The 46,456-nt window shown below is 34.9% G+C and carries 38 protein-coding genes; 34 read left to right on the top strand and 4 right to left on the bottom strand.

The window, feature by feature from the left end; translation table 11 throughout:
* Positions 1-297: 297 nt before the first annotated feature.
* From GQ593_RS09875 to sstT, 20 genes are all read left to right on the top strand, one after another.
* Positions 298-522, top strand: coding sequence for a Flp family type IVb pilin (locus tag GQ593_RS09875; protein WP_160431868.1), 225 nt, complete (start codon positions 298-300; stop codon positions 520-522).
* 261 nt (positions 523-783) lie between these two features.
* Positions 784-2,091, top strand: coding sequence for a CpaF family protein (locus GQ593_RS09870; protein ID WP_160431867.1), 1,308 nt, complete (start codon positions 784-786; stop codon positions 2,089-2,091).
* On the top strand, positions 2,088-3,014 hold the full coding sequence (locus GQ593_RS09865) for a type II secretion system F family protein (RefSeq protein WP_160431866.1): 927 nt from the start codon (positions 2,088-2,090) through the stop codon (positions 3,012-3,014). Before GQ593_RS09870 ends, GQ593_RS09865 begins: the two co-directional genes overlap by 4 nt.
* Positions 3,015-3,017: 3 nt before the next feature.
* The gene (locus GQ593_RS09860) at positions 3,018-3,890 is read left to right on the top strand and encodes a type II secretion system F family protein (RefSeq protein WP_160431865.1); all 873 of its coding nucleotides are present in this window, start codon (positions 3,018-3,020) and stop codon (positions 3,888-3,890) included.
* 13 nt (positions 3,891-3,903) lie between these two features.
* Positions 3,904-5,307 (top strand): tetratricopeptide repeat protein, encoded by a 1,404-nt coding sequence (locus GQ593_RS09855; protein ID WP_160431864.1) that lies wholly within the window; start codon positions 3,904-3,906, stop codon positions 5,305-5,307.
* Positions 5,308-5,347: 40 nt separating this feature from the next.
* Positions 5,348-6,229 carry a hypothetical protein gene (locus GQ593_RS09850; RefSeq protein WP_160431863.1) on the top strand — a complete coding sequence of 294 codons (882 nt, stop codon included), beginning with the start codon at positions 5,348-5,350 and terminating at the stop codon, positions 6,227-6,229.
* A 2-nt stretch (positions 6,230-6,231) separates the two neighbouring features.
* Positions 6,232-7,659 carry a type II and III secretion system protein family protein gene (locus GQ593_RS09845; protein ID WP_160431862.1) on the top strand — a complete coding sequence of 476 codons (1,428 nt, stop codon included), beginning with the start codon at positions 6,232-6,234 and terminating at the stop codon, positions 7,657-7,659.
* Positions 7,660-7,677: 18 nt separating this feature from the next.
* A complete protein-coding gene (locus tag GQ593_RS09840) occupies positions 7,678-8,841 on the top strand; it encodes a hypothetical protein (RefSeq protein ID WP_160431861.1) in 1,164 nt (387 codons plus the stop codon).
* A gap of 24 nt (positions 8,842-8,865) precedes the next feature.
* Positions 8,866-9,336 (top strand): TadE/TadG family type IV pilus assembly protein, encoded by a 471-nt coding sequence (locus GQ593_RS09835; RefSeq protein ID WP_160431860.1) that lies wholly within the window; start codon positions 8,866-8,868, stop codon positions 9,334-9,336.
* A gap of 15 nt (positions 9,337-9,351) precedes the next feature.
* Positions 9,352-10,131 (top strand): tight adherence pilus pseudopilin TadF, encoded by a 780-nt coding sequence (gene tadF, locus GQ593_RS09830; protein WP_160431859.1) that lies wholly within the window; start codon positions 9,352-9,354, stop codon positions 10,129-10,131.
* A gap of 48 nt (positions 10,132-10,179) precedes the next feature.
* Positions 10,180-12,162: a VWA domain-containing protein gene (locus tag GQ593_RS09825; RefSeq protein WP_160431858.1), complete on the top strand. Its 1,983-nt coding sequence runs from the start codon at positions 10,180-10,182 to the stop codon at positions 12,160-12,162.
* 347 nt (positions 12,163-12,509) lie between these two features.
* Positions 12,510-12,857 carry a hypothetical protein gene (locus GQ593_RS09820; RefSeq protein WP_160431857.1) on the top strand — a complete coding sequence of 116 codons (348 nt, stop codon included), beginning with the start codon at positions 12,510-12,512 and terminating at the stop codon, positions 12,855-12,857.
* A complete protein-coding gene (locus GQ593_RS09815) occupies positions 12,857-13,312 on the top strand; it encodes an A24 family peptidase (RefSeq protein WP_160431856.1) in 456 nt (151 codons plus the stop codon). The genes GQ593_RS09820 and GQ593_RS09815 overlap by 1 nt, the downstream gene beginning before the upstream one ends.
* A gap of 1,017 nt (positions 13,313-14,329) precedes the next feature.
* Positions 14,330-15,565: an NRAMP family divalent metal transporter gene (locus GQ593_RS09810; protein WP_160431855.1), complete on the top strand. Its 1,236-nt coding sequence runs from the start codon at positions 14,330-14,332 to the stop codon at positions 15,563-15,565.
* Positions 15,566-15,578: 13 nt separating this feature from the next.
* Positions 15,579-16,355: a 5-oxoprolinase subunit PxpA gene (locus GQ593_RS09805; RefSeq protein ID WP_160431871.1), complete on the top strand. Its 777-nt coding sequence runs from the start codon at positions 15,579-15,581 to the stop codon at positions 16,353-16,355.
* 160 nt (positions 16,356-16,515) lie between these two features.
* On the top strand, positions 16,516-18,114 hold the full coding sequence (locus GQ593_RS09800; RefSeq protein ID WP_160431854.1) for an urea amidolyase family protein: 1,599 nt from the start codon (positions 16,516-16,518) through the stop codon (positions 18,112-18,114).
* Positions 18,107-19,855: an acetyl/propionyl/methylcrotonyl-CoA carboxylase subunit alpha gene (locus GQ593_RS09795; protein ID WP_160431853.1), complete on the top strand. Its 1,749-nt coding sequence runs from the start codon at positions 18,107-18,109 to the stop codon at positions 19,853-19,855. Before GQ593_RS09800 ends, GQ593_RS09795 begins: the two co-directional genes overlap by 8 nt.
* A gap of 133 nt (positions 19,856-19,988) precedes the next feature.
* Positions 19,989-21,338: an SWIM zinc finger family protein gene (locus GQ593_RS09790; protein ID WP_202115449.1), complete on the top strand. Its 1,350-nt coding sequence runs from the start codon at positions 19,989-19,991 to the stop codon at positions 21,336-21,338.
* A complete protein-coding gene (locus GQ593_RS09785; RefSeq protein WP_160431852.1) occupies positions 21,328-24,618 on the top strand; it encodes a hypothetical protein in 3,291 nt (1,096 codons plus the stop codon). Before GQ593_RS09790 ends, GQ593_RS09785 begins: the two co-directional genes overlap by 11 nt.
* A 183-nt stretch (positions 24,619-24,801) precedes the next feature.
* Positions 24,802-26,061, top strand: coding sequence for a serine/threonine transporter SstT (gene sstT, locus GQ593_RS09780; protein WP_442903606.1), 1,260 nt, complete (start codon positions 24,802-24,804; stop codon positions 26,059-26,061).
* 180 nt (positions 26,062-26,241) lie between these two features.
* Here sstT and GQ593_RS09775 read toward each other — a convergent pair whose 3' ends face one another.
* Complete coding sequence (locus GQ593_RS09775) at positions 26,242-27,312, bottom strand: DUF3829 domain-containing protein (protein ID WP_160431850.1); 1,071 nt, start codon at positions 27,310-27,312, stop codon at positions 26,242-26,244.
* Between the two features lie 529 nt (positions 27,313-27,841).
* Here GQ593_RS09775 and acuI point away from each other — a divergent pair.
* The 3 genes from acuI to GQ593_RS09760 all read left to right on the top strand — a co-directional run bounded on the left by acuI (position 27,842) and on the right by GQ593_RS09760 (position 30,174).
* On the top strand, positions 27,842-28,846 hold the full coding sequence (acuI, locus tag GQ593_RS09770; RefSeq protein WP_160431849.1) for an acrylyl-CoA reductase (NADPH): 1,005 nt from the start codon (positions 27,842-27,844) through the stop codon (positions 28,844-28,846).
* Between the two features lie 495 nt (positions 28,847-29,341).
* Positions 29,342-29,542 (top strand): hypothetical protein, encoded by a 201-nt coding sequence (locus GQ593_RS09765; protein ID WP_160431848.1) that lies wholly within the window; start codon positions 29,342-29,344, stop codon positions 29,540-29,542.
* A gap of 11 nt (positions 29,543-29,553) precedes the next feature.
* Complete coding sequence (locus tag GQ593_RS09760) at positions 29,554-30,174, top strand: hypothetical protein (protein WP_160431847.1); 621 nt, start codon at positions 29,554-29,556, stop codon at positions 30,172-30,174.
* 131 nt (positions 30,175-30,305) lie between these two features.
* Here the strand turns inward: GQ593_RS09760 and GQ593_RS09755 are convergent, their stop codons facing one another.
* From GQ593_RS09755 to GQ593_RS09745, 3 genes are all read right to left on the bottom strand, one after another.
* Positions 30,306-31,148: an aldo/keto reductase gene (locus GQ593_RS09755; RefSeq protein ID WP_160431846.1), complete on the bottom strand. Its 843-nt coding sequence runs from the start codon at positions 31,146-31,148 to the stop codon at positions 30,306-30,308.
* A gap of 70 nt (positions 31,149-31,218) precedes the next feature.
* Complete coding sequence (locus tag GQ593_RS09750; protein WP_160403926.1) at positions 31,219-32,364, bottom strand: iron-containing alcohol dehydrogenase; 1,146 nt, start codon at positions 32,362-32,364, stop codon at positions 31,219-31,221.
* Positions 32,365-32,400: 36 nt separating this feature from the next.
* Positions 32,401-33,219 (bottom strand): SDR family oxidoreductase, encoded by an 819-nt coding sequence (locus tag GQ593_RS09745; protein ID WP_160431845.1) that lies wholly within the window; start codon positions 33,217-33,219, stop codon positions 32,401-32,403.
* Positions 33,220-33,351: 132 nt separating this feature from the next.
* On the opposite strand from GQ593_RS09745, the gene GQ593_RS09740 reads away from it, so the two are divergent.
* From GQ593_RS09740 to celB, 11 genes are all read left to right on the top strand, one after another.
* The gene (locus GQ593_RS09740) at positions 33,352-34,233 is read left to right on the top strand and encodes a LysR substrate-binding domain-containing protein (protein ID WP_160431844.1); all 882 of its coding nucleotides are present in this window, start codon (positions 33,352-33,354) and stop codon (positions 34,231-34,233) included.
* Positions 34,234-34,385: 152 nt separating this feature from the next.
* Positions 34,386-34,835, top strand: a complete 450-nt coding sequence (locus GQ593_RS09735; RefSeq protein WP_160431843.1) for a hypothetical protein — start codon at positions 34,386-34,388, stop codon at positions 34,833-34,835.
* Positions 34,836-34,912: 77 nt separating this feature from the next.
* A complete protein-coding gene (locus GQ593_RS09730) occupies positions 34,913-37,210 on the top strand; it encodes a hypothetical protein (protein WP_160431842.1) in 2,298 nt (765 codons plus the stop codon).
* A gap of 13 nt (positions 37,211-37,223) precedes the next feature.
* Positions 37,224-38,774 carry a hypothetical protein gene (locus GQ593_RS09725; protein WP_160431841.1) on the top strand — a complete coding sequence of 517 codons (1,551 nt, stop codon included), beginning with the start codon at positions 37,224-37,226 and terminating at the stop codon, positions 38,772-38,774.
* Positions 38,775-39,244: 470 nt separating this feature from the next.
* Positions 39,245-39,472 carry a ChaB family protein gene (locus GQ593_RS09720; protein ID WP_160431840.1) on the top strand — a complete coding sequence of 76 codons (228 nt, stop codon included), beginning with the start codon at positions 39,245-39,247 and terminating at the stop codon, positions 39,470-39,472.
* Between the two features lie 692 nt (positions 39,473-40,164).
* Positions 40,165-41,601: a 6-phospho-beta-glucosidase gene (locus GQ593_RS09715; RefSeq protein ID WP_160431839.1), complete on the top strand. Its 1,437-nt coding sequence runs from the start codon at positions 40,165-40,167 to the stop codon at positions 41,599-41,601.
* Between the two features lie 28 nt (positions 41,602-41,629).
* Positions 41,630-41,947, top strand: a complete 318-nt coding sequence (locus tag GQ593_RS09710; RefSeq protein WP_160431838.1) for a PTS cellobiose transporter subunit IIB — start codon at positions 41,630-41,632, stop codon at positions 41,945-41,947.
* Between the two features lie 154 nt (positions 41,948-42,101).
* Entirely contained in the window at positions 42,102-44,102 is a 2,001-nt protein-coding gene (locus tag GQ593_RS09705; protein ID WP_160431837.1) for a PRD domain-containing protein, read from the top strand.
* Between the two features lie 14 nt (positions 44,103-44,116).
* A complete protein-coding gene (locus tag GQ593_RS09700) occupies positions 44,117-44,455 on the top strand; it encodes a PTS cellobiose transporter subunit IIA (RefSeq protein ID WP_160431869.1) in 339 nt (112 codons plus the stop codon).
* 15 nt (positions 44,456-44,470) lie between these two features.
* A complete protein-coding gene (locus GQ593_RS09695; RefSeq protein ID WP_160431836.1) occupies positions 44,471-44,956 on the top strand; it encodes a hypothetical protein in 486 nt (161 codons plus the stop codon).
* Positions 44,957-44,970: 14 nt separating this feature from the next.
* Entirely contained in the window at positions 44,971-46,320 is a 1,350-nt protein-coding gene (gene celB, locus GQ593_RS09690) for a PTS cellobiose transporter subunit IIC (protein WP_160431835.1), read from the top strand.
* Positions 46,321-46,456: the final 136 nt, after the last annotated feature.

The following is a 46,456-nucleotide window of genomic DNA, read 5'->3' as shown; positions in this document are numbered from 1 at the left end:
TGTTCGTCTTTTGCGTTTAATCTTATTCATATTTGTTCCTTTTTTAGTGGTGATAAGTTTACCTTACCCCTTAAAAAAGTTGTATAAATTAGTGTAGCCGATCCATTAACTAATTGCATGGTTAGTAATGCTTTTTATATATATTATTGATTGTAGTCAATTTGTTTGGTGTGTTTGATTGAAATTTTTTGATTAATAATTAGCAATTTTAAATTTATATGTGTATAATGTTCAAACTTTCGATAAGAAAGTAAATTAATTAAATAAAAATTGTAAGAAATATTTAAGGAGAAAATTATGATGTACTTATCGGCAATTCGTGCTCAAGTAAGAAATTTTGCAGGTAAATTTGTTAAAAGCGAACAAGGTGTAACTGCGATCGAATACGCAATCGTGGCAGCAGGTGTTTCGGCTGTAGTGTTAGTGATTTTTGGTACTGGTGCCAATGCTCCTGTAAATAAAATGTTAACTCAAGTATTTGATTCCTTGCAAACGAAATTAACAGGTATAATAGGTGCTTAATAGAGTTTTGAATGGTTATATTACCTATTATGGTTGTTGTATCCTCCTATAATAGATAATTATAACATTTGAGGGAGCTTTGTACTTTTTGTGGAGTTATTGTCTGTAGATAATAGAATATAATTTCACTTTAGTTGTTATTGGCTCCCTTCCTTATAAGGCTATTTAAAGATGGTTTATTATTGCTATCTTTATAAGATTGAAGTTATTAGGTTTAGCCAGTAACTTTTGTTTTGAATAGAGCATAATTAAAGAAACGCCATGGCTAATGAACAATTTAAATTTTCTGATGAGTGGGGAAAGATTCGTGATTTGGTTTTTCAAGTCCTTGATCTTGATTTGATTGAACAGTTAAAAAATGATCCGAATAAAATACTGCGTGAAGTTCAAACAGTAATTAGAGATGTTGTAAGTTCAAGTAATGCCTATATTACAGCCGACGAAATAAATGCATTAGCAGGTATGATTTGTGATGAGATTGTGGGTTACGGGCCAATTGATTCTTTAATGAAAGATGAGACAGTTAGTGATATTTTAGTCAATGGTCCTTATAGCATTTATGTTGAACGAGGGGGCATTCTTAGTAAAACAAATAAGTTTTTTATTAGTGATCGCCAGTTGCTTGATATTGCAAGGCGTTTAGTTAATAAAGTCGGCAAAAATATTGATGAGTCGCACCCGTTAGTTGACTCTCGGATGCCCGATGGTAGCCGTCTTAATGTTGTTATCCCTCCTATTGCTATTGACGGTACCTCGATGTCAATTCGTAAGTTTGGTACCGGTCGTCGTACCTTTCATGATTTAATCAACTATAAGTCATTAAACGAAGACATGGCCAATTTTTTAGTCATTGCGGCGCGTTGTCGGATGAATATTATTGTTTCAGGTGGGACAGGTTCTGGTAAAACTACAATGCTAAATGCATTATCTGGATTTATTGGTGAGCACGAACGTACTGTCACACTCGAAGATGCTGCCGAATTAAAACTTCAGCAAGACCATGTGGTTAGATTGGAAACCAAAGCTGGCGGTGAAGACGGGCGCGGAAAAGTAACGATGCAAAATCTGTTAGTTAATGCATTGCGGATGCGACCAGACCGAATTATTTTAGGGGAGTGCCGTGGTGAAGAAGCGTATGAGATGCTTCAAGCCATGAATACTGGTCACAGTGGTTCAATGTCGACGCTACATGCCAACACTGCTAAAGATGCCTTATCTCGCCTAGAAAGTATGGTCATTATGGCTCAACCAGAATTACCAATTATTGCAATTAGACACTATATTGCTTCTTCCGTTAATTTTATTATTCAAGTTTCTCGCCTCCCAGATGGACAACGTAAAGTAATGAGTATTACGGAGGTTATTGGCTTAGAATCAGAAAATATAGTCACTCATGATGTGTTCAAATTTAAAATTCATGACGAAAGAAACGAACAAGGTAAGATTCAAGGTGAATTTGTCTGTAATGGGCTGGTTAAACGATCCGCACTTTATGAAAGTGCCCAATATTATGAAATGTCAGACGTATTAGAAAAATTAATGTTAAACGCAGTGGGGATCAAAGTATGATTTTCATTCTTTCAATTGCACTTATTCTTATTGCAATTAAAAATATGTGGACATTGCGTCGCCGTACTGAGCGATTACAGGTTTTTTATAATGTTGAAGTTAAAAAGGCTTCGTTAACGAGTTTGATTGAAAGTCAACTATCTCAACGACAACAATCTTTTTGGGAGAGGATTAGCTACGATTTTAAAGTAATGATTGGATATTATTACAATCTACTTATAATGGGGCAATCGAAAACACGGTTGTTTATTTATATTCTATCAGGAACGGTTGCAGGCATTATATTGAATCAAAAATATATCCATTATGACAACTATATCGTAATTCCCGTAAGTACTATTGCCACAGCTGTTGTAACCATTTTTATTAAAAAAAAGAAATTGACGAAAGAATTTTACGAAGTATTTCCCGAAGCATTAAGTGTTATTTCAGGTGTTGTATCATCGGGAGGTGCAATAACAACAAGCTTTAAAACATGTGGAAACTCAATTGATGGCATTATTGGTAACATAATGAAAGATATTGATAACCGAATAGAAATTGGTGATAGCATTGAGGGGGTTTTATTAAACTCTTATCAAAGACTTCCTTTTCCAGAATATTATTTTTTTATTTTAACGGTAATGGTTAATCTTGACAGTGGCGGTGAATTAAAAGAAGTCCTGAGTCGATTATCAAAAATGTTAACCAGCAATCGAATTTTAACTAAAACCAGAGATGGTAAAACCGCCGAATTGCGAATGACGATGACAATATTAGGTTGTATGCCATTTTGTTTTATTTTTGTACTTAAATTAGTTTCAGAAAAAAATTATGAGTATTTGGTTGATACAACAGTTGGTCACTATATTTTGTATTATATTATCGGTAGTGTGGCTATTGGTCTTATCATTATCAAAGGGATGATTAATAAGGTCATTTAAATTATGGTTATTTTACTAAATATATTATTCCCAATTATTTTAATTTGTATTAGCAGTAGAGAGTTGGTAGGTTCATATTTATTTCATCAAAGAAAAGAAAAAATCAGTTTACTCTTAAACATTGAAAACAAAGAAAGGAAAGCACCTAAAAAACATGTTAATAAAAAGAATGTTGCTTTTGAAAAAATTGCGGCTAAAAATAGCTTCGGTTTAAGTTTATTGCGTCGCTTTCAAGAACAAAATAGTTGGAAGGTTTATGCTGTTATTATCGGATTTTCATTCTTTTATCTTATAAACCAAATCCTTTCATTATTTGTGCTTGATTCCAATGCGCTATTAATTGTTTTGCTTGTCATTATTATTGCAGTGATTATTGTGCCCGATAAGGTAGTAAAAAGACAAACAGCCAAAAAAATCAGAAAAATTTCACAAGACTTACCATTGATCATTGATATGATGGCTATTATGGTTAAATCAGGCATGACAGTTGAAAATGGTTTTAGGTATTTAAGCACAAGAGTGAAACCAATCAACAAAGATGTGGCTGCTATCTTAGAAAGAGCTTGTTTAATGATGGATGTTAACGGTATTGAACTCTCTATTGATTTAATTCAACGAGAGGTCCCCTGTAAAGAAGTCAGGATGTTTTGTATAACGTTAAGACGAAGTATTAGTTATGGTAACTCAATTTATGATACTTTATTGGAGTTATCAGCTGAAATCAGAGAGATGCAAAAATTAACTATAGAAGAAAAAATCGCTGCTATTGCAGCCAAGATGACATTACCGATGATGGCATTTTTTTTAGCACCAGTTCTTGTTGTTATTGCAGGACCTGTTGTCATGAATATTATATCAACATTAAGTAATAGATAGGGATGTAGAGATAATGAAAGATTTTTCAATAGGCTGTAAACCAAGAAGGTTAATAAAAGCAAAATTTATTGTGGTATGTTCAATGTTGTTTCTTGTTGTTGGATGTCAAAACAGTACATTAAGGTATGATTTAAATGAGCAACAAAAAATTTATATTCATGAAACAACAAAAAATTATGGCGGCTTAATTGAGCTTTATAAACAACGCTTACAACGTTCCGATACCGAAGATACAAGATATAAACTTGCTCAAATTTATTACCTTTCTAATGATTTTGAAGCAGCAAAAAGAACATTAAGCCCTGTTTTAAATAAAAGTAAGAATGATAATCTTTTTGCTTTGTATGCTCATGTTGAATCTAAAATGGGGCATAATGACACAGCTTTGGAATATTTAGATAAAGCAATTGCCATCAATCGTAAAAATGGTGAAGCATATAATATAAAAGGCATCGTTTTGCTGAAAAAGAAACAATATGATGCTGCACGTTATGCATTTAACCTAGCTAGAGAAAACTTTTATGATGAAAACAAAGTCACAAATAATCTTGCGATGTTATCAATTTTGAATAAAGACTATAATGAAGCTTATAAGCACCTAAATATTTTATATACAAAAGGATATCGTGATCAAACAATTCTTCATAACTTACTATATACATTGGTGAAATTGAATAAAATGCAATTAGCTAAGTCATTTTGTTTAAGTCACAGATTATCAAATGATCCAGAAATCTTAATTCAAGAATTAAAACAGATCGAACCTGTTGATGCGATTAAATTTAATGAAATTACGCCAACACAAAGTGATAATCAAAAGCAGTACACGACTGAAAAAATAGCATCACAGCAAGTATCCAAAACAGATACCGTTGTAAAACCTAAAAAAGAAACTAATTCACAAACTACCACTAAGTCAGAAATTAGTGCTAAATTATCAAATGTGACTAAATTAGAAACAGAAACTGAACCGAAACAAACCGCTGTAACTAATTCTAAAACCGATACTAATCTAGCTATTTCTAAACAAAATAAACAAGCTAATCAGGTAACGACTCAGTCGACTATTTTAGCTGTTCGATCAGGCGAACATGGAAAATTCAGTCGAATTACCTTCGAAACAGTTAATCAATTAACCAAAAGTCAATACAAGATTGAAAAAATCTCGCCAAGAGAATTCAAATTATCGTTTTATGATGTAACGCTCCCTACCGCGGGAATAAATTATATCATTAATCGCATTTCTCGTAGTGATCGTGATTTTGCTAATATAACGGGATCTTTAACTACCGAAAAAACATTAATTCTCCAAATAAAAACAAAACAAGACTCTATAGTGAAGGATTTTGACGCAGGTCCTAATTCTAATGGTAAAGCCCATTGCTTTGTGTTTGATTTTTATTTGGAAAATAAATAAGTAAAAAATAACAATAATTATAAACTCACAAGGAGTTTGCATGAAGGAAAAAAAAATAATTATTCTATATATATTAATGTTAGTCGTGGGACTGGCAATACTGTTTACAAAATCATCTCCTGAACCTGTTGTTGAACCAGCGGTTCCGACGCAGGTCGAAATTAACCAAGAACCTAAAATAGAAGAACCAAAAACAGAAATCATAACAGTGGCAGTTGCAAAATATGATATTAGTAAAGGGAAAATTTTAACTAAAGATGATTACTATTTTAAATCGATAGAAATTAGAATTGATAGTGAACAGAAGTCTGAATATATAATTAATGCAACAGAGCTAGACGCTTATGCTGTGAAGAACAATATTGCGAAAGATTCTTTTATAGAGCATCGCTTAGTTGCTTCCCCTAATTCACCTGAATATGCAATGTTAGTCCTAAAAGAAGGAAACTATATGTTTCCTTTCAAATTAGAACAAATTGATTCTTATTTGGTAAAAAATCTAAAAGGTGGAGATCTTGTTGATCTTTATATATTTTATAGTGACGCTGAATTATCGAAGACTAATAATAAAAGCTTTAACGAGGATAGACTTGTTTCGCCTAGCGATGATTTTGTTAAAAATCGTATAAAACCGATCATTGTAGGTAAAAAAATTCTCTATATCGACATAGATGATGATGGAATTGATTCAAGATTTCAAAAAAAGGATACAGGACAAATTCAATTAGAGCTTTCAAATCAAGAAATTAAATTATTAAGAACGCTCATGACAAATTCTACAATTATGATGTACCCAAGTACTTATAAAAAAAATGTTGATGATGGACTACGTCTGTTAAATGATAAAGAAAAAAGCTGGCCATTGACTGATAAAGCTATTTTTTCAAAGCAAAAACAGATTAATTTGCTAAAAGGTAACTAAGAATGCTAATAAAAGTTAAATCAATTACGAATACAATTAAACAAATAGTTTGCTTATTATCTATTGGCTTTTCTTCGTTGACTTTTGCTAATATCCATAATTTGCAGATAGGGCAAACCAAAACTATTGTTTTACCTGAGAATGTGGGTACTGTTTTCATTAGTCAAGACAGTGTGGCTAATTATGAAGTTATTGATGGTAAGTCATTAATTATATATGGTAAGTCAAATGGTAGAACTAGTTTACTCGTTTATGATGATGCAAATAATATTATCATTAACGATACCATTAACGTTGATCCGCTTTTATCTCAAATTACGCATAGACTGGCGCAGAGTTTTCCAAATAGTAGCGTAACAATAGATCGTTATGATAATGGTGATCCAAACGGTAGATTTGTGTATGTATTAAATGGTACCACGCCAGACACTACAACAAAAGGTAGGATTATGACAGTTGTGGGTTCTCTTGTCGGGCAAAGTGCAGAGCGAGTACGTACTACTGCAAAGAGTGAATCAGGGGATGTTGATCTTGTATTCCAGGATTATTATGTTTATAACAATATTATTGATAATATCAGAGTGATTGAAGAGTATCAGGTCAATGTAAAATTAACTTTTGTTGAAGTGAGTAAAACATTTACTGATTCATTAGGTATTGAATGGCAAAGTTTAACTTTGGACAGTATGCTAAAAAAAGGGAGTGAAATGAATAATATTGGTGAGTTTACTCTACTAGGTCTAAAAAAAGGCTTCAATATTCATAATATCACTACAATGATTCGTGCAATAAAAAATGACCGTTTAGCCAAGATTTTAGCGCAACCTAACCTATCTGTACTGTCTGGCGAAAGTGCATCATTTTTAGTTGGTGGCGAAATTCCCATAGTAACTAAGAATAAAGAAGGTGATTCTAATATTACTTATAAAGAGTATGGGATTAAATTAAATATCAGTACCAAAGTAAATAATGATAAACGTATTAGATTATTTATTAATAATGAAGTGAGTTCTGTTTCAGGTGCGTATGCTTTTAATAACTATAATATTCCCACTTTATCAACTCGAAAAACAAGTTCAACCATAGACCTATCTGATGGAGACAGTTTTGTTATTGCAGGATTAATTAATGAACAGGACTCAGAAACATTATCTCGTATTCCTTTTGTTAGTGAAATCCCAATTTTGGGAGCATTGGCACGTAGTTCAACGACAGGCCGGGAAAAGACTGAAATGGTCGTATTTGCAACTGTTAATTTAGTGACATCTAATAATAGTTTTGATAGTGTAGAGTTACCAATTTTAGAACGAACTGATGTAATTAATAGTTTCTTTAATATTAAGAACAATATGGATAAACAACGACGCAAAACAATACCAATATCTAACGAAAGTGAAAAATTTATTAATGACATGGGTTTTATTGAATAAAAGGTTGGTGGAATTTTTATGCAATTATTTGGTAATAAAAAAGATAAAGATATATCAAAAGACCCTTCACAAGAATTCGTGGCTGGGCGTATTTCTGGTTTTCATGTTGCGATTTTAAGTAAAAGAAGCGAATTGATTGAAAATATTCGTTCAGTGCTTTTTCTTTATAACGTATTAGGAATGGAAATCATTTCGTTAGATTTATCTGAATTAAAAGAGGAGTCTCGTTGGAACAAGTATGATGCAATTATTCTAGATATCAATGATGAAGATGATGCTGAACTGTTATCAGAAAATGTTAATCGATGTATTCCAATTAAAGCGTCAACAATACTTGTTGGTAGTCATGATTCAATCCAGTTTTCTGAGTTTTTGTTAAAAAAAGGTATTCATTTTTTATTAGAAAATACTCAATTAGAGAAGATTCCAGCTATCTTACATTCAAGGAGTATGACGCCACTAGGTTCAAGCCAAAGAGTAGGTAGCGTTATTACGTTTTTAGGATGTAAAGGTGGAGTTGGTACATCATCATTAGCGATTCATACACTAAAAAATATTAGTTCATTAACAAATTATCCGCTGCTTTATATTCAAGGTGCAACAACAAGCCCTAATGCCGATTTTTTATTTGAAATGCCAATTCCTCAAGATGATTCGATCGTTGATGTTGATCTCTCTTTGCAAGTAAAAATTGAATCCAGTGATAGAGCTTGGAAATATGATGATTTGAATTCTGGACAATTCAACATTACTGTTATTGATCAAAATATGGGGTTAGCATCTTCATTTAAATATTTCGAAGAGATCGTCAAACTCTCAAATATTGTATTTATTGTAACAAATAGAGATCCTTTCTCAGTTAAAATTGCTAAAAAAATGCTAGATGAAATTTCCCGCGCTACTACACAGAATTCGGATTTACTGAATAAACGCTTTTTGGTTTGTTTAAATGATAATCTTCCTTATGATAAAAAAAATGCTTTACGAGATGACGATATTGAGGAGTTTTTAGGTAGAAGTATTGATTTTACGCGTAAATTTATCCCAAGGATGGATAAATTTAAAAAAGCCCATGAAAGTAGTGAAATAAAAGAAATTGCTTCAGCTATTATTGGCAATAAGAAAATCAAAAAAAGTAAGTCAAAAACGTCTTTTTCAATATTAAAGAAAAAGAAAGATTAATCCTTAATAGAGTAGAGCGAAATTATGTTGAAATATCTGAAATTATTTCTTCATCAAAAAAAAGCAATTATTTCAATAGAAATGGCAATTGTTTTTCCTTCTTTAATTACATTATTTATGTTTGTGCTTGAATTTAGTCGAATTATGATTATTGGTTCGACCTTAGATTTAATGACTACAGAAATAACAAGAAGAACCGCAATTTTAGAAAATGGCAATTATGCCCAGCAAATGGAGCAATTTGCTAAAGATGAGGTACCATTATGGCCCTATTTGACTAACTCAAATGACCTGCATATTACAATAGCCTATTGCAAAAAAATACAGGATGTACTTGGTGATAGTTGCCAAAATACGCCAAGTAGCGATACTCGCTTGATATTATTCAATTTGAGCTATGACTACTACGCTATATTTTCTGAGCTGTTCGGTCGTATTATTGATTCTTCTTTGACGAAGAAAACTATCGTTTACCGTGAGTTTTATGATAATTAAAGGAATGGAATAACAATGAAATATTCTGGTAATTTTTTCTGCAATAAAGATGGTGTTATTTCAATTGAGTTTGCAGCATGTTTCTGTTTATTCTCAGCATTATTGTTTATTATCTATGATGTATATGCTACCATTATGCTACAAAATAGGCTGGAAAGAACAACTTATACTGTGGCATCAGTTTTTCGCGAAAGATCGTCTCTCTATCCAGCTAAAAATGCTATAATTAAGAACAACAAACTGGAATTATGTAATTCAAGTGCTGATTGTTTCAAAACTTATGAGTTATTTGATGATACTCAAGTGGAAGAATTGCGTCAATTGGCTACTAAATTGTTAGGTGGTCGTGATGTTTCTATACAAATAGAGGCTTTTTTCATGTTGCAACGACCAAATGATATTTATCGAACTTCTGACGTTATTTTTAGCTCGAAATCTTGTCCATCTGGTGTCTGCAATAATAAATTCAACGACTTTTTTAATTCACTTCCTCTCCTATTTGGTCGTCAAGGTGGTCCTACCGCTTTTGCTTATTTTACTCGTTATGCGAAAAGAAGAGTACCTGAAAAGTACAAAAACGGTTATTCTTATAGTATCTCTGGACGTTATGTCCCTTTTTATCGAATCAGTATGTGTATTGTGAATGAAGAAAGTCTTTATTTAAAATGGATTAATTCTAGTAGAGATGCAAGTGATACCTTGCCAAATTTATGCAGTGATACTGTTGTGTTGTCTCGTTGCAATGATGTTCTAGACCCCGATGAAACATCATGCCCACTATATGTTCTTGAGTAACATAATGCTTTTTAATCGTTACAACCGATACTCCTTTGAGAGGATTATATGAATAATAATAAATCAAAACAGAGTAATTACAAAAAATCTTTTTTTAAATGTACCGATGGAAGTGCTATTATAGCTTTTGCGATTATGATTCCAGCTATATTGGTTTGTATGTTAATGTCAATTAATTATACCCAAACACTGCGTAATCGAGCAAGGATTTCTGAGGCAACTAATGAAGCTTCATTATTCCTAGATATCTCTGATTATGGTCCTCATTATAGCGCACACGGCTCTGGTTATACCTATCATCTAGATGATAAAAGAGGTGCATTGCGGTATATTAATTATTTTCTCTATCGAAAAATTAGTAATGATTTAGTTAACAGTGCTAGCATTGACGTAAAATATGATAAAGATAAACAAGAATATTATGTTATTTATAAACAAAAATTTGACTCTCTAATTGGTAGTAATCTTAATATATGGAATAGTGAATTAGATCAACCAGCAATTGTAGGAAATAATACTAAAAGTTATGGTAACACTAGGAAATATGACATTTTTGATACATTTGATATTGCTTTTATTGTTGATTTTTCAGGTTCAACTACATGTCAATACAGCGATGTATCTTGTAATGCATACACTGAAGCAAACAACAATAGTCAACGACGCCTTGATTATACTAAAAAGGCAATGATAGACATTATTGAGAAATATAAAGACCGTCCTGAATATCATTTTGCTTTTGTTCCTTATGATATTGGTGTCCCTGTTGTTTCGACTCAGACTAGCAATAGAGATCTTAAAGTTGGTTATAATTGTTCGATCATGTACGAACTGAAACCACAATACAAATCTCTTAATTATAAATTTTGGGCAAATAAAAATATTGCGTATCAGATATGGCGTTCTTTGAAAGAAAGAGGTGAATTTAGAAACTATGACTATTTAAACTATAATTATTTCAGTAGAAAAAGAAATACAGTCTATTCTTATTTAGATTATTCTAATTACCTTTACTATTCAAAAATACTTGGACCAGCACTAGGGGCTGACGATGATAGGAAATTAGTTGATAGAGGATTATGTTATATTCGAAATGGTGGTGGACAATCTGGGGCTGCACGATTGGCTTGTGGTACAGCTAACGAATATTATCCATTAGATCCACGGAATAAAAATACGATAGAAACTCAATATGCTAGTATGGTCAGCCTATATGATAATATGTTTTCAGGAAATAATCCTAGTGTGCATTATTCGTTTGCTAATATTGAAACAATTGATGTATCGGCTACTTTGAGGAAACTGGATTCATTTAGTGATTTAGAATCTATGATAATAGATTTTGAACGTCCTCTTGCACCTCCTACAGCTGATTTTTCGCCATTTCAGGGAATGTGTCAGTCGCCTTTATATAGTAGTGGTTTTATGAGCGAAGAAATGCTTAGCCTTTCAGACGAGGACAAACTTAAAAAAGCGTCGGAAAAGCTAAGAACAGTTATATCGTCAAATCATGTTAAGCTACCTTATTTAATACCTTTTAGTGATGATATTAACCACACTAATAATCTTTTAAATGTGCTTAAAAATTCAGATTGGAAACCAGGAGGCGGGACTGATACTATGACTGCTCTGTTACGAACTATTCCTGAGATGGCTAAAGGTAGAAGTAAGCATAAAGCTATGATTATTATCTCTGATGGTAAAGATGATGCGGGAGCTGATATTCTTAGAGATAGATTTATAGACAGGGGTGTGTGTTATCTTGCGCTTAGAGGGCTTGAATCTAGGGAGTTCGAGGCGAGAGGTTATATTGCTAAAGCAGCTGAAGACGCACGTATTTTCTATATAAAGTTAGATCCTAATGCTAGAGGAGGTAGTAACTACAACGACACTGACTTCGGCAAATGGACACGTTGTGTGGATCACGGTTTCGGGATGCACTTATTTGTGGCTCATGATTACCAGTCCTTATCTAAAGAATTAGCTAAAATTTTTAAATTCGAGACAGGCAATTTTATTAATAAAAATTAGCTTAACAATGCGAAATAGACGTTATCAAAATTTAGCAATTATACTATCAATGAAAAAATGTAAGTGTTTAATTAATTTTGTGTTTTGTGGAGTACCCTCTGTCTTTAGTTTAATATCGAAATAGATTACAAACCTAAGATAGCATTAGTGGTAAAATATTATGCAAAATATAGAGGGACGATATTTCACTACTTTCTAACCTCAACGGCTAGAGTGGAATAATATTAGACACATTATAGTAAAGAGCTAATACCAGAAGAAAACGAAAACGAGAAAAGAAAAGGTGAGCGGAAAGGCAGAACAATTACAATCCCCGCTCTGATCACACAAAATATTAGCTCGCTTTATTGCCGGTTCGTGGTTGTGTTGCCATTACTAGAGAAACAAAAGATGTAGGCAAAAAATTGCTAACATGGGGTATTATTGGTGGTGCTTATAAAAATATCTTGTACGGTAAGGTAGCAACTCTTAGGAACCACGAAGGTAATTTTGTTAAACTTGATGGTGGTAGACAGCACCTATTTTCTTGGAGTGATAAAGGAAAAATCTTTGGTGTTGGTTACGGTGGTGGACATAAATTTTCTCCAAGTAGCAGTAGAAGAAGAGATTGGACACTAGCGTTTGAAATGCCTTTTGTTGTAGATGCAATGAAAAGAGTTTATGGTAAGGATTATATTCAGGGGCAAGGGAAGTAATGATTAGTCAAGAATTAATTAATGATATTATTATGTTAGTAATTTGGGGATGCTTATTAGTTTCTTGTTATACTGATTTAACACGCCGAACGATCTCAAATTATATTGTTGGCGTAATATTCATCCTCAATATTTTGAATTTTATTTTTGGTGATGGTCAACTAAACTATAGTGCAGCGGGTATATTTTTAATCTGTGGCCTTTTTATGTTTTATTGTCGATTAGTTGGTGCAGGGGATATAAAATTAATTACTGCTCTTTTAATCTCTATCCCATCAGGTAGCGTTATGTTTTTTTTGGTGACAATTACACTCTTTGGGCTACCTATGGCAATCATCGCAATTATATATAAACACATAAAAAAACCAGAAAATGGTGTTACCTTACCCTATGGGCTAGCAATTAGTGCGAGCTATTTTTTAACTTCAATCACACTATTTAAAGTTATATTGTAATCGCTAATTGGTTATTGCCATTTTTAATATGAGTAGACTTCGCATAAACATTAATGTTTCCCAGCTAACAGCAGGAAGTTGGGAAACGCTCTTACCTTATATAATAATTAATAATATTTACTACTTAAGCAGTAATTGCATCACATATAAATGTAAATTTATAAAAGATAAGTAGCAGACCGACTAAAATGTTAATTTTATATGCCAATATGATTGTTTAATTTTAATAAAGGTGATTATTTTAGATTTAAATACTTCATACTGAGTGCAAAACTAACTTAGAAAATGACAAGGGTCTTTGTCGTTTTTAAAATCAACTAATCTCATATTATTGAGTGTGTAATAAATTGTTGGCACATTTCAATTTCTAGTTCCATTATATTAAGACATTAGATAGTAATTGTGTGATGCATTATTTTTACCCCGCCTTTTTTAAATACCAGTCAGACAATTGAAATAGGCAGTGGAAACCATTGACCGATTTTCTTTGTCTGATAGGGGCAGTATTATCATGTCTGGATTGTTAAGTTAAGTAAACATATTATACAAATATCATTAAAAATGATTGAAAATATCTTTACGGATAACGCTATTTTTGTTTTATGTAAAACATAAAACAAATTTATGAAAAAAAACTTACCTTATATTTAAATTGGTATAAGATGAATTTCTTTAGTTTTTTATATTGAAATGTAGGGTTATCTGAAACTTCTTTACAAAAATTATTATTTTTAGTAATGTTAATTAAAGATATTTACCCTATGTAGTGGCATTTTTGCACATTAATTGAGTGCAAGTTAAAAATTGAGTTATCTCCTTTATCATTAATAAGCTCGTTAGTCTTTGTTGATGAATCATTATAATTATTTTTTATTAGTTTTTTACTTTAAAAACAGTAATTATATTTATCCCCATTTATCAAAATTTGTTAGAGCTATGGCATAGTTATTGCTTGTAAATACTATTTAGTATAACTATCGTCATAATTCTAGAAATAAGTTTAGAGGAAACATGCATATGGAAAATAATAGCGGTAGTACTGTTGCTTTTGTTAAAAATCGGCGTGCCTCATTAATCAGTGCCATTTTTTTAATGGCGACTTCGGCAATTGGTCCGGGCTTTATTACCCAAACAGCCACTTTTACCGTCACTCTTGGTACTGCTTTTGGCTTTGGTATTTTAGCCTCTATTATTATTGATTATGTTGTTCAGCAAAATATTTGGCGAATTGTTGCGTTAACCAAAATGAATTCTTCAGATATTGCTAATGCGACGATTCCATTTAGTGGCTATATACTTGCGGTGCTGATCATATTTGGTGGGTTGGTATTTAATATTGGTAATATAGCCGGTGCTGGTTTAGGTTTAAACGCACTTGTTGGGCTTGATCCTAAATGGGGTGGGGCAATTAGCGCACTGTTAGCGGTTTATATATTTTCATCCCGTAAAGCCAGTCATTTTATTGATCGTTTAATGATTGGTTTTGGTTTGCTCATGATTATTTTGACCTTGTTTGTGGTATTTGCTTCTCAACCACCTGTTGGACAAGCTTTAAAGGAAACGGTTTTTCCAAGCAGTATTGATTTTGCCTCTATTACGACTATTGTTGGGGGAACGGTTGGGGGGTATATTTCTTACGCTGGTGCTCACCGATTACTTGATAAAGGTATGGTTGGTGCTCAGCATATCGATTATGTTTCGGGCGCGGCAACCAAAGGAATAATGGTTGTGGGTTTGATGCGTTACATCTTATTTTTAGCCATTTTAGGTGTGGTTGCAAGTGGTGTGTCAATTGACATTTCAAGCTATGCTGCCAATCCCGCATCACAAGCCTTTCAGGCCGCTTTAGGTGAATTGGGGTTACGTATTTTTGGTTTGATTTTATGGGCTGCTGCGATAACCAGTATTATTGGCGCTGCCTATACTTCAATGACTTTTATTACCCCTTTTAAACGGGCAATTACAGAAAAGCAACGCCAGTTTGCCACTATTGTTTTTATTGTTGTTTCGCTAGCTATTTATTTAATTATGGGAACCGCACCTGTATCATTATTAGTTTTTGCGGGTGGTTTTAATGGTTTAGTTTTACCGCTTGGTTTAACTATTTTTGTCTATATTGGTTGGCGACGTGCTGATCTTATGTCTGGGTATCATTACCCAAGATGGCTATTGTTATTAGGTATGATTGTGTGCGCTATTACTTGGTATATGGGCATAATGTCGGTTGCGACTATTTTTAACTATTTAAAATAGAGGACATATGACAATCACTAAATGTATTGATTTAAACAGTGACCTTGGCGAGAGCTTTGGTCAATGGCCGATGGGAAATGATGAGGCACTGCTAAAAGTTGTTAGCAGTGCCAATATAGCTTGCGGATTCCATGCAGGATCGCCAGCGGGTATTTTAAAGACATTAAAAGCGGCCAAAGCTAATCATGTTGAAGTCGGTGCTCATGTCGGTTATCCTGATTTAGTTGGTTTTGGCCGTCGTAATATGGATATAGCCGCCGATGAATTAACCGCAGATGTGATTTATCAAATTGGTGCACTCAAAGGGTTAGCCGCTTCAATTGGCGCTAAGGTGAGTTATGTTAAACCTCATGGTGCATTATATAACACAATTGCGCATGATAAGCGTCAGGCAATGGCAGTGATTGATGCACTTTGTTCGGTTGATTCAACACTGATTTTAGTTGCGCTTGCGGGCTCAAAGCTCATTGAGTGGGCTAAAGAAAATGGCTTGCGTGTGGTTGCCGAGGCTTTTGCTGATAGGGCATATCATGCCGATGGTACGTTAGTGTCTCGTAAAGAAGCCGGCGCTGTGTTGCACGATCCCGATCTAGTTGCAGACCGTATGCTACAGTTGGTGAGTGATGGTGGTGTGACTTCTATAGACGGGCAGTTTATCGGTATTGAGGCAGGATCAATTTGTGTTCACGGCGATAGCGCTGGTGCTTTAGCAATGGCGCAAAAAGTTCGTGAAAAATTACAACAAAATGGCATTAATATTGTCTCGTTTGCTAAGGTAAATAATCATTAGATTAGTTAAGTTTTGGAAACTTAATTAAGTTAACGAAAAAATAGCACTATGATTAGATACGAATTTGTTAAGCCGGCAATAAAGTTAGTCTCTGATATGACACAATGCTATAAATAGTTATAGTTAGGAATTGGATATTTACCATATATAGAGGTGCTTAATGCGATTTTTACCCGTTAATGTTGATGCGTTTATTGTTGAATTAACAACACTTGAGCAAACAATGGCGCTTACCAATGCACTGCAAAGTGTATTTATGCATTGGCATATAGAAGAGATAATCCCCGCAGCGCGCACTATATTGATTCGTTATAATCCCATTGCGACTAATGCTAATACGCTTGTTAAGCATATCGCTAAATTAGATATTTCAGCAAGTGTTATGCAATCTGGTGAATGGGTGACAATACCTGTTCATTATAATGGCGAGGATTTAGCCCAAGTGGCTGAATATCTAGGTATAACTGTTGCTCAAGTCATTGCAAGACACACCAATAATGAATATCAAGTGGCTTTTTGTGGCTTTGCACCTGGCTTTGCTTATATGGTGTCTAAAAATGCTCAGCTTAATGTACCGCGTCGCAAGTCACCACGAGTTCGTATTCCAGCGGGTTCAGTTGCTTTAGCAGGTGAGTTTAGTAGTGTTTATCCTCAAGCAAGTCCTGGCGGTTGGCAACTTATTGGTATAACCGATACCGCTGTATGGGATTTAAATCGCGATCAACCTGCATTATTGAAACCTGGTAGCCGAGTTAATTTTGTTGATGCTAGCAAATCCACTAAAAAGTATCATTTGCCTACCGTTAAAAAAGACGATAACAACAGCAATCAACAACAGGATATCAAAATATTAGCAACAGGATTACAAACACTTTTACAAGACGCAGGGCGCATTGGTCAGGCGGCATTAGGTATCTCTGAATCTGGATCGATGGATAAGGGGGCATTACATAGCGGTAACCGCATTGTGGGCAATCCAATAAATGAAGCCGTATTAGAAATTACGCAAGGTGGTTTTAAAGCGCAGGTAAACCGTGGTATGTTGGTTGCTGTCACAGGGGCTGAGTGTGATATACACATTACCACATCAGATGGCGAAAAGTATAATGTGGCCATGTATCAACCGATTCAATTGGAAAAAGGCGATATTATTAGTTTGGGAAGCGTAAAATGTGGTGTACGCAGTTATTTGACTGTGCGTGGTGGTTTTCAAGTATCACCTGTTTTAACCAGTTGCTCTTATGATACACTTGCCCAAGTCGGACCCTCACCACTTAAAATTGGTCAAACGCTAGCTATTAAGAAAATTCAAACCTTAAATGCGGTGTCGTTAACTGAAACACCAATGATACGCTATCCTACTTGTAATGATGTTATTGTACTCGATATTGTGCTTGGACCGCGTACTGATTGGTTTACAAAGCAAGCAGTAGAATTACTTTCTTCTCAACTATGGCTGGTGACACCTGCATCTAATCGCATAGGTTTACGTTTGTCTGGTGACATGCCTTTAAGCCGTGCCAAAGAGCAAGAATTACCCAGTGAAGGCACCTGCATTGGAGCAATACAAATTCCAGCGAATGGGCAGCCGGTACTATTTTTGAATGATCATCCTTTAACAGGGGGCTATCCTGTTATCGGGGCTGTGTGTACATACCATTTAGATTTGGCCGGTCAAATTCCTGTCAATGCCAAAATAAAATTTAATCCTATAGGGATGTTTAAAGAAATTGAAGGGAGTGATATTGATCATGTCTGAAAATAATCAAAAAATAACGCACAAAGTATTGATCGCTAACCGAGGCGAGATTGCAGTACGTATTATACGTGCTTGTTGTGATATGGGTTTTTTGTCTATTGCAATTTATGCCGATGTGGATATTGATGCACTTCATGTACAAATGGCAGATGAAGCTTATGGATTATCAGGCAACTTACCGAGTGAAACATATCTCGATATTGATAAAATCATTGCTATAGCCAAAAGGTCAGGCGCTACAATGGTGCACCCAGGTTATGGGTTTTTATCAGAACGTGTTGAATTCGCTAAAGCAGTGCAAAATGCTGGTTTGATATGGATTGGACCAAATCCAGAAACGATCGAAATATTAGGCGATAAAGTCAGAGCCAGACAACTTGCATTGCAAGTTGGCGCGCCTTTAGTGGCTGGAACTAAACAACCAGTGCAAGATGTTAAAGAGGTCGTTGAATTTGCGCACGCTCATGGTTTACCGATAGCGATTAAAGCGGCATTCGGTGGCGGCGGTCGGGGATTAAAGGTGGCTTGGCAAATGGAAGAAGTTGAAGAACTTTATCATTCCGCTGTACGCGAAGCGACTACTGCCTTTGGTCGTGGTGAATGTTTTTTAGAACAATTTTTACACAATCCTCGACATATTGAAGTACAAATCATTGCAGATACATTAGGTCATGTTGTTGTGGTTGGAACTCGTGACTGTTCACTGCAACGTCGTAACCAAAAATTAATTGAAGAATCACCCGCACCATTTTTAACCGAACCATTAGAGCAACAAATTATTCAAGCTTCGATTGATATTTGTGCTAAAGCAAATTATGTCGGCGTGGGTACAGTTGAATTTTTGCTTAGTCAGGATGGCAAATTATCCTTCCTTGAAGTAAACACAAGATTGCAAGTTGAACACCCAGTTACAGAAGAAACAACGGGTATCGATCTTGTTATCGAGCAACTACGCATTGCCCAAGGCTTACCGCTTAGTATTAACCAAATGCCTAAACCACGAGGGCACGCCATTGAGTTTCGTATTAATGCCGAGGATGTAGCTAATGGCTTTTTGCCTGTAGCTGGTACCATTAAACGGTTTGATGCGCCATCAGGGCCAGGAGTACGTTTAGATAGTGGGGTACTCGCTGGTTCGGCTATTCCGTCCATGTTTGATTCGCTCATAGCAAAACTGATTATTGTTGGCAATAATCGTCAGCACGCTATAGCAAGGGCCCGTCGTGCTTTAGCTGAGTTTTCGATTGAGGGGGTGGCAAGTGTATTACCATTCGCACGTGCGGTTATTGAACATCCAGATTTTTGTGATGATTTTAAAGTGCATACGCGTTGGATCGAAACTGAATTGACTGCAACAATAACGCCTGCCAAGAGGCAAATACCACAAAAAGAAGCAACACTGACTCACACATTTATCGAGATTGACGGTAAACGTTGTAAACTGGGTTTTCCTGCACAACTTTTTGCTGGGTTATCCTTGCAAACGGAAGCTAATTTAGATACATCTTCCAGCTTGAAAGAAGAAATTTCTGAATTGATTGTCCAGTCACCTGTTTCGGGTAGTGTTTTTAAATGGGTGATCAATGATAATCAAAGCGTAAACGCGGGCGATGTTATTGCTATTATGGAAGCCATGAAAATGGAAGTTCAAGTTATTGCACATCGAAACGGTGTTTTAAAGCAAACAATCAAAGAAGGCAATTATGTCAGCGCGGGATCACCTGTTGCAGAAATCATTTAGATAGTGTTGATAAAACAAGAATATTTTTCATCAAAATAGCAAAAAAACATCAAATATAGACAATATATTTTGCTTATTTTATACTCATGAGCATGATATTTTGTCTATTTTTAATGTGTTAGGATGATTTATATTGAAGTTTTCTCAGCAATCAAAACTCACTAACGACGTATTAGCCTTAGCGTTATCGCCAGCCTTAACACCAGATGGAATTATTGACAACCCTCAATTTTTTGCTGGTTATGCTCTTTACCCACAGGTTCTTGCTAGATCTTTACTGGTTCTGGCTGATATTACTGCGACCCGATATTTTAAACCGGTGCCGGTGACTTTGCGTGATCCTGTTTTATCTGCGCAAGGGAATCAATTAAGAGCAGAAGTTTTTTCTGCCTGCAACAGTGTTTATGCCCGTTTAGATTTGCTACAACAAGGATTTGATGGACAAATATCACGAGGCACAACCAATGTAGATATTGGTATTAGCTTAAGGCAAGCGCTAACTCAGGTTAATAATAAAGATAAACTTCATCTCAATATTGGCAATCAAGGTTTGGCAACGCGGCATATCCAAAAACAAGATAGAGATGTGATTGGTATAAAAGCCATTATTGAGCGCCCTGTTGCAATGCCAGATAGGTGGATTCGAGCACTTGGTAATGTAGCTGAAATTCATACCAAAATGGTTGCTGTTTTTACGGTAACGGGAATACAAGCACAAACGTTTATTGCGGGATTGCCAACCGTGACTAGTAAACAACAATCGAGCTGGCTAGTGCCATCCAATACCGGTATTAAATTGATGGCTCAAGGCGATAGCAATAGTGTGTATATTTCAGGGCTACACCGGTTAAGCGCACTTAAGCGATTAATGACCAATATTAAACGTTTAACTTTTTACCGGTTAGCAAGTGGCGAACAAGGACCCTGCATGGTTGAAGTTGAACTCGACGGAGCAAGGCTTACTTTGAGCTTAACTGCACAGCCATGGCAAGGTTATTCTGGCGAAGGTACCTTACTTGAGTTGCTTGCACCAAAACAACAATTACAAAATGCTCAACTTATTCAATCTATTTTACAATTTGATTCACTCATTGATCTGACTCAGCTAGCGATAAAAACAGGGTTAGATACTCAGCGTATTAATAGTTCGCTGGCGTATCTGGCTGTTTCAGGAAAGCTGGGTTTTGATGTACACCAAAATGGCTATTTTCATCGTCAATTGCCTGAAGATCCTAATCGACTTATTAAAGATAATCCGCGTTTAAAATCGGCCTATAAATTGCTTGAATGTATTGATCGGGTTGATGAAAACACATGGATGGTTCACTCGAATAACGAAGACTATCGTGTCCGTTTTGTTAGGCAGAATAGTAAAATGACATCACAATGTACTTGCTCATGGTATCTGAATCATCAACTCAAAAAAGGACCGTGTAAACATATTTTAGCAGTGCAAATTAAGGAAAATATTTATGAATGCTAACTTAGTGAAAGCCGAAGCGATTTTTACTTCTTTAAATTGGAACAATGTCACAGCTGACAATATTTTACAACAACCGCTAGGTAGCAAAGAGCAGCAAAAAATTGCACTTTTAGGATTAAAAAGTGGCAAATGGGGTGACTATGTCAAAGTTGGTAACGCTTTTCAATGGCAAGATTATGTTAAGTGTAATAAAGCATATTTAGCTTTGTACGCCATTCGGATTGGGGTATCAGTGAGCCGAGCGTTAAAACTTGCTCATTATACTTATTCATCTTTGTTATTGCCGGTTATTATTGAACGTGGTGAGAATTATGCACAAAATTTTGTGCAACAAGCGTCTGCGCCTACAGATCTTGCTGTTCAGTTGGTAGATCGTTTAAATTTGATTATTCCTGAAAATCAAAATTATATTGCCGATTGGACGTTGTATGCGGCGGTTGCTATGCGTGGTTGTGATGTTGTAAAGCATTTTTCAGTTGCTATTCATGATGCTGATATTGTCGACCCTTTTTACGATAAAATCCCTCCAAATATAGCTCAATGTCAGCGTCGATTTATCGAACATATTCATATTGCTATTGCGTTAAATACACCTGCTACAAGATCTTTAAGAGAAGTGTTTCGCTTGGGGGTAACATTAGGTTGGCTTGACCGAGAGCAAGCAAAAGAGTTAATTTTTTTAGCCTTAGATATCGCTATTCGTCCTATAGATCGTAGAGTATGGTTAGATACACTTTATGATTTAGGTGTTACCGATGCTGAATTGTGTCAGCGAGTACCTGTTTTAATTCCATTACTAGCCATGGGTGAATCAGCAATCATTAATCGATTAGCACCCGTTTTAATCCCCTTTGTTGATGATGAGTTATTAGTCGAAGTGATGACGGCATGCTTATCATCTAAAATAAAATCGGTCAAAAAATTAGTGTTAAAGATAGCTCTAAATCGCAAAAAGCCCAAAAATGCTGATTTGTTTATGCCTTTGTTAAACCTATTACTTGACCAAACTGATGAGTCAATTGTGGCTTTAACTAGCAAGCTAATTACACAGTGGCATCTTGATAATCATACCGTACAATCTAATTCCTCCGAATTACAACAACTTTGGCAACCAACACCGCCACTTTGGCAATTACCGCCTTTTGAATTAGAACCTGTGTCCGCTGATGTATTAACTGAGTTAGCCTCTGAATTAGTAAAAAGAAACATATCGGGTCATGATAGTGTGACGGAAAGATTTTTAGCTGTAGCCAATATTATTGCTTATCACGATCCTCAAGCAGCAAAAGCGAGTTTAGCGGGTATAAAATTGCGGGTTGACCAGCTTCTTGGTTTTATATTTTATTGGCGTAAAGGCGAAGAGATTCCGTATCATAAATACTTGTCTGATTTATTGACAGCACGCGATTATATTGTTTGTAAAAACTTAGGCAAAATACCTTGTTTACTGTCGACACCAAGCATGAGTGATCTTTCAATAACAGTGGATGATCTTAGTCAACGATTAGCGATTTATCAACAGTTGAAAATTGATGCATTAGAGGCAGATCTGTTTTTAGCCTTGACTCGTCTTGATGTTTCGACACAAACATCATCAACGATAGACAAACTCAAAAAGTTAAATGTTGCAGTCGTTTTGCAATCAGGACAAAAAATGCCAATTGATGCTGGCTCTTTAGTGTTACAGTATCTGGACGATCCAGTGATCGAACCTAAATTAGCGTTAAATACTTATATTGAAGACGTACTGTCCCTGCCACAATCATTAAATTATTTCCCTAAACGTATTGGAAATAACGGGTTTACAGAAATTCTTGCTATTTTTCCGTTATGGAACGATAGTGCAATACCGTCAGATATTGATTGGGCAACAGATTACCATCAAGGTTTTGAGTTCCAGCAAATTGTTAACAGACGTTCTCCTTTTGATGTACGTTCTGCAATGACATTGTTAGCTATGCAACGCGCTAATTCGCCTTATGTGGCTGGCAATATGGCTCAAGCAGTAAATGATGCATGGCAAAGAGGTTTGCTTATTCCTGGTGTGGCGGATGTTTTGTTACTGGAGCGATTTAGTCAGGTTCCTTGTCGTATAGCTAGTTTGGTGTCAGTATTAACCGATATTGCAAAACAAGGCATCCTTTCGGTGGTTTGGCCTATTTTGGATCAATTAATCATCGTATCATGTAAAGCACCAAGACTGTTATCTGGCACGCTTGAAACTGTTGATGCGATAGCTGAGTTTTTACCAGAAGTTCAATATGCTGTCGATCAAGGCATAGCCGATGCCAATCAATTGCAATTACTTGGCATCAGAATGTTAGCCAGTAAAGAAGGTAGTGCTAATGCGATTAAGAAAGCAAAAGCCATAGTTGAAAAACTACCTAAAATTGCCCCTTTAAAACAAGACGTATCGATGCGAGCTCCTGATGATTTTGACCAAGTATGGTCAAAACCGCAAAAGGCTAAAGTTGTGCCTGAAGATAATGTTTCAATTACTATTAGTAAGCCTGTAATAGATCAATCATCACGCTTTTCTAAAGCATTGGCTAAATCGTTAATGTTTACTTTAAAACTCCCCAATGTGTCTAATCAAGTTTTCCACATAGTAAAAAATGATTGGTATTATGATTTAGAATACGAATTCCAATGCGGAGCTTACCCAGCATTATCAAAAGATCAACAAGTTATACCTAATTTTCAATCAAGAGTTTGGTTACATTGGTGTATTAACAAACAGTTACTTGTTGTTGAAAAAACACGTAATTGGCAAGAAAATAACGATGGGCCATTATCAAATATAGATAATTTGATTTTTTCAAAATCGTTAGTGACAGTGATTATCGGATTGTTGGCTCAAGACGGTGATACTTATAAAGCAAATTTTATTTTTGAAAAAAATGTTAAAAAAGGAATTATTGATGCAGATACCATGCGTAAAGCTATTATGTTGTTTCTCGATTATCCTGATTTAAGCCCCACTAAATTAATTCGATTACTAGAAAAAAGGCCAAGTTTATTGCCAATATTTTGTCCAGTATTAATTGAATGCATTAAGTTTGTTGGAAATCGAGTAAAACAAGGTGAAAAAATACCTGCTTGGATCAATCGGATTTTAGATATGTCATTAACCTATGCCCCTTATTTGAAAGAGGCAACTAGGCGCGGTTATCTAACTGAACTTGATTCTCAATGGCAAGGATTAGCGGATATTGCTCAAGCAAAAGCAAAATCAGTGGCAGTAAACAAAGCACAACAACTACTTGAATTACTTAAGTAAGATGATTATTTTTTGAAAATTGATTAGAACACCAAAAATATGTCTAATATAAAAGCAATAAATAATTAAATTTAATCATTATGTAAAGTGATATATAAAAAAACATTATGATGATGATTATTTTCTATAAACATAATGTTGAATTATGTTATTGTTTTGCCTTTATTTTAATAAACAAGGAATATTATGACTCATTCTTCTCATCCGTTGGTTCGTTTTTACTTAAAAGTAGGGTTGATACCGCAGATTTTATTGGGCTTAATATTTGGTATTATTCTCGCCGCAGTATCGAAAGATACCGCATTAGGAATGTCACTTATAGGTGGACTATTTATTAATGCCTTAAAATCGGTAGCTCCTATACTTGTGCTCATTTTAGTGATTGCATCAATATCCAACCATCAGCATGGTAAACAGGCGAATATGAGATCGTTAATTACCCTTTATCTTGTTGGAATGATGTTAGCTGCACTATTAGCAACTATTGCTAGTTTTTTATTCCCATCGCAAATTTCATTTGGTGACACACTAAATAACCTTGAGCTTTCTCCGCCTAATGGCATTACCGAGGTGTTAAAAACGTTATTAGGCAAAATGGTCGACAATCCAGTCAATGCGCTGATAAATGCAAATTATATTGGTCTTATTGTATGGGGAGTTGGTATTGGTTTAGCACTAAGGCACGCTAGTGAAAGCACTAAAACAATGATGAATGATCTGTCTTATGCTATCTCATTTATTGTCAGAATTATTATCCGATTTGCGCCTTTAGGGGTCTTTGGACTTATCGCTTCAACATTAGCCGAAACAGGTTTTGATGAGCTGAAAAAATATGCTCATTTATTAATTGTATTAGTTTCTTGCATGGTAATTGTTGCATTGGTTATCAATCCATTACTTGCTTATCTAGTTATGCGAAAGAATCCATATCCGCTTGTATTCACTGCTTTAAAAGAAAGTGCGATTCCTGCTTTTTTTACACGTAGCTCAGCCGCAAATATTCCTGTGAATATTGAAATCTGTAAAAAATATAACATGGATGAAGATACCTATACCGTTGCTGTGCCATTAGGCGCTGCAATTAATATGTCGGGGGCGGCTGTTACTATAACGGTGTTAACTTTAGCCACAGTTAATTCAATGCCGGCTAGTGCCGGTATACATGTTGATATCTATTCTGCGGTATTACTTTGTATTGTAACTTCAGTATGTGCTTGTGGGGCATCGGGAATTGCGGGGGGATCTTTACTACTTATTCCTGTCGCGTGTAGTATGTTTGGCATTCCTAACGAAATTTCAGCTAAAGTGATTGGTATTGGGATTGCAATTGGCGTGATTCAAGATTCGGTTGAAACTGCATTAAATTCGTCAAGTGATGTGGTGTTTATTGGCGCAGTTTCATCGGCAGCGCAAAATAAAAAAGTGAATATCAACGCAGATTAAATATTGAGTTCTATTTGCATTCATCTACATAACCAACTATATAATGATATGTAGATGGTTATTTAACCAAAATTCATGCATTGCAAACGGTGTAATATTTACACCGTTTTTATTTATACCACTATTTATTGTCATTGATAATGACTAAAATGTTAGCAATGAAACGATCTTTATCTATTTTTAATTGATTACTTGATTATAGCCGTCAATTACACTTTTAAGCTCCCTATTCAAAGAATCAACTTCTCTTTCTACAGTATTGGTCTGTAAATTTTTTAAAACTATTTTCATTTGATTAATCAATCCAGGTAAACGATCAACAAAACGGTCATAATACATATCGTTTAAACCTTGTTGTTTAATCAATTTATTTTTGCCTTTATTTGTAATTAATTCATCGGCTATGGATTCTATTTGTTGAATTTTTTGTTCAAGGGCTGATTTATCGAGATTTTTAAATTGGTTGTCTTCGGTAAAGCTTTCATTGATTAACGCGATAACATCTTCAGATAAATCCATGATTTCCATGCAATTGTAGTTAAGCGTTAACCCTTTGTTTTTTATTTCTGATTTTTGAAATGCATGGATTTCTTGGTATAATTTACCATAAGCTGCTAAAGCCACACTTTTTGCTTCAATATATTGGTTATAAAGTTTGTTAAGATTATTTAATAGTTCAGGTAATTTGGCAAAGTCATCCAATTTATACTCATTATCTAAATAATATTTAGCTATCTGGTCATAAGCTAATCCTATTTCAACGTATTTATCACTTAATGCTTTGCCTGCGGCATCAAGTTCGGGTAACTCTGGTTTAAATGCTAATAACTCAGTAATCAATTGTTTATATTCATCAAGCTCCTTTGGTTCTGGGTGATAACCGATAAATAGTTTCGTTGGATTTTTTTTCACACGATTGACATCAATTCTACCGTTTTTATCACTGATACCTCTTAAAAAATCCTTAACTCTGTTATCAAGATGATAAAGAGAAGAAGTCATCTTGCCATGCCCATTCCCTCTTAATTCATCTGCAGCTTGGGAGACATTAGCATTAAAAACCTCTAGCCATATATTACCTTTACGTGCTTTTAGTGCAAATTGCCGTGAAACATCTTCAGTCTTTTTAGAATCAGAAGGTTTAGCTTCTGAAGTTGCTGTGGGTTGTTGCGTTTTGTTTTCGGTTGGTTTGTCATCACAGCCAATCATCAAAAATCCAGCAATCAATACGGTTAAAAATTTTTTTTTCATTGTTTATTTCCTTAATTAGTTATTATAAATTCATTGCGTTAATACTTTATTATCTTTTAATGATTATTTCTAATAAAATATAAAGTTCAAACGATGAATTGCTATGTTTATGCTCAATTTTTATAATAATTCTGGCATTGATTGATACGATGGTTATTACATGTTTTAACAAATAGATACGAGATACGGTGAAGTATTAATTAACCACGAAACGGTATAGAATCCTGAATATTTTTTACAAAAATTTAGCTTGCTGTCGTAATTTATCTTCAATCGGGCTTTCTTTGCTATAGACCATAGGCTATCGAAGTCTTTGTTGTAGTGTTTTCACCTTTAAAGATTGCCTCTTTCACCTCTAAAGCTTGCTAGCATTAGGGTTAGTCCTACTTTTCGAAAGCACTACCAGTTTGATCGTTGTCATATGTAATATATCACGTTGCTTTTTCTTGAATGACTACTTATTATTGGAAACTTGTATTTAAGGCAATTGCTCACTTTACTTGAGTACCTTAAGCGATAAGGAAACATTATGTCATTCAATGCCATTATTCTAGAAAAAGAAGAAGCGACGGGGGTTACCTGTTCACTAAAAAATGTTAATAAACAACAATTATTGACACAGCAAGGTGATACATTGATCCAAGTTGCGTATTCAAGTATTAACTATAAAGATGCATTAGCTATCACCAACAAAAGTCCAGTTGTAAGGCAATGGCCAATGGTGCCAGGGATTGATGGTGTTGGTACGGTCATTGAATGTGCTAGTGGCCGTTATCAAAAAGGCGATAGGGTGATTTTAAATGGGTGGGGGTGTGGCGAAACTCATTGGGGCTGTTTGGCTCAATATGCTTATTTACAATCTGACTGGCTGATTCCGCTACCTGACAATCTGACCGCTTATCAATCAATGATCATTGGTACAGCCGGTTATACTGCAGCTTTATGCATCCTGCGTATTGTTGATTTTGGTGTAAAACCACAAGATGGCATGGTATTGGTAACGGGAGCAAGTGGTGGAGTGGGCTCGATTGCCATCACTTTACTAACTAAATTAGGTTATCAAGTTACGGCATCGACCAGTAAAATGGATGAAGCTCATTATTTACAAAAACTCGGGGCGGTTAATGTTATTGATAGCCAAACCTTAAAAGAAACGGGTAAACCATTACAAAAAGAAATGTGGTCAGCTGTTGTTGATGCAGTTGGTTCGCACACTTTAGCAAATGCTTGTGCACAGACCCAATATGGCGGCATTGTTGTATGCCTTGGGCTTGCCCAAGGCATGGACTTTCCCGCAACTGTTGCGCCATTTATTTTACGTGGCATAACTTTGGCTGGCGTGGATAGTGTCATGGCAAGTTATGATAAACGCGTAACAGCATGGCATTTATTAGCGCAGCATCTAGATGAAGACATCTTATCTTATGTCGGCAGAACAATCACATTAAACGAGTGTGCTAAAGTGGCAGATCAAATGATTGCAGGAAAAGTAAAAGGACGCTTTGTTGTTGATGTAAACAAACAACAAAGCTAAACTTGACTAAACAGCGTCATTTTGACTAGCATGAACGGTAATTGTTATATTTCATATAAACATGCACAAAAAACTGTCGGAAAGGCAATTGGTTTTAGTTAATTTTTTTAGGTGTTTTTAACCAGACAATACTCCCCAAAACAAATCACTTAATAAATTAATAAAAAAACGGGTGCTTTAGCGTTCAACTGCTATAATTTCGATGCTTTTTAGTAAAAAGTATCATCATTTGATGAGCAAAGAATCATAAACAATCGAAATAAAACAAAAATTACCTGATTGGTTAATCATTATGCGTTATCGTAGTTGGTATCTGACTTGCCAAGCCTATGCCTTAAATCTACTCCATTTACAGCGTAGTCAAAACAGATTCGATTCTCATTTTTATCATCGAAATCACCGAGATTATCGGTAAGATTTTCGCCAAGAAGCAATTCGCTATTGGTTTTTGCTCAACTATTATTGCTGTATTTGCACAGTTCGCAGGCATTATCGGTGCAGACACCACCTGTTATTCACGGTTCTTTTCCCTATTTGACGTCTGATAGTAGAATAACCAAGGTGACGGCAATTGATGACTTATTAAATATTAAGTTATCGAATGGTATCAAAATCACGCCATCAACTAACACATCAACGGTTATCAATCCCATCGTATTACCAGTGGTGGAGCAAAGTCTTAGTGATATAGATTAGATATAGGTGGCGTGAATGGAAGTCAATTGGTTTGGGCTCCTGTATCTCATGGTGGGATAACGGCTATCATGACGCCGTCACCTGATAATGAAGGTATGACATGGGTAACCTTAGCGGGGCCTAGAGCAAGTAGTACGCAAATAAAGACATTGAACCCTAGTTCACTTAGCCGGCCATCTTTACCGCAAACATTTGAGTTGGTGGGAAGGGATAGTGATGGTAGTGCGGTAGTCAAATATGGATTTGAGTTGAGGCAGTGGTTTGTCAACCGAGGGAATGAACGAGATTGGAATTCTGACCAAGCAGAGTGGTGTAGTCGTTTGGGTTATCGTATGGCACGGATAAGTGATTTAACCAATGCGGTTTGTATTGAGGCGCCTTGGTGTCAAGGTGCTATTGGTGCTACGCCGTCGTCGGATGGTAATCATTACCAGCGTCGAATAGGAGCAGGTTTGTTCACTGAATGGGGCTACATGACCCATTATATTGATACAGATTTCGCCGACTATAGCTACTCGGTGAGTGACGCAGCTGATAGAGTTCAGTTTGATGTTTACTCGGACGACGGACGCATTCGCAGCAGTGGTACTTTTTATTCCTCTTCCCACTATTGTCTTTGCACTATGCCTTAGCGTTTAGCTATTAATCCTTGAGAGGTGAGAGGTAATTAAGGATAATTTGTCAAAGAACAAAGCCCCCGCGTAAGTTGGGGCATTTTCCCTTAGGGTTGCGCCGAAGCCGCAATATTCTGCACCCAATTCAACTATTTTAAAATAGACATAAACCATTCCACCGTTTTCGGATCCTGATGCGAGAAGAATAAGCTATGACCTATATCTAAAGCCGCTATGTATGCCATTTCTTGATTTGAAAGTGAGAAGTTAAATACGTCAAGGTTTTCTTTCATTCGTTCTTTTCGGGTCGATTTTGGTATGACCACAATTCCATTTTGAATCATAAAACGCAGTGCAACTTGAGCGACCGATTTTTGGTGGTTTTTGCCGATTTTAATAAGTACCGGATTTTGAAAGAAGTTGTTTTTTCCTTCGGCAAAAGGTGCCCATGATATGATTTGCGTATTTAGCTTTTGCATTACTTCGCGTGCAATTTTTTGTTGTTGAAATACATGTGTTTCAATTTGGTTGACAGCTGGTTTTATGCGAACAAAATGCGCTAAATCAATAAGGCGATCTGGGTAAAAGTTACTGACGCCGATTGCTTTAGCTTTGCCTTGTTCGTAAGCTTCTTCCATTGCGCGGTAAGTACCATAGTAGTCGTTAAATGGCTGATGGATTAGCAGTAAATCAATATAGTCGGTTTTTAATTTGCGTAATGATTCGTCGATCGATTGTTTGGCTTTTTCGTAGCCAGCATTAGTGATCCATATTTTGGTGGTAATAAACAGTTCTTGACGCGGAATGTCACTTTTGATTATGGCATTGCCAACTTGTTCTTCATTGCCATAAGCTTGTGCGGTATCAATGGCGCGATAACCGACGCTTATGGCATCTAATACACATTGCTCACATGTTTCTGGCGGAATTTGGTATACGCCATAACCAAGAATGGGCATTTTGATGCCATTGTTTAATGTGATATTTTCCAAGCTGTTTCTCCTTTTTAATGAATATTCATTAAAGATGATTTTTGGTCAATGATGGTGCAATCTCAATGGATTAATTCGCTAAATCAAAAATCCCTGCAATAACTTGCCGACTATAAACATCACTCATTTGCCAATCGACCGCATTTTGCGTTGCGTTATCAATCACCCGTTTTAAGTCATGTTCATTAATATTGAGCTGTTTAAGCGTGGTTGGGGTGCCGATTTTGTTAAACCATGCTTTTAGTGCTTCAATGCCTTGTTCGGCTGTGGATAAGCCAAAAATCTGTTTAGCAAAACGTTGGAACTGTTTTGGATTACGATCGTGATACCATTTCATCCAAGCAGGCATAACCACCGATAATCCTGCGCCGTGTGGTACATTGCAAATGGCGCTCATGGCGTGTTCTATCATGTGGTTTGGGTAGCTAAATCCAGCTGTGCCTACATAAGTTAGGCCATTTAAAGCTAGCGTTGCAGCCCAAGCAAATTCACCACGCGCATCTAGATCGTTGGGATTTTTTAATAGTATTTCGGTGGTGCGGATGACGGTTTTAATGTTGGCTTCGATTTGTAAATTAATCAGTTCCGGTTGGGTGGTTGCGGTGAAGTATCCTTCAATAGAATGAGCAATAATATCAGCGGCCGAATACACCAAATAATCGCGGCTGACTGTGGTTTGTAGTTTAGGGTTAATCACCGAGACTTTAGGGAATAAGCAAAATCCATGGATTGGGTATTTTTGTTTGGTTTCTTCGTTTGTGATAACGCCGCCATTGTTCATTTCGCTACCTGTTGCTGCTAGTGTCATGACGTCAAAAATGTTGAGCGCTTTGGTTACTGAAGTGCCGGTAAAAAAGTCCCAAACATCGCCATCATACAGACTACCTGCCGCAATCGCTTTGGCACTATCTAAGCATGATCCTCCGCCAATACTAAGTACGCTGTCAGCAGCAAATTGTTTGGCTATTGTGATCCCTTCACGCACTTTGCTTAAGACAGGGTTGCTTTTTATTTTGCCACATTCGGTAAATTCGATGCCGTTTTGGTTTAGGCTTGTGGTTATGTCGTTAAATAAGCCGGACTGCTTTATGCGGTCACTGCCAAAGATAATGACCACTTTTTTGGCACCAAACTCTTTCATATAGCGCCCTATATTTTTTTCTTTATCGATACCAAACTCTATACGCGTTGGGTTTTGAAAACTAAATTCATACATGATTTATTCCTTCAGGTCATATTATTTCATTTAAAATTAATTGTTGTTATCCCACCAATATTTTGCCGTGGCGCCACCATCGATTAATATGTCACTGCCCGTTATGTAGGCGCCTTTGTCTGACATGATGAATTCGGCAAGATTGGCAATTTCGTCAGGTGTGCCGCCCCGGCCTGCAGGGAGTTGTTTTAGCATATTGCGATAAAAATCTTTTCGGTCACCATTGAGTTCGTCGTTTGCTAAAGGGGTGTGGATTATGCCTGCGCTAATGCAGTTTATTCTGGCGCCACGATGTCCCCATTTGGCCGCTTCCACTTGTACTTTTATGGCGTTGCCGCGTTTGGCTAGTTGATAGGCTTTTAAGGTGTCGTTGATGTTTTTTATAAATGGTAAATCAAGCAAAGCTTCGGTCGGGGTTAAGGCTAGGGCTTTAGTTTGTTCTTGTGTTAGAGGTGCTAGGCGGTGTGAAGATTGTGATCCAATGACTAACGCTGAACTGCCTTTTGCCATGATAGGACTAAAAGCGTCCAATAATAGGGCGTTGCCGTATAAGTCAACGTTGAATATTTGTGCGGCAGACGCTTGCGATGGCGATACCCCAGCAGTATTGACTAAGCCCATTATTTTGCCTAGTTTTGTGGCTGTTTCGACTAATTTGTTGACTGATTTTGGATTTGATACATCGCAAGCGGTGGTGTGTACATTGAATCCTGCATTGCGCAGTTGTTGTGCTTGCTTTTCGGCGTGTTCTGGGTTTAGGTCAGCTAATAGGAGTTGTTTGCCTATCGCTATGCGTCTAACAATTGCAATACCTATAGCCCCAGCTCCACTTAATACAATCACTTCTTTTGTCATGCGCCTCTCCTATTTTGCCTGTTGCTTACTCTTTGGCTATGATTTGATGCTATTTTAGCGAGGGTTTTTATTGAGATAAATGGGGAGGTGTTTTATAGTGTAGTGAATTAAATTCACTAATAGGGTCTGATTGTGTATAACCTAAATGAGTTAAATTACTTTATTATTGTGGCGCAGACCTCTAGCTTTGTTAAAGCAGGGCAATTATTGGGGATTACTTCATCAGCGCTAAGTCATAGTATGCGAAATTTAGAAACTCGATTAAACCTGCGCCTATTTAATCGTACCACGCGTAATGTGTCACTCACCGAGGCAGGTGAACAGTTATTCCGGAAAATTTCACCTTTATTTGATTCTATCCATCAAGAGGTTGATGCGTTAAACCATTTTATTAATACCCCCTCAGGAACGATCCGAATTAATGCTCCAAGTATTGCTGTTGAACAGATTATATACCCTAAATTACGTGATTTTTTGCCTTGTTATCCACAAATTAAAGTTGAAATTCAAGCTGATAATAGTTGGGCGGATATTGTTAAGCAGGGATTTGATATGGGATGCCGTTTAGGGAGTGATATTGCTAAAGAGATGATCGCCGTTAAGATATCGCCTCCTTTAAAAATGGCTGTAGTAGCTAGTCCCAATTATTTACAAGCGAAGGCTGTGCCAACAAGTGTTAAAGATTTGGACAAGCATCGTTTAATTGGTATGCGGATATCTTCTGAGCATGGTACAGAATTGCCATGGGAATTTTTGGAAGCAGGAAAAATGGTGAAATACCATCCACATTCGCAATTTATGATTAACAATCATTTGCGTAAGCAAGCAGCTTTAGATGGTTTAGGTATTACTTGGCTTGCTCGTTCTGGTATTGAACAGGAATTGGCTTCGGGCCAATTGGTTGAGTTATTAGCCGAGTTTGCCATTACATATGATTCTTTTTATCTTTATTACCCAAGCCGCAAAGGGCATTCGAATGTTTTTAAGTTGATTGTCGATGCATTAAAGTGTTAGTCATTTATCATAACGTTTAAATGTATATTGCGTTTTTGTACCCACCTTTGGTGTAAATTAGCCTATTAAAGGTTGTTTATTCATTTTTTATGCCTCAATGTTAGGCAATTATAATTATTTTTAATTAGTATTTTTGCTTAGAAACAGTGATTATGCTAAATAGTCGTGTTTTTACAAGCGATTCGGTAACCTATTACATCAATCCAAAGGCACAACCTAAAGTTTGTTATTTAAAGGTAGGCAACACGGCTCTTGATACAGGCTCTTACGCCGGACCTGCTAACATTTGGAATCCTAATAAAGGGTTTTTAGTTCAATCTACAAATCTATCCTTTTATGGTCTTAACTTTCCAACGACGGGTGCTGGATTGTATTTTGATTTAGATATAGGTGGCGTGAATGGAAGTCAATTGGTTTGGGCTTCTGTATCTCATGGTGGAATAACGGCTATCATGACGCCGTCACCTGATAATGAAGGTATAACATGGGTAACCTTAGCGGGGCCTAGAGCAAGTAGTACGCAAATAAAGACATTGAACCCTAGTTCACTTAGCCGGCCATATTTACCGCAAACTTCTTCGTTTTTATGTAATATTATATAATTTTGGCAAAAATAATTATAAAAATAACTTCTTAATACTTTTTAGGAAGTAAATTATTGGGATATAGGATTTAGTATATGAATATTTTAAATGTAAAGAATTTGTTAATTATCAGTATAGGCATACTATTAACAATTTTTCTTTGCTTGTTTGTAAAAAATTCTGAAAATGAAAGGGTCAATAGCTTAATAACAGATATTGATAGTTTGATAGACAAAAAAAACAGTCAACAAGTTAATTTAAGATATAAATTATTTTTCAATTATCTAAAGCAACAAGAAACTGACTATTCAATTAAAGATAATCACATTTATATTAGTGATAATTTATACATAGATGATGATGAAGCCAAATTTATCTTACCAGATAATTTATCGATAGAAGGTGATTTATATTTAAATAATGACTATATAAGGGAATTACCCAATAATTTATCTGTTGAGGGTGATTTAATTTTATATAAAACCAAAATAAACCAATTACCTGAAGATTTACATGCAGGTTCAATTAGTTTACCTGTAGAGCAAATTAATAATATAGCTTATCGTCAAGAAGTGGGTATTGATGACATTACGTTATTTGCTGTATTTATTGACAATGAAATAAAAATATCAGTACCAGCATGGCGATTTTTAGGTGATCTTAACGCATTTGACGCAAAAATTGATGAAGAATACTCACAAGCCACTGAAGATGAATATCAGTCAGAAATAGAAGAATATAAACAGGCAGCCAAAGAATGTGTCAATGACTTGATTGAGATGAGAAAAAACCAAGCCAATCTACTAATTATTCAAGAGCAGTACAAAGATTTTTTTAAATTCCTAGATTATGAAAAGATCGAATATTCATTTAAAAATAATAATATTATTATTGATGACATATTTAAAATTATGGATAGCTCTATTCAATTACCTGATAATTTATCCATAAGTGGTGACTTTAAATGTGATGGCAGTAAAGTAACCCAACTGCCTCAACTCCCCTATAATTTATCGATTGGTGGTGAGTTTGAAATTCTTTCTTGCGGTATTTTAACGGAGTTACCTAATCGTTTATTTGTTGACTATTTAAATTTAAGGGATAGCTTTATAACTCAATTACCTGATGATTTATCTGTGAATTATCTACTTTTGAGTAACAGCTTTATATCTCAATTACCTAATAACCTTTCTGTTGGTCAGCATTTAGACTTAAGAGGCACACCAATAACTCAATTACCAGATAATTTAAAGGTAGGGAAATCGCTCATTTTAGATGTAAGAAGAATTCGTAATATTGCTTATCGTGAATATATTGGCGAAGATCGAATTACATTATTTTCTGTATTTGTTAATGGAGAAATACAAATATCGGTACCTAGCTGGAAATTTTTAGGGAACCTTAAATCCTTTGAAAGAAAAATAGATGCAAACTATCAAGGTGTGACTGCTCAGCAATACAAACAAGCCGCAAAAGAGTGTGTTGACGAATTAATCGAGATGAGAAAAAACAATGTAGTAAATAACAACCAAATAACTACTAGTGACGTTGAAAATCCAAAAGCAAAAAACACGATAAAAGAGGCGGTTACGCTATCTTCTACACCAGCTAAAAGTAGACAAGAAGATGAAGCGTTTTTAAATAAACTACATAGATATCCATTGTTAGACACAGATCGATTTATTTATATTCATTATAGCGACAGCGATGTATGGATAGATTTTCGGGGCACTACAATAACCAAAATTCCTAATAGGCTATTTATAAAAGGAAGTATGGATCTAAGTGAGACCATGTTAACTAGACTTCCTAATAAATTATATGTAAAAGGTCTTTTAGATATTAGTGACACGGTGATAAGTGAATTACCTGATGGAATATATGTAAACAGGTTAAATGCTAGCAATACCCGCATTACTAAATTGCCAGATAACTTCTATGTTTATGATGATTTGTACTTCAACAATACACCAATAACTGAACTACCAAGTAATTTATTACTTAAGGGTGATATGGATTTATCTGATACGCCTATCACCAAACTGCCTGACAATTTATCAGTAGGTAGAAATTTGAAATTAAATAACACCAATATAACCACATTACCCGAGAATTTATCAGTGGGTAAAGGTTTGGATTTGGATGTTCAAAAGATAACTAATATTGTTTATCGTGAACATGTTGGTGAAGATGACATTAAGCTGTTTTCTGTATTTAATAATGGAGAAATACAGATATCGGTACCTAGCTGGAAATTTTTAGGCAACCTTAAATCATTTGAATCAAAAATAGATAAAAAATTTTCTGAGGTAGTAGCAAAACAATACAAACAAGTCGCACAAGACTGTATTGATGAATTAGCTAAGCGCAGAAATACTAATCGATCCATATAAAAGGATTTGCAATATGAAAATATTAAATAAAATTAATATAAAAACTTTTGTTACTGGATTGATGTTAAGTTTGTTTTCCTGTTTGGTTATTGCAAATGTTGAAAATGAAACGAGAACCAATCCTATTGAACTTCTGTATGAAAAACATGGAGCGTTTTTTGATTATTTAGATTATAAAAAAATTGATTACTCAATTAAGGGTAATTCTATATTTGTTTACGATTCTTTAAATTTGGACAATGAATATATTTTTTCATTACCCGATAATTTATTTATTAGTGGTAAATTAGATATCAACCCATGTTTTATCAAATTTCTACCAAATAATTTATCTGTAAGCGGCGATTTGAATTTATGCAATAACCTTAAAAGTGATATAGTGTCGGCAACTAATTTATCTGTTGGTGGTAATTTAGATTTGAGTTTTGGTAAAGTAAATGAATTGCCTGACAATCTATTTGTTGGCGGAGATTTAGATTTAAGACGTAATAATCTGTATGAAATACCCGATAACTTGTCTGTGAAAGGAGATTTGGATTTATCTGAGAATCCGCTTAATTATTTACCTGACAATTTTTATGTAGGTGGAAATCTTCATTTATTTGCCAACAATCTAGAAAAATTACCTAATAATTTAATGGTTGGTGGTCATTTGGATGTATCGTCTGGCATAGAAGAAATCCCAAATGATTTATTTTTGAATGGCGAACTATATTTATTGGGTTCAAGCGTAAATAAATTACCAGAAGGCCTTTCAGTTAAAAAAAATTTGGTTTTATCTCGTCGTATAACTGAATTGCCAGAACATTTATCAGTTGGTGGTGATTTAAATCTGAGTTTTGGTAAAGTAAATAAATTACCTGATAATTTATTTATTGGTGGAACTTTGAAATTGACTAGTTCAAGTACCATTGAATTACCCAATAATTTTGCTTTAGATGGCAATTTATATTTGGATGATAGCAACATTACTCAATTACCTGATAATTTATCATTGAAAGGGAATTTAACCTTATACAAAGGAAAATTAACTAAGTTATCTGATAATTTAACGGTGGGTGGTTATATTTATTTAAGAAGTACTCAAATTGCCGCGTTGCCTGCTAATTTATCTATAGCAGGTGATTTGTATTTATATGAAACCCAAATAACCGAGCTACCCAATAATCTATCATTAAATAGCGGGCTTTATTTATATAAATCACCTGTAACTAAATTACCCGATAACCTATCTGTAGCAGGTGATTTATCTTTGCATGAAACCAAAATTACGGAGATTCCTAACGATTTGTCAGTAGGTGGAAAATTAGATTTAGATGTAAAAAGCATCAACAATATTGTCTATCGAGAATCTGTTGGAGCGCATAAGATTACCTTATTTTCGGTATTTGTTAATGGCGAAATACAAATATCCATACCTGAATGGGATTTTTTAGGTAATTTTGAATTATTTGAAGCAAGAATAGATAAAAAACTTTCTGAGGCAGAGACACAAGAATACAAAAAAGCAGCAAAACAATGTGTTGATGAGTTGATAAAAATACGAGATAACAAAGAACTCTAAATATTTATTTCATAAATATAAGAATGTGGTATTTAAATATATTTGCCTGAATAGATACTGCGAAGTGTTAATTAATCACGAAACGGTATAGAATCCTGAATATTTTTTACAAAAATTTAGCTTGCTGTCTTAATTTATCTTCAATCTGGCTTTGTTCTTTGTTAGCTGGTTATAAATGATCGGAAGACTGACCATACATATTTAGCCAATCGATAACGGTGATTTTTTTATGATATAGACGCCATAATCGCTTATCTGGAATATGGCGTTAGGTATATGCATTACTGTCATTGCTGAAATTACTATCAACAATGCGAGCAATTCCGACTCGTTAGATCACATCAGCAGATTCTTAAATGAAATTAGCTTGTATTATTTTATAAATCGGACTACATTCGTTGGAGTGCTATTTTTACCATTACCATTTTAAATTTTCAGTCATCTAAGATTAATTTATGAGGGAATGTGATATGCCATATAAAACTCGTGAAGATTTACCTGATTCAGTACGCCATGTCTTGCCTGAACATGCGCAAGATATTTTTAAAGAAGCATTTAATAGTGCAATTAAGGAATATCAAGATCCGCATAAACGGCGTGATAACAGTGCACCAGAAACGATTGCTTTTAAAGTAGCTTGGGCTGCTGTCGAAAAGGTTTATCACAAGGGTGAAGACGGTAAATGGCAACGTAAATAATCATTAGGCAACCCAGTTAAATAATAATTCGATAGAAATAATTTATATCATCCTAATTTTTTTACTAATCATTACTTTTATGAGAATAAAATAAGTTAGGATTAGATTATTTCTATCACAAGTAAAAACGGATTTATTATATTGGTTTTCTTTTTTATCCTAGTTGGGAATAAACTCTGTTTATTTTTTCTCTGACTTACCTTAAACCTATTAACGAAGTAAAACGTAATTAACAGCAATATATTAGTTATCTGGAAAGCCCTTACGAGTTGGGACATTTTATTATAGCATCAGTTCGAAAAGTTCCGCGCATAGGCGGAGTGATTCTTTGCTAAGTAGAAAGCAAGAAATGGCAATTTTAATCATACAGGAAGCTCCATTTTATATTTATTACATTGCTCAATACCATATTATCGAGTTTGTGCCCTCGAAATAGGCTGATGAGTTTGAAGAATTTATTTAAAATTTGGCTTTAACTATTTAAAATTTAAAGTGATTTTTGTTATCTTTATCGTGTGCCGATAAAGTTCTAAATATCAAAAAAAGTAACTCACCTTACTAATATTAATTTATAACTTTCCTCCAAAATATACTTATATTTTTCCTGATCAATACGGAAAAAGTTGGTTAGTAATTCTATTTTTTTCCTTTTATACTAAATTTGAATTATCAATAAACACAGGTACTTGATTATGAATAATAAAGGTTTACCAAAAGATTTTTTATGGGGAGGTGCCGTTGCGGCTCATCAATTAGAAGGGGCTTGGCAAGTCGGCGGTAAAGGAATAAGTGTCGCTGATGTGATGACTGTTGGTTCACCTAAAAGCTATCGAAAAATTACTGAAGGTGTTATTGACGGTGAATATTATCCTAATCACGACGCTATTGATTTTTATCATCACTATAAAGATGACATTAAACTCTTTGCCGAAATGGGTTTTAAATGTTTTCGTACTTCTATTGCTTGGACTCGTATCTTTCCAAAAGGTGATGAACTTGCGCCAAATGAAGAAGGGTTAAAATTTTATGATGATCTTTTTGATGAATGCTTAAAATACAATATTGAGCCGGTTGTTACCCTTTCCCACTTTGAATTGCCTTATTATCTTGTTACTGAATATGGTGGCTTTCGCAATCGTAAATTAATTGACTTTTTTGTTCGCTTTGCAGAAGTTTGCTTTGACCGTTATAAAAATAAAGTCAAATATTGGATGACTTTCAACGAAATCAATAATCAAGCTAACTTTAATGAAGATTTTGCACCATTTACTAACTCAGGTATTTTCTATAAACAAAGCGACGATCGCGAGCAGATCATGTATCAAGCTGCACATTATGAATTAGTTGCTAGTGCTAAAGCGGTACAAATTGGCCATGCCATTAATCCTGATTTTAAAATCGGTTGTATGCTAGCTATGATACCCATCTATCCAGAGACCAGTAAACCCGGTGATATTTTAATGGCACAAAAGGCGATGGAGCGTAAATACTTTTTTGCTGATGTGCATGTCCATGGAGAGTATCCAAACCATATTAAAAAATATTGGCAACGTAAAGATTTTAAACTTGATATCACCAGTCAAGATCTTGAGATCTTGAAAAATGGAACAGTTGATTACATTGGCTTTAGCTATTACATGTCTAATGCAATTAGGAAAAAAGAAGATAATGAAAGCTATGAATATAACGAAAAAACCGATCTGATCGGCAATCAATATGTTAAAAAATCAGATTGGGGTTGGCAAATCGATCCTGAGGGACTTCGTTATACACTTAATTGGTTAACTGATATGTATCGTTTACCGCTTTTCATAGTTGAAAATGGTTTTGGCGCCTACGATAAAGTCGAAGCTGATGGTAGCGTGCACGATGCTTACCGTATTGATTATCTGCGTGAACATATTAAACAAATGAAACTTGCTGTTGAAGAAGATGGGGTTGATTTGATGGGATACACTCCTTGGGGATGTATTGATCTTGTTTCAGCAGGGACAGGTGAAATGGAAAAACGTTATGGATTTATCTATGTTGATAAAGATAACGAAGGTAACGGTTCACTAAAACGTAGTCGCAAAGCCTCATTTGCATGGTTTAAAAAAGTCATTGAGTCTAATGGTGACGTCTTATAAAGCATATAACTATTTTTTAGGAGAGTTTATGAAAAAAGCTTTAATTATTTGTGCCGCAGGGATGTCATCCTCATTAATGGCAAAAAAGGTGACAGAATATTTTGCTAGCAAAAATAAAGCGGTTTCGGTTGATGCGGTATCAGCAACTGAAGGGGCAAATATGATTAAAAATAGTGATTTTTCACTTTTTTTAATTAGTCCTCAAACGATGATGATGTTTGATAAATTGAAAAGTTTGGGTGATGAAGTGGGTAAACCTGTTGTCAGTATTCCTTTTCAGGCCTATATACCCATTCAATCGGGCATTGAACAATTAGCCAAGTTAATTGAGGATAATATCCAATAATTTCAATCAATTTTTGTTTTAGATATAGGTTTGGCGTTTGCCAAATGGCAGCGCCTTATTATCTGGCTGGGGCTGTGGCGTGATTACCTAACGAGTGAAAACCGTCACTATATTATTAACAATACGGTTTTAGTTGGCACAGGTTTGGATAATTGTGATTAAAAACAAACAACGTAACCTTATTAGTTTATTGGTTCGTTCTAAAAATTTATTCAAAAGTAGTGCGTGGTTAGCAACTGAGCTATCATTATCAGATCGCACTGTTCGCACTTATCTTAATGATTTAAAACCATTGATCGAAAGTCATGGTGGCGCTATCGTTAGTAAACAAGGTTATGGCTACCAACTACAAATTAAAGATAGAACAGCTTTCAATTTATTTCTAATTGAACATCATCTATTAGATCGCAATGAAGAACAAGCCAATTGTCGAGAAGCAAGTCAAAGAAAACATCATATTCTTAATCTGTTATTGTTAGAATGTCAAAAAATTGATATAGAGGCATTATCAGAGCGATTATTTATTAGTTCTTCTCAACTCAATAAAGATATTTTAGAAATTAAGCATCAACTTAAACCGTATGGTCTGACAGTCAAAAAAAGTCAATCCTTGTTTTATGTTGAGGGCGAGGAAAAAGCAAAACGACATTTCATTTTGAGCTATTTTTTCCATGATGGATCGATTAATCTTTTGCAGCATCTAACGCATTTAAATAACTTTAGTGATGTCATTAGTTTTGATTCGTTAACCATTATTATTTTAGATGAGTGCCGTGAGGCAAAAATACAATTATCCGATGTGATGATGCAAAATATCGTGTTACATCTGTCATTAAGCATTAAACGCTTACAGTCAGGGCTTTCTATTCAAAATCTTGATATGTCACAATCGACAAAAAACACTTTGGAATATCAAGTCGCTAAAAAGATTATCAATAGAATTGAAAAGGTAACAGGTTTTTGTTTTCCAAAAGAAGAACAAATGTATTTAACTTTACATTTAATGAGTAAATCAAATTTTTGCCAAAATGATTTTGATGCTGAGTTGTATTCGTCTTTGACTCATTTACTCATCAAGATAGAACAAGAGACAGGATATTTATTTTTAAATGATGAGCAATTGAAAAACGGCATTATTCAACACTTAAAACCAATGATTGTTCGCTTAAAGCAACATATTAAACTGAAAAATCCATTAATTAATGAAATTAAAGCCAATTCTCCAGAATTGTTTGAGTTAGTTAAAAATTACCTTAGCCAGCTTCCTGAACTTAAAAAATTTACTATTCATGATGATGAATGGGGCTATTTAACTTTGCACTTTTTAGCTTCGATTGAAAAACTGAAAAATGAACAAAAAGCCAAAGTATTAATTATTTGTGCAACGGGTCTTGGTAGTGCTCAACTACTAAAAAATCGCGTTGAATGTGAATTTAATGAAAGAATCAAAATTGTTGCCACGCAAGGGTATTATGAAATTGAGCCGAAGATATTAGACAAGATTGATTTTATTATCTCGTCAGTGGATCTTTCATCCAAAATATTTAAAGTTCCAGTTTTTCATGTTTCAGTATTTTTTACCGAAGATGATGTACAAAAAATTCGCCGTCATCTTTCGTCACCTAATATGCTTATTTCGACACATAAAGAACCAGTATCAACGTCAAGCTGTGTAGATCATGTTATTGATGCTTTGCAAATGGTAGATGATTTATCTGCTGATTATTTTTACCGATGTGACCAGCCGCAAAGTAAAGAACAAGTTTTAAATTGTTTACTTGATCTTTTAGCGCTAAATGAAACTAGCGATTATAAACAACAGATGATAAAGCAAATGGAAAACCGCATGCGATTAGGCGATATTTTCTTTAGCCCAACCATTGTGGTGCCACATCCAGCAATGCCTGTTGGAAAATTGCCTAAAATTGGCATTGCAATAATCCCTGATGGTGTTTTTTGGGATGATAATTACCCACAAATCCGATTTATCTTTATGATTTCACCCTCGATTTATCAAAATCCGACTCTTGCGATGATGACAAAAGCGATTGTTAACTTGATTGATGATTTAGAAATGCAATCAAAACTATTGAAAACAGATAATTTTCACCAATTTAAACAACTTTTTATCCAACTTATTGAAAAAGGGGTATAGCAATGAATCAGGAAATGAGCTCAGAGGATATTCAACTTATCGCTTTTAATATTATTTTATATAGTGGTAATGCTAAAACTAAAATTCACGATGCTTTTAAGGCGATGAGACAAGCCGATTTTAGTGCCGCCAATCAATTGCTTGAAGAAGCAAATAAAGAGATCTTACAAGCACACCATTCACAAACACAATTACTGCAAAATTATGCAAATGGCACCAAAATCACGATGGAAATTATTATGGTGCATGCACAAGATCACTTAATGACAACCATGAGTTTTCGAGAAATGGCGATTGAAATGTTACACCTATATGAAAAACATCATGAGCTAGAAACAACATTAAAGGGCTAAATAAGGAGTGGCATAATGACACAAAAGCTAACAATGCATAAAAAAATCAGCCTAACCAATCTCTATTTTAATCGATTTTTAGCGATTCGCTATACCGTCGCATTTTTTTTATTTTTGAATCTTTATTGGGCTATCTTTTTAATGGGTTCACTGTCAATTATAGCTCTTTTGCCGATTTCTCTTTTTGTTTTAGGTATACTTACTACATGGGAACAAATTAAGCTTTATCGTAATCATTGCAATAAATTGCCTTATGCACGGCTATTTTATCGTGCCTTAGCGATAGTTTTTGTGACACTAATGATTACGCTCTATACCCCTTTGTATCACTTTTTCTTTCCATTTTTAAAACAGACACCAGATGCTTTACATGTATTAATGGTGTTACTGACGGTAAGCCTAATTATTATCACCTTAATGCTTAGCAAGTTAAATAAAATTCAACATAATCAGGATTTGCATTTCAAAAGAATCCAAGCTTACGAAGAATTTATTAATTAGATGAGGAAAACAAAATGAATACGGGATTTGTTATTTTACAGAAATACCTGATGACGCCCATGGCGAAAATATCACAATTTAAAATTGTTCGAGCTGTAATGGCGGCGGGAATGGCGTCAGTACCTTTTTCTATTGTTGGTTCCATGTTTTTAGTATTCAACACGTTGCCAATGACATTTACGGGATTAGAAGGATTTTTTGAAAATACTTTTTTTAGAGTGAGTGATCTCTATATGATTGCTAATACGGCAACAATCGGTATTTTAGCCCTTTATTTTAACTTTGTTGTTGGTTATGAACTGACTAAGATTGAAGCGGAAGAAACCGGTCTTAAAGTTAATGCTCTTAATGGGGCAATGTTATCCGTTTTTGCCTTTTTCATGACCTTGCCTGAACTGATTATGCAAAATGGTGTGATAACCTTACTCAATGATCAAAGTAATTTAGTCTTTAATGGTCTACGTTTAAAACCCTTTGTCTTTAGGTTGGGGACATCTGGTATATTTATTGCAATAGTTATGGCTATTGTGGCGACTCATCTTTATTTTTTATGCGTCAGGCGTAACTGGGTTGTGAAAATGCCAGAAACAGTTCCACTTGGTGTTTCACGTTCCTTTACTGCACTGATCCCAACTTTTGTGATTGCTTTTTTTGTGATCGTTCTTAATGGTATTTTAATCTATTTTGGTACTGATATTTTTAATATCATTGCTGTACCATTTGCCTTTGTAACCAATCTCACCAAAAGTTGGTTGGGTATTATGGTTATCCTATTTTTAATCCATGCATTATGGGTGGTTGGGATTCATGGTGCGAGTATTATTGGGGCATTTATTATCCCGATTATGTTAACTAATATGACTGAAAATACGGCGGGAGCACATATTCCTTTTGCAGGTGAATTTAATAATTCACTTGTGATTTTAGGGGGATCAGGTTCTACCTTATTAATGACATTCTTTATTGCGTTTTTTGCTAAGTCTAGCCAACTAAAAATCTTAGGGCGAGCATCTGTAGTGCCAGCAATATTTAATATTAACGAACCGGTTATTTTTGGTATGCCGATTGTATATAATCCTTATTTAGCACTGCCTTTTTTCTTAGCGCCCATGGCGTGTGGAACATTAGGTTATTTGGCTATTAATACCGGTTTTATTCACCCTATCATCGCATTAATTCCATGGCCATCGCCAATGGGATTAGGGGCATTTATTAGTACTGGCGGTGATTATAAAGCGGCTATTGTTGCGATATTTTCTGCTATTTTAGCTTTGCTAATTTATCTTCCTTTTGTCAAATTATATGATAATAAACTGTATAAAGATGAGCAAGGTAAATCAGAAAGTCAAATTCAAACAGCTTAGTTTTTTATGTTTTAGATAAGAGCGTATACCTTTAATTAAATGGGGTACGCTCTGGATCGGCTACACTAATTAGTACCAGTTTTATAAGGTCATTGTTATGATAAACTAAAAATAAGAGAAGGTAACAACAATGGCA

It is taken from the genome of Gilliamella sp. Pas-s25 (genome assembly GCF_009795885.1).
Lineage (GTDB): Bacteria > Pseudomonadota > Gammaproteobacteria > Enterobacterales > Orbaceae > Gilliamella.
This window is presented reverse-complemented; position numbering and strand designations above follow the sequence as displayed.

Bases quoted from the DNA above. Each gene is read 5' to 3' on its own strand.
- GQ593_RS09875 (WP_160431868.1), top strand. From the start codon at position 298: ATGATGTACTTATCGGCAATTCGTGCTCAAGTAAGAAATTTTGCAGGT.
- GQ593_RS09870 (WP_160431867.1), top strand. From the start codon at position 784: ATGGCTAATGAACAATTTAAATTTTCTGATGAGTGGGGAAAGATTCGT.
- GQ593_RS09865 (WP_160431866.1), top strand. From the start codon at position 2,088: ATGATTTTCATTCTTTCAATTGCACTTATTCTTATTGCAATTAAAAAT.
- GQ593_RS09860 (WP_160431865.1), top strand. From the start codon at position 3,018: ATGGTTATTTTACTAAATATATTATTCCCAATTATTTTAATTTGTATT.
- GQ593_RS09855 (WP_160431864.1), top strand. From the start codon at position 3,904: ATGAAAGATTTTTCAATAGGCTGTAAACCAAGAAGGTTAATAAAAGCA.
- GQ593_RS09850 (WP_160431863.1), top strand. From the start codon at position 5,348: ATGAAGGAAAAAAAAATAATTATTCTATATATATTAATGTTAGTCGTG.
- GQ593_RS09845 (WP_160431862.1), top strand. From the start codon at position 6,232: ATGCTAATAAAAGTTAAATCAATTACGAATACAATTAAACAAATAGTT.
- GQ593_RS09840 (WP_160431861.1), top strand. From the start codon at position 7,678: ATGCAATTATTTGGTAATAAAAAAGATAAAGATATATCAAAAGACCCT.
- GQ593_RS09835 (WP_160431860.1), top strand. From the start codon at position 8,866: ATGTTGAAATATCTGAAATTATTTCTTCATCAAAAAAAAGCAATTATT.
- tadF (WP_160431859.1), top strand. From the start codon at position 9,352: ATGAAATATTCTGGTAATTTTTTCTGCAATAAAGATGGTGTTATTTCA.
- GQ593_RS09825 (WP_160431858.1), top strand. From the start codon at position 10,180: ATGAATAATAATAAATCAAAACAGAGTAATTACAAAAAATCTTTTTTT.
- GQ593_RS09815 (WP_160431856.1), top strand. From the start codon at position 12,857: ATGATTAGTCAAGAATTAATTAATGATATTATTATGTTAGTAATTTGG.
- GQ593_RS09810 (WP_160431855.1), top strand. From the start codon at position 14,330: ATGGAAAATAATAGCGGTAGTACTGTTGCTTTTGTTAAAAATCGGCGT.
- GQ593_RS09800 (WP_160431854.1), top strand. From the start codon at position 16,516: ATGCGATTTTTACCCGTTAATGTTGATGCGTTTATTGTTGAATTAACA.
- GQ593_RS09795 (WP_160431853.1), top strand. From the start codon at position 18,107: ATGTCTGAAAATAATCAAAAAATAACGCACAAAGTATTGATCGCTAAC.
- GQ593_RS09785 (WP_160431852.1), top strand. From the start codon at position 21,328: ATGAATGCTAACTTAGTGAAAGCCGAAGCGATTTTTACTTCTTTAAAT.
- GQ593_RS09775 (WP_160431850.1), bottom strand. From the start codon at position 27,312: ATGAAAAAAAAATTTTTAACCGTATTGATTGCTGGATTTTTGATGATT.
- acuI (WP_160431849.1), top strand. From the start codon at position 27,842: ATGTCATTCAATGCCATTATTCTAGAAAAAGAAGAAGCGACGGGGGTT.
- GQ593_RS09750 (WP_160403926.1), bottom strand. From the start codon at position 32,364: ATGTATGAATTTAGTTTTCAAAACCCAACGCGTATAGAGTTTGGTATC.
- GQ593_RS09745 (WP_160431845.1), bottom strand. From the start codon at position 33,219: ATGACAAAAGAAGTGATTGTATTAAGTGGAGCTGGGGCTATAGGTATT.
- GQ593_RS09735 (WP_160431843.1), top strand. From the start codon at position 34,386: ATGCTAAATAGTCGTGTTTTTACAAGCGATTCGGTAACCTATTACATC.
- GQ593_RS09730 (WP_160431842.1), top strand. From the start codon at position 34,913: ATGAATATTTTAAATGTAAAGAATTTGTTAATTATCAGTATAGGCATA.
- GQ593_RS09725 (WP_160431841.1), top strand. From the start codon at position 37,224: ATGAAAATATTAAATAAAATTAATATAAAAACTTTTGTTACTGGATTG.
- GQ593_RS09720 (WP_160431840.1), top strand. From the start codon at position 39,245: ATGCCATATAAAACTCGTGAAGATTTACCTGATTCAGTACGCCATGTC.
- GQ593_RS09715 (WP_160431839.1), top strand. From the start codon at position 40,165: ATGAATAATAAAGGTTTACCAAAAGATTTTTTATGGGGAGGTGCCGTT.
- GQ593_RS09710 (WP_160431838.1), top strand. From the start codon at position 41,630: ATGAAAAAAGCTTTAATTATTTGTGCCGCAGGGATGTCATCCTCATTA.
- GQ593_RS09700 (WP_160431869.1), top strand. From the start codon at position 44,117: ATGAGCTCAGAGGATATTCAACTTATCGCTTTTAATATTATTTTATAT.
- GQ593_RS09695 (WP_160431836.1), top strand. From the start codon at position 44,471: ATGACACAAAAGCTAACAATGCATAAAAAAATCAGCCTAACCAATCTC.
- celB (WP_160431835.1), top strand. From the start codon at position 44,971: ATGAATACGGGATTTGTTATTTTACAGAAATACCTGATGACGCCCATG.